General features: G+C 62.5%; 53 protein-coding genes and 1 tRNA gene. 39 read left to right on the forward strand and 15 right to left on the reverse strand.

Annotated features, from left to right (window positions below; translation table 11 throughout):
- The 6 genes from JSS27_19385 to JSS27_19410 all read right to left on the reverse strand — a co-directional run.
- Positions 1–807: hypothetical protein (locus JSS27_19385; protein MBS0211114.1), on the reverse strand; the 807-nt coding region annotated here is incomplete at its 3' end.
- 29 nt (positions 808–836) lie between these two features.
- Complete coding sequence (locus JSS27_19390) at positions 837–1,958, reverse strand: hypothetical protein (GenBank protein MBS0211115.1); 1,122 nt, start codon at positions 1,956–1,958, stop codon at positions 837–839.
- Positions 1,959–2,198: 240 nt separating this feature from the next.
- Positions 2,199–4,403: a glutamine synthetase III gene (locus JSS27_19395; GenBank protein ID MBS0211116.1), complete on the reverse strand. Its 2,205-nt coding sequence runs from the start codon at positions 4,401–4,403 to the stop codon at positions 2,199–2,201.
- 309 nt (positions 4,404–4,712) lie between these two features.
- Complete coding sequence (locus JSS27_19400; GenBank protein ID MBS0211117.1) at positions 4,713–7,130, reverse strand: MMPL family transporter; 2,418 nt, start codon at positions 7,128–7,130, stop codon at positions 4,713–4,715.
- A 316-nt stretch (positions 7,131–7,446) separates the two neighbouring features.
- Entirely contained in the window at positions 7,447–9,162 is a 1,716-nt protein-coding gene (locus JSS27_19405) for a S41 family peptidase (protein ID MBS0211118.1), read from the reverse strand.
- Between the two features lie 740 nt (positions 9,163–9,902).
- On the reverse strand, positions 9,903–10,133 hold the full coding sequence (locus JSS27_19410; GenBank protein ID MBS0211119.1) for a hypothetical protein: 231 nt from the start codon (positions 10,131–10,133) through the stop codon (positions 9,903–9,905).
- 607 nt (positions 10,134–10,740) lie between these two features.
- Between JSS27_19410 and rpsJ the strand changes: the two genes are divergently transcribed.
- From rpsJ to JSS27_19575, 33 genes are all read left to right on the forward strand, one after another.
- Complete coding sequence (rpsJ, locus tag JSS27_19415) at positions 10,741–11,070, forward strand: 30S ribosomal protein S10 (protein MBS0211120.1); 330 nt, start codon at positions 10,741–10,743, stop codon at positions 11,068–11,070.
- 268 nt (positions 11,071–11,338) lie between these two features.
- Positions 11,339–12,028 (forward strand): 50S ribosomal protein L3, encoded by a 690-nt coding sequence (gene rplC / locus JSS27_19420; protein MBS0211121.1) that lies wholly within the window; start codon positions 11,339–11,341, stop codon positions 12,026–12,028.
- A 54-nt stretch (positions 12,029–12,082) separates the two neighbouring features.
- On the forward strand, positions 12,083–12,727 hold the full coding sequence (rplD, locus tag JSS27_19425; protein MBS0211122.1) for a 50S ribosomal protein L4: 645 nt from the start codon (positions 12,083–12,085) through the stop codon (positions 12,725–12,727).
- 47 nt (positions 12,728–12,774) lie between these two features.
- Complete coding sequence (gene rplW, locus JSS27_19430; protein MBS0211123.1) at positions 12,775–13,104, forward strand: 50S ribosomal protein L23; 330 nt, start codon at positions 12,775–12,777, stop codon at positions 13,102–13,104.
- An 89-nt stretch (positions 13,105–13,193) separates the two neighbouring features.
- On the forward strand, positions 13,194–14,054 hold the full coding sequence (gene rplB / locus JSS27_19435; protein ID MBS0211124.1) for a 50S ribosomal protein L2: 861 nt from the start codon (positions 13,194–13,196) through the stop codon (positions 14,052–14,054).
- A 110-nt stretch (positions 14,055–14,164) separates the two neighbouring features.
- Complete coding sequence (gene rpsS, locus JSS27_19440; protein MBS0211125.1) at positions 14,165–14,458, forward strand: 30S ribosomal protein S19; 294 nt, start codon at positions 14,165–14,167, stop codon at positions 14,456–14,458.
- Positions 14,459–14,533: 75 nt separating this feature from the next.
- Entirely contained in the window at positions 14,534–14,899 is a 366-nt protein-coding gene (rplV, locus tag JSS27_19445) for a 50S ribosomal protein L22 (GenBank protein ID MBS0211126.1), read from the forward strand.
- An 84-nt stretch (positions 14,900–14,983) separates the two neighbouring features.
- On the forward strand, positions 14,984–15,682 hold the full coding sequence (rpsC, locus tag JSS27_19450; GenBank protein ID MBS0211127.1) for a 30S ribosomal protein S3: 699 nt from the start codon (positions 14,984–14,986) through the stop codon (positions 15,680–15,682).
- On the forward strand, positions 15,621–16,037 hold the full coding sequence (gene rplP / locus JSS27_19455; GenBank protein MBS0211128.1) for a 50S ribosomal protein L16: 417 nt from the start codon (positions 15,621–15,623) through the stop codon (positions 16,035–16,037). The genes rpsC and rplP overlap by 62 nt, the downstream gene beginning before the upstream one ends.
- Before the next feature lie 99 nt (positions 16,038–16,136).
- The gene (gene rpmC / locus JSS27_19460; GenBank protein ID MBS0211129.1) at positions 16,137–16,343 is read left to right on the forward strand and encodes a 50S ribosomal protein L29; all 207 of its coding nucleotides are present in this window, start codon (positions 16,137–16,139) and stop codon (positions 16,341–16,343) included.
- A gap of 45 nt (positions 16,344–16,388) precedes the next feature.
- Entirely contained in the window at positions 16,389–16,679 is a 291-nt protein-coding gene (gene rpsQ, locus JSS27_19465) for a 30S ribosomal protein S17 (GenBank protein ID MBS0211130.1), read from the forward strand.
- A gap of 85 nt (positions 16,680–16,764) precedes the next feature.
- On the forward strand, positions 16,765–17,133 hold the full coding sequence (gene rplN, locus JSS27_19470; protein MBS0211131.1) for a 50S ribosomal protein L14: 369 nt from the start codon (positions 16,765–16,767) through the stop codon (positions 17,131–17,133).
- Between the two features lie 54 nt (positions 17,134–17,187).
- Positions 17,188–17,538 (forward strand): 50S ribosomal protein L24, encoded by a 351-nt coding sequence (rplX, locus tag JSS27_19475; GenBank protein ID MBS0211132.1) that lies wholly within the window; start codon positions 17,188–17,190, stop codon positions 17,536–17,538.
- Positions 17,539–17,723: 185 nt separating this feature from the next.
- The gene (rplE, locus tag JSS27_19480; GenBank protein ID MBS0211133.1) at positions 17,724–18,302 is read left to right on the forward strand and encodes a 50S ribosomal protein L5; all 579 of its coding nucleotides are present in this window, start codon (positions 17,724–17,726) and stop codon (positions 18,300–18,302) included.
- Between the two features lie 85 nt (positions 18,303–18,387).
- Positions 18,388–18,573 carry a type Z 30S ribosomal protein S14 gene (locus JSS27_19485; protein ID MBS0211134.1) on the forward strand — a complete coding sequence of 62 codons (186 nt, stop codon included), beginning with the start codon at positions 18,388–18,390 and terminating at the stop codon, positions 18,571–18,573.
- Positions 18,574–18,604: 31 nt separating this feature from the next.
- Positions 18,605–19,000, forward strand: a complete 396-nt coding sequence (gene rpsH / locus JSS27_19490; protein ID MBS0211135.1) for a 30S ribosomal protein S8 — start codon at positions 18,605–18,607, stop codon at positions 18,998–19,000.
- Positions 19,001–19,058: 58 nt separating this feature from the next.
- Positions 19,059–19,604 (forward strand): 50S ribosomal protein L6, encoded by a 546-nt coding sequence (gene rplF, locus JSS27_19495; GenBank protein ID MBS0211136.1) that lies wholly within the window; start codon positions 19,059–19,061, stop codon positions 19,602–19,604.
- 99 nt (positions 19,605–19,703) lie between these two features.
- Positions 19,704–20,066, forward strand: coding sequence for a 50S ribosomal protein L18 (rplR, locus tag JSS27_19500; GenBank protein ID MBS0211137.1), 363 nt, complete (start codon positions 19,704–19,706; stop codon positions 20,064–20,066).
- Positions 20,067–20,232: 166 nt separating this feature from the next.
- Positions 20,233–20,724, forward strand: a complete 492-nt coding sequence (gene rpsE / locus JSS27_19505) for a 30S ribosomal protein S5 (GenBank protein MBS0211138.1) — start codon at positions 20,233–20,235, stop codon at positions 20,722–20,724.
- On the forward strand, positions 20,721–21,221 hold the full coding sequence (gene rplO / locus JSS27_19510) for a 50S ribosomal protein L15 (protein MBS0211139.1): 501 nt from the start codon (positions 20,721–20,723) through the stop codon (positions 21,219–21,221). Before rpsE ends, rplO begins: the two co-directional genes overlap by 4 nt.
- A 249-nt stretch (positions 21,222–21,470) precedes the next feature.
- Positions 21,471–22,844, forward strand: coding sequence for a preprotein translocase subunit SecY (secY, locus tag JSS27_19515; protein ID MBS0211140.1), 1,374 nt, complete (start codon positions 21,471–21,473; stop codon positions 22,842–22,844).
- A gap of 12 nt (positions 22,845–22,856) precedes the next feature.
- Complete coding sequence (locus JSS27_19520) at positions 22,857–23,486, forward strand: adenylate kinase (GenBank protein MBS0211141.1); 630 nt, start codon at positions 22,857–22,859, stop codon at positions 23,484–23,486.
- 6 nt (positions 23,487–23,492) lie between these two features.
- Entirely contained in the window at positions 23,493–24,293 is an 801-nt protein-coding gene (map, locus tag JSS27_19525; GenBank protein ID MBS0211142.1) for a type I methionyl aminopeptidase, read from the forward strand.
- Positions 24,294–24,916: 623 nt separating this feature from the next.
- Entirely contained in the window at positions 24,917–25,030 is a 114-nt protein-coding gene (gene rpmJ, locus JSS27_19530) for a 50S ribosomal protein L36 (GenBank protein ID MBS0211143.1), read from the forward strand.
- A gap of 169 nt (positions 25,031–25,199) precedes the next feature.
- Complete coding sequence (gene rpsM / locus JSS27_19535; protein MBS0211144.1) at positions 25,200–25,583, forward strand: 30S ribosomal protein S13; 384 nt, start codon at positions 25,200–25,202, stop codon at positions 25,581–25,583.
- Positions 25,584–25,673: 90 nt separating this feature from the next.
- Positions 25,674–26,066: a 30S ribosomal protein S11 gene (gene rpsK / locus JSS27_19540; protein ID MBS0211145.1), complete on the forward strand. Its 393-nt coding sequence runs from the start codon at positions 25,674–25,676 to the stop codon at positions 26,064–26,066.
- A 97-nt stretch (positions 26,067–26,163) separates the two neighbouring features.
- Positions 26,164–26,808, forward strand: coding sequence for a 30S ribosomal protein S4 (gene rpsD / locus JSS27_19545; protein MBS0211146.1), 645 nt, complete (start codon positions 26,164–26,166; stop codon positions 26,806–26,808).
- A gap of 34 nt (positions 26,809–26,842) precedes the next feature.
- Positions 26,843–27,835, forward strand: a complete 993-nt coding sequence (locus JSS27_19550; GenBank protein MBS0211147.1) for a DNA-directed RNA polymerase subunit alpha — start codon at positions 26,843–26,845, stop codon at positions 27,833–27,835.
- Positions 27,836–27,935: 100 nt separating this feature from the next.
- Positions 27,936–28,514: a 50S ribosomal protein L17 gene (locus tag JSS27_19555; protein MBS0211148.1), complete on the forward strand. Its 579-nt coding sequence runs from the start codon at positions 27,936–27,938 to the stop codon at positions 28,512–28,514.
- Positions 28,515–28,716: 202 nt separating this feature from the next.
- Positions 28,717–29,286, forward strand: coding sequence for a hypothetical protein (locus JSS27_19560; protein MBS0211149.1), 570 nt, complete (start codon positions 28,717–28,719; stop codon positions 29,284–29,286).
- A gap of 223 nt (positions 29,287–29,509) precedes the next feature.
- A complete protein-coding gene (locus tag JSS27_19565; protein MBS0211150.1) occupies positions 29,510–30,943 on the forward strand; it encodes a carbon-nitrogen hydrolase family protein in 1,434 nt (477 codons plus the stop codon).
- Complete coding sequence (locus JSS27_19570; protein ID MBS0211151.1) at positions 30,940–31,656, forward strand: hypothetical protein; 717 nt, start codon at positions 30,940–30,942, stop codon at positions 31,654–31,656. Before JSS27_19565 ends, JSS27_19570 begins: the two co-directional genes overlap by 4 nt.
- A 723-nt stretch (positions 31,657–32,379) precedes the next feature.
- On the forward strand, positions 32,380–34,284 hold the full coding sequence (locus JSS27_19575; GenBank protein ID MBS0211152.1) for a hypothetical protein: 1,905 nt from the start codon (positions 32,380–32,382) through the stop codon (positions 34,282–34,284).
- A gap of 150 nt (positions 34,285–34,434) precedes the next feature.
- On the opposite strand, the gene JSS27_19580 is transcribed toward JSS27_19575, so the two are convergent.
- Together JSS27_19580 and JSS27_19585 are read right to left on the reverse strand one after the other, a co-directional pair.
- Positions 34,435–34,956, reverse strand: coding sequence for a hypothetical protein (locus JSS27_19580; protein MBS0211153.1), 522 nt, complete (start codon positions 34,954–34,956; stop codon positions 34,435–34,437).
- Between the two features lie 437 nt (positions 34,957–35,393).
- A tRNA-Lys gene (locus JSS27_19585) sits at positions 35,394–35,467 on the reverse strand.
- Between the two features lie 364 nt (positions 35,468–35,831).
- Here JSS27_19585 and JSS27_19590 point away from each other — a divergent pair.
- On the forward strand, positions 35,832–36,701 hold the full coding sequence (locus tag JSS27_19590; protein MBS0211154.1) for an MBL fold metallo-hydrolase: 870 nt from the start codon (positions 35,832–35,834) through the stop codon (positions 36,699–36,701).
- 173 nt (positions 36,702–36,874) lie between these two features.
- Here the strand turns inward: JSS27_19590 and JSS27_19595 are convergent, their stop codons facing one another.
- The 3 genes from JSS27_19595 to JSS27_19605 all read right to left on the reverse strand — a co-directional run bounded on the left by JSS27_19595 (position 36,875) and on the right by JSS27_19605 (position 39,887).
- Positions 36,875–38,011, reverse strand: coding sequence for a hypothetical protein (locus tag JSS27_19595; GenBank protein MBS0211155.1), 1,137 nt, complete (start codon positions 38,009–38,011; stop codon positions 36,875–36,877).
- A 161-nt stretch (positions 38,012–38,172) separates the two neighbouring features.
- Positions 38,173–39,534 carry a tRNA (N(6)-L-threonylcarbamoyladenosine(37)-C(2))-methylthiotransferase MtaB gene (gene mtaB, locus JSS27_19600; GenBank protein ID MBS0211156.1) on the reverse strand — a complete coding sequence of 454 codons (1,362 nt, stop codon included), beginning with the start codon at positions 39,532–39,534 and terminating at the stop codon, positions 38,173–38,175.
- Positions 39,531–39,887, reverse strand: coding sequence for an ATP-dependent Clp protease adaptor ClpS (locus tag JSS27_19605; protein MBS0211157.1), 357 nt, complete (start codon positions 39,885–39,887; stop codon positions 39,531–39,533). The genes mtaB and JSS27_19605 overlap by 4 nt, the downstream gene beginning before the upstream one ends.
- A 193-nt stretch (positions 39,888–40,080) precedes the next feature.
- On the opposite strand from JSS27_19605, the gene JSS27_19610 reads away from it, so the two are divergent.
- Positions 40,081–41,463: a dipeptidase gene (locus tag JSS27_19610; protein ID MBS0211158.1), complete on the forward strand. Its 1,383-nt coding sequence runs from the start codon at positions 40,081–40,083 to the stop codon at positions 41,461–41,463.
- Between the two features lie 224 nt (positions 41,464–41,687).
- Positions 41,688–42,965, forward strand: coding sequence for a serine--tRNA ligase (serS, locus tag JSS27_19615; protein MBS0211159.1), 1,278 nt, complete (start codon positions 41,688–41,690; stop codon positions 42,963–42,965).
- A 33-nt stretch (positions 42,966–42,998) separates the two neighbouring features.
- On the opposite strand, the gene JSS27_19620 is transcribed toward serS, so the two are convergent.
- From JSS27_19620 to JSS27_19635, 4 genes are all read right to left on the reverse strand, one after another.
- Positions 42,999–43,979, reverse strand: a complete 981-nt coding sequence (locus JSS27_19620; protein MBS0211160.1) for a WecB/TagA/CpsF family glycosyltransferase — start codon at positions 43,977–43,979, stop codon at positions 42,999–43,001.
- 106 nt (positions 43,980–44,085) lie between these two features.
- Positions 44,086–44,574, reverse strand: a complete 489-nt coding sequence (locus JSS27_19625) for a DinB family protein (GenBank protein MBS0211161.1) — start codon at positions 44,572–44,574, stop codon at positions 44,086–44,088.
- A 47-nt stretch (positions 44,575–44,621) separates the two neighbouring features.
- Positions 44,622–45,110, reverse strand: a complete 489-nt coding sequence (locus JSS27_19630; GenBank protein MBS0211162.1) for a hypothetical protein — start codon at positions 45,108–45,110, stop codon at positions 44,622–44,624.
- 347 nt (positions 45,111–45,457) lie between these two features.
- Positions 45,458–46,237, reverse strand: coding sequence for a sugar phosphate isomerase/epimerase (locus tag JSS27_19635; protein ID MBS0211163.1), 780 nt, complete (start codon positions 46,235–46,237; stop codon positions 45,458–45,460).
- Between the two features lie 158 nt (positions 46,238–46,395).
- Here JSS27_19635 and JSS27_19640 point away from each other — a divergent pair, with 158 nt between their 5' ends.
- From JSS27_19640 to thyX, 3 genes are all read left to right on the forward strand, one after another.
- Positions 46,396–49,170 (forward strand): hypothetical protein, encoded by a 2,775-nt coding sequence (locus JSS27_19640; GenBank protein MBS0211164.1) that lies wholly within the window; start codon positions 46,396–46,398, stop codon positions 49,168–49,170.
- Between the two features lie 44 nt (positions 49,171–49,214).
- Complete coding sequence (locus JSS27_19645; GenBank protein MBS0211165.1) at positions 49,215–50,009, forward strand: Nif3-like dinuclear metal center hexameric protein; 795 nt, start codon at positions 49,215–49,217, stop codon at positions 50,007–50,009.
- Between the two features lie 132 nt (positions 50,010–50,141).
- Positions 50,142–51,077: an FAD-dependent thymidylate synthase gene (gene thyX / locus JSS27_19650; protein MBS0211166.1), complete on the forward strand. Its 936-nt coding sequence runs from the start codon at positions 50,142–50,144 to the stop codon at positions 51,075–51,077.
- The last annotated feature ends 85 nt before the right edge of the window (positions 51,078–51,162 follow it).

The raw sequence follows: 51,162 nt of genomic DNA on the forward strand, positions 1-51,162 counted from the left end.
GGCTCTGCCGGTGGTTGCTGACTGATCTAGCCCACGGTTGGAGATGCTCGTATCGCTGAGCTCAAGGAATCTCAATTGATCAAATCGACTTAGAACTTCGAGCCCGTCGTCGTTGATGTCGGTCGTGCCAATTTCAAGCGAAGACAGGTAAGGCAGGCCTTGTAATATCGCTAGACCTTGGTTGGTGATTTTAGCGCCATTGAGATTGAGACAGCGAAGTTCTCGCAATTTCAGTAGCTCGGGAATGGCGGCGTCGGTAATGCTGGTGTTGATTGAGACGTCAAGGTCTCTCAAAGTTACCAGTGGCGCCAACTTCGCGAGGCCAAGATCTCCGATTCCGGCAAAACGAAGTTGTAGCCGTTCCAGGTGTTTCAATTCAGCAACATGTGAAAGGCTTCTCTCGTCAGCAATCATCGCGTTGTCGATGTGAAGCAATCGCAATTGCGCAAGCTTGCCAATCGACTTGATGTCCTCGTCGTCAAGGTTCCCATGGCTTAGGCACAGCCATTCAACGCCTTGCAGCTTGCCAACTTCGCACAGCACCGATTCTCGATTCCGACAATATTGAAGATCGACACTGTTGATTCCGACGAGCATGTCGATACCTACGATACCCTCCAGCCAGCGAAGGTGCCGCCAAGCGAAAGAATCGCCGTGAACCGCAAATCCGCCAACGCGCTCGACAGCGCTGACAATGCGGGCCTGCTCAACCGCTTTGGCGTAGTTCCACGCAAGCCATCCACATGACGTTGCCAACAAGATTAGTAATGCAAAAGCGCTGCGGCGAAACGTACGAGCAGATGGCATGCGGTGTTTCCTGGCGATAGGCCAACGTGCTATGGAACTCTTGCTTGTGGGAGGTTTTTCTTGTACTTCCTATTGTATTGATCACGAAGTTGGTTTTCGCTTCGTCGGCTCTTGCTTTCTTCCGGAAGACTCAACCCTGATGCATCTGCCGCACCAGTTCGGCCTCGTAACGCTCGCGTAGCTGTCGTTAGTTCCTTGCCCAAGGCGATGAAAGGAGGGCGTGTGCGGTCGCCACCGCCAACGACTAGATCCCCCTGGAAGTTGTCTGGGTTGTAGTGAACGGTGACATCACTCGCCTTTCCCTCGGAACCCTGCGGTGTGAATCGAGTGCGGTTGTCTTGGCTTGGCGTCGCAGGCACGATCGTCACCGGGGCATTGTTTACGGGCAGGAATTCATGCCATTTTCCGCCGATAAATGACTTCGATGGTTTCGCAGTTTCTCCCACCCCGTTGAGAATCTCTGCCCCGTGTGCCAACTCGTTTAGCTTCGCGACGTCTCGCAGCACTTTTTCTTTCCACACTTGAGGCGCGGCCGGGTCTAACCGCACGTTGTCGGGCAGCGCTTTCAGACCGCGAATCAACTCTTGATCGTCGGCGCTCAATTGCGCGGGATCGAGTTCCACGTCTCGGGTCGTGCCATTGGGGTTGTTGAGTCGAAGCTTTACTTTGCCGCCCGGTACGAACTCAACAAACTTGCCACGGCTGGCAAAATTGCCAGCCGCCGCTTTCCATTCGCGCTCGCCAAGAGCGTGGTTCGTTTCCTCTTTTGTTTTGGTGTGCTGAACCGTGGTGACAGAGATGCCGCCCTTTGGTCTTCCCTGGACGTTACGCCCCGGTGACGAATCATCGTGCGAGCCGCGCGACCCAAAGTTCGACCCGCCGCCCGGTGACCACCACCCGCGATTCTGAGGATAGCCACCGCGCGGGTGCTTGGCTGGATCCCACGTTCCTTCCGTGGTCGTGATCGAAGCGACCCACTCGCGCAACTCTTGGGCGTGAGCTTCCTCCTCGGCGCGGCGCCGCTCGACCGAGTCGGTTCGGCCCAGGATCGCGTCGACAAACGCTTTGGCGCCCGGAGACAACTGCGAGCCATTGGTCCGTTCACTCACGGATGGTTGCTGATGGTCCTGGCGATTCGCGTTTCGATACATATTTGTTTTCTCGCAAAACTTGGAGCGACGATTGCTTGATCGTCGACTGGTTAAGGCTGCGAGTACTCGACGAGTAATCGTACTTTTGCATGACGGGCTTTGTCAGCGCGAAGAATAGGCCAGGGCGGCGTATTCGCGACTTCCGCGCAAGAAAAAACCGCGCGGACCCTGGGCGAGTCCGAGCGGTTGGTTTGAATCGCCCCGGGGCCGGTGGCCGCGGGGCGCGAGTGGTGTCAGCGATTACTTGATGAACAGCATCTCGCGATAGTTCGGCAGCGGCCACAGGTCGTCGGCGACGATGCCTTCGAGCTTGTCGGCCACTGTCCGCACGGCGCCCATGGCCGGCATGACCGTGTCGCGGAAATGCTTGGCGTGGGACATCAAATCGCCCGACGCCTTGTGGTCGATCGCCTTGTCCAGGCCGTCGGCCGCCGCTTCCAGCTTGGCGACCAGGTCGGTCAAGGTGTCGAGCGTTCCCAGGTGCGGGTTCTTGCCCACCGCCTTGAGCGACGCCGCCGCGCCAGCCAACTCGGCCTGGTAGCGATAAGCCGCTGGCAGAATCATGGTCCGGGCAATCGTCGCCGCGGTCAAAGCCTCGGTGTTGATGTCCTTGCAGTACCGCTCGAGGTAGATGTCGTAGCGGCTGTGCGTTTCGCGTGGCGACAACACGCCGTACTTGTTGAACAGCTCGACGTTCTCCGCCTTGAGCAGCACCGGCAACGCATCCAGCGTGTTGCGCAGATTCGGCAAGCCACGGCGCTCGGCTTCCTGATGCCAGGCTTCCGAATAGCCGTCGCCGTTGAAGATGATCGCCTTGTGCTTTTGGGTGATCGACTGCAACAACGATTGCACGGCCGAGTTCAACTTGCCCGTGTCGCCGCCGGTGGCCTTTTCAAGCTCGGTGGCGATATAGTCGACCGACTCGGCGACAATCGTGTTGAGCACCACCAGCGGGCCGGCGATCGATTGGCTCGAACCCACGGCGCGGAACTCGAACTTGTTGCCGGTAAAGGCAAATGGGCTGGTGCGGTTGCGGTCACCCGCGTGCTTGGGCAGCGGCGGCAGCGTGTCGACGCCGACGAGCAGCGTGCCGCTCGACTTCGACGACTTGGCGCCACCCTTTTCCAATTGTTCGAACACGTCGGACAACTGGTCGCCCAAGAAGATCGACAGAATCGCCGGCGGAGCTTCGTTGGCGCCCAGCCGGTGATCGTTGCCGCTAAAGGCCACCGCCACGCGGAGCAGGTCCGAGTGCAGGTGGACGGCGCGAATCACGGCCGCGCAGAACAGCAAGAACTGCATGTTCTCGTGCGGATTGGCGCCCGGTTCCAGCAGATTGCCCAGGCTGCAGCCCATCGACCAGTTCACGTGCTTGCCCGAGCCGTTGATGCCGGCGAAGGGCTTTTCGTGCAGCAAGCAGACCATGCCGTACTTTTGCGCGACTTGTTGCAGTCGCTGCATGATCATGTGCTGGTGGTCGGTGGCGACGTTGGCGTTCTCGTAGACCGGGGCGATTTCGTACTGTGCCGGGGCCACTTCGTTGTGCCGCGTCTTGACCGGGACGCCCAGCTTGAACAGCTCGCGTTCGGTATCGAGCATGCAGGCCAGCACGCGTTCGGGAATGGTGCCGAAGTAGTGATCTTCAAACTCCTGGCCCTTGGGAGGCTTGGCGCCGAACAAGGTCCGGCCGGTCGCCACCAGGTCAGGCCGCGCGAAGTAGAAGTTGCGATCGATCAGGAAGTATTCCTGTTCCGGCCCGGCCGAAGCGGTCACCTGGCCTGGATCGTCGTGGCCCAGCAACTTGAGCAAGCGCTGCGCCTGCTTGTTGACGGCTTGCATCGAGCGCAACAGCGGGGTCTTCTTGTCCAACGCCTCGCCCGTCCACGAGCAGAACGCCGTCGGAATGCACAACGTCGTGCCGTTCGGATTCTCGAGCAAATAAGCCGGGCTGGTTGGATCCCAAGCGGTGTAACCGCGGGCTTCGAACGTGGCGCGGATGCCGCCCGAGGGGAAGCTCGACGCGTCAGGCTCGCCCTGGATCAGTTCCTTGCCGGAGAACTCGGCGATGGTGGTGCCGTCACCCGAGGGGTTCAAAAAGCTGTCGTGCTTTTCGGCCGTCAACCCGGTGAGCGGATAGAAGACGTGGGCGTAGTGAGTGGCGCCCTTCTCGAGGGCCCAGTCCTTCATCGCAATGGCCACGGCGTCGGCCACGTTGGGGTCGAGCTTGGCGCCGTTGCGAATGGTTTGTTGGAGAGCTTTGTAAATCGGCTTGGGCAGACGTTCTTTCATCTGCTGTTGGCCGAAGACATTCGTGCCGAACAATTCGGTGGTCGATTTGTCGCGAAACGAGCAACTCAGCTCCTTCGCTTCATAGGTCGTAACCGCCGCGATCGCCGCCTGACGTGCACTACTCACGGACTGAGCCTCCTCAGAAGGAAGAACCAAATCGAGATGGGCGCAGGGTCGATCCCCGCGCCGCCAAAAAGTTGCCCACTAGCTAGCAAACGTCATGCCGCACTTGACTTGCGAACACGTGGCGTTGGGCTAACCCATTGCGCCACGTCAACTTATTACAGGCGAAAGTGGGTCGCAAGTGGCCCCCCGAAAAACGCGACTTGCCCGGAACTTTGGCACGTCCGCTACGCCCCTGCTCAGGGCCAGGGCATTTGCCGTTCTGATGACGGCAGAAGGAACGGACACATTGCGAGGAAGCGTCAAGTTAAGCTGGGAGCTATGCGGCGCGTGCGGCATTTCTCAGTCGCGCCCGGTGGCAACCATCGATTTGTCTTCCACTGGGTCGTCGGTCGTCGCTCCTCGTTGCTGCACGAGGGTCCCGCGAATGTTCTCGACGATCGCCAAATAGCACGGCACCAGGATCGGCCGCACCACCACCGTGTCGAGCATGATGCCAATCGACAGAGCGAACCCCAGTTCAAGCATCCCCTTCAGCGTGCCGGTCATCATCGACACAAAGGTGCCGGCCATGATCACGCCGCAACTGGTGATGATGCCGCCGGTCTGCGTCACCGCGATGCGCAAGCCGGCCAGCGCGCCGTGCTTGGCTTGTTCCTCGATCACGCGCGTGACCAGGAAGATGTTGTAGTCCTCGCCGATGGCCACCAGGATCACGAACAAGAAGATCGGCACCTTCCAATCGAGCCCTTGGAAGTGGGGATACCAGTGCGAGAACAGCAGGTGCGTCGCGCCGAGCGTGACAAAGTAACTGAACAGCACCGAGATCATCAGATACAGGCACAACCCCGGCCGGCGCAGCAAGACCATCAACACGCCCATCACGACGAACACGACCAGTTGCTGGATCAACTGCCGGTCCGCCTCGGTCACCGTTTTCAAATCGCGTGTGGCGGCCGAGGTGCCCAGAAAATCGAACTGCACGTCGTGCCAAGGGGATTTGGGATCGGCGGCGAACTTTTGCAAATCGGTGTCAAGCCGATCGACGAAGTGCAGCGCCTCGATCGAGAACGGATCGTATTCCAGGATCAAATCAAACCGCGTCACCTCGCCAGCCAACTCGGGGTTCTGGGCCAGGTACATCGCCCGAGCGCCCTTGTTGCCGCGGGCCGTGAGCTTGGCCAGCCCCTTGCCACGGAAGATGTTGTACATACCGGGCGTGTCGCCCAACGGCTCGGTGTAGCTGCGTACTTGCTTGACACCGGGCAGGTCGTACATCCATTTGGTCATGCGCGCGATGTCCTGCTCGCGCTCCTTGGACTGGAAGGCGGCTCCGTCTTTATGGGCCAGGACAGTCACCGGGCCGGTTTCGCCCGGCGGAAAATGTTTGGACAGCAGCGCGGTCCCATGCACGCTTGGCCGGCTGGGGTCCAACTCGGCCAACAGATTGTATGAAATTGGCGGGTTCCAACCGGCCATGGCCAGCGGACTCAACAACGCGACACTGGTGGCCAGGATCAGCCCGGGCCGCTCGACGACCAGGTTCGCGATCTTGGACCAGAACTTCTTGGTCGCCCGGTCGGCAGCGTCGGTCGACGCTGGCAAATCGGTGTCGTTTATGCCCGTGACCTCGGCCGCGATTTTGCGATCGACGCCAATATACCGCGGCCAGAAGACCCACTGTCCCAGCGCCCGCAACATCGCCGGCGCGAGCGTCAGGCACGCGGTCAGCGCCACCAACAGGCACAGCCCAATGGCCGGCCCGCTGTTTCGGTATTTGCCGAAGTCGGCGAAGATCATCGTACCCAGCCCCAGCACCGTGGTCAGGGCGCTGGCGGCCAGCGCGCCGCCGACATGTTCCAAGGCGAGCTCGATCGCCCGCACGTGGCCAAAGCCGCGTTCAAGCTCCTCGCGATAGCGCGCGATCAGGAACAGGCAGAAGTCAGTCCCCGCGCCGAACAGAATCGTGACGACGAAGATCTTCGACGTCTTGAACAACTGAAAGTCAAACCATTCCCAGCCGGGCTGCTGCTTCACCAACGCCAACAGCGCGACGGCGTCGCTGGCCACGACGACGCTGAGCATCAAGGTTAAGAGCGGAATCAGCACCAGCACCGGCGCGCGATAGACCACCGCCAGGATGCTTAGAACCAGCAGCACGGTCACCAACTCGGTGTTCTTGATGCTTTCTCCGGCCGAGCCTTGCATGTCGCCGCCGACCGCAGCGCTGCCGGTCACGCCGAAGTGTAGCCCTGCCGGCACGCTCGGTTCCTTGGCAAAGGCGTTCACCTGTCGCGAGATGCGATCGAGAATCGGAATGTTCTGCAACGCCATGAACTCGGTCGACAGTTGCATCACCGCCAGGGCGGCGCGCCGATCAGGACTAATTAACTTTTGGCCGACGACATCGCTGGCGGGGGTCCAGGCATCGACCAGCGGCAACTCGGGCTCGAGCGCGGGGTCGCGGACCTGGTGGGCCAGTGTTTCGAGCGCGGCCAGGTCTTCACTCGACAACGGCCGCTCGTCGCGCGCCGCTACGATCACGAACTGGCTTTTTGATTTGTTGCCGGGAAAAGCCGCAGCCAGCAGTCGTTCGCCCCGCACGGTAGTCATCCGGTCGGGAAGATAGGCCAGGTCGCCGTCGTGGGTCACTAAGTCCCACGAGGGGGCAAGCAACCGCAACACCGCAGCCACAACCGCCCACGCAATCATCACCAGCAACCAGTGCCGCGAAACTACCTTGCCGAGCAGATGAAACATGGGGCGGATTCAAAGTGAGAAGAAGAGGAACGCTCGGCGCGGTCAATCGCTCATCCCTGGCGAATGACACGTCGTTTCGTGCGGCGCGAAAAGCGCACAAACATGGGACCGCCGCGGCGGCCACGCCGGCGTTGTCTCCAGCCGACGCGCATACATCTTACTGGCGCGGGCAAAATGCGACCACGCCGTTACGGAAACCACAGGGAGCGGGAGGGAATGCGTCGGTCGTAACGCACATCGTGAGTACCAAGCCGGCGACTTTGTCGCCGTTCGATGACGCCCGAGCCGCCGGCTTGGGGGTGATTAGCGCGCCGTGCTAGCGGCGGGCCATTTCGCGCTTGGCCACGTTGGTCGCCGCGTCGAGGGCCGGGTCACCCTCGGCAACCGGTTGCCGCACGTTGCCGTTGTCGTCGGCCACGGGGCGCGCGGTCTGTTGGACCAGCACGTCGGGCTGGACCCCCACCTGGCTATAGGCCTGGCCTTGTGGCGAGTAGAACTTGGCCGTGGTCAGTCGCAGGCCCGAACTGGCCAGGTTCAGCGGGAAGATTCCCTGGACCGAGCCTTTGCCATAGCTGCGGGCGCCGACGATCGTGCCGCGATGATGATCGCGAATCGCGCCGGCAAAAATCTCGCTGGCGCTGGCGCTCTCGCCATCGATCAGCACCACCAGCGGTACATGCCAGGTTCCCTGCTCGTGGGCCGAGTAGACAAAGTCTTCTTGCGCGCTGCGGCCGCGCGTCGAGACGATCGTCCCTCGTTCGACGAACCGGTCGACAACTTCCACGCTGGTGGTCAGCAAGCCGCCGGGGTTGCCCCGCAGGTCGATGATCAAGCTGCGCATTCCATCACGGTGCAGCTTCCACAGGGCCGCGTCCAAGTCGCGAGCGGTGGTCTTCTGGAAGCAGGTGAGTCGCAAGTAGGCGATGCCCAATGTGCTGTCGAGGATCCGCGCGTTGTCGACGCTGGGAACTTCGACTTGCTCGCGACGAATCCGCAGTTGGCGTGGCGCCGTTCCCGGCGTGACCACGCTCAGTTGCACAATCGTCCCTTCCTTGCCTTGCAGCATGTTGGCGGCCTGGTCAGCCGACAACTCGCGGACAGTCCGTCCTTCGACCCCGGTGATCAGATCGCCAGCGCGCAGACCGCCACGCTCGGCGGGACTGCCCGAGATGACCTTCAGGATCAACAGGTTGCCGTCTTGGGTCTTGAGCTCAATGCCCAGGCCGACGAAGTTTCCTTCGATTTGCGAATAGACTTCGTTCAACTGACCAGCCGTGAGGAACGTGCTGTACGCGTCGAGCGCGTTGGTCGCGCCGCAGACGTATTCGAGCACCACGGCCGATTCAAGCAGGCCCAATTGCTCGTGCGCCAACCGGGCCGACGTGGCGACCATCTCGCGTGCCGCATGTCGGGTTTCGATCGGCAGGCTGCTCTTGCGCAGGTTGAGCTTGGTGTGCAACTCGCCACGGAAGCGATCGATCTGGGCCTCGGTCGCGCGAGGCAGGTTCCGCTCGACGAACACCGGATCGGTCAGAGCCAGTTCCAGCGCCATCGTGCCGCGATCGAACAGTTGGTTCCAATTGGGGTTGTGGACGTAATGGGTGTGAACTTTCAACAGCACTTCGCCATACAGGTCAAGCGCTTGTTGAAAGGTAAGTTTCGACAAGGTTTCGCGGAACGAGGCGTCGTTGTAACGCCGGCTTAGATCGTAGTGCGTGCGCGTGACGGCAAAGCGCTGTTCCAACTCGGCATGGCCGTGATGATGGCGGAGTGCGTCTTCGTACAGACTGAGCGCTTCGCCCCAGCGGCGTTGCTGCTCCATCTTCTGGCCACGGTCCAGAATGCCGGTCACCGCGCCTTCCATGACCGGAGCCGGAGGAGTCGGCGTGACAAACGCGACTTGGGCGCGCAGCGCGTTGCCCCCCACAAGACCAGTGCCGGCCAGCGCCGCCAGCCAGAGGGTGAGCGCCCCGAGAGTGCGACCGCTCGCGGCGAGCAGTCGGCGGCCAGGAACCATGAAGGGCTGGTGCATGACAATCCTTATCGTTGATCGGACTCAGGCAGGCACGAGCGCGGGAGATGCCGATGGGCTGGCGGGAGCAATCGTCAGTTGGACCGTTGGTTTCGGCCGACGCGCGATCGCAGGTGGCAGCTTGAAGGCAGTCCCTCGCATGGTGCTAACCCAAACGTATTGGGCGGCACGGTAAGCTGATGAACCCAGCGCCTTAGTGGCGCTGCGAGACGGAGCCGAATCATGCTCGGGCGTTTCGAATCAGTTCGCTTTCCGTGCAAACCAAAACTTGTCAGGTTGCTCTGACTGCGTCGCGGCATCAGCCAGACACCCAGGCCGGCTTGCTAGGGCTGGTTGCGCTTCCAGGTGGGGAGCGCCATGTCGGGCGGACGCGGGTGAGCAGGCTCACCCAACGCAAATCAGGGCGGCGAGTCCGACGTGCAAGGTGCTGCATTTCGGGCTCATGGGAATATAGGTCACGATCCAGGGGTGGTCAAAAAAGCACGGTCCCGACGGCTGGCCTAGATCTGCTACGACTAGCACAACCGGAACGCGGCCGCGGCAAAAAAGTGGCTGAGTAAGCTGTAACGTGCGAGCACCATAGGGTGTTCACATCCGGAGGGCTAACGGCGCGAGGAGCGGCGGTCCATGCCAGCCGGTGCGCCAGGGGCGAAGGCTCAATGCGTGAGCCGGGTTTTACTACGCAGTCGGGTGCAAAAGAGTTTGCCGACGGAACTTGATGGCAGTGGCGTCCTCGGCGGTCAGCCAAGCAGCCAGTAGGTAAGCAGCGCCGTAATCAGCAAAACCGGGATCGAAACGATTGCCACCCAAATGGTAAGCATGGTGGCCCGGCGTTTGGCGGCACAGCCATGACAGAGCGTCATCGGCACCAGGGCGTTGCCGTGCATGCCGGCTCGGCCCGATGGCCCGTCATTGTGCCAGGCGACGGTTTGGTCACGCCCCGTATCGTTGCCGCAAAGGCTGCATTTCATATTTGCCACCATTTCTTCGGCACACGTCACGCATCATAACGTCTTAAGGGCCAAAGGCCCGGCACATACCAGCCTGGGGCAACGCCCCAGGATCAAAGTCGCCTCTAGTTATTGAGGGCTGAAAGCCCGCCCTATTTCTGATGGAGCGGGCTTACAGCCCTTAATTTCCTGGATGACTCTACCTGGGGCGTTGCCCCAGGCTGGTATGGGGCGCACCTTTGGTGCTTAAGGCGGCCGGATTCAGCATGCCGCACTGTGCAGGCTGGCGGTCGCTATTTCTAGCGCCAACCGCCGGCTTGCGCCGGCACTTTGGGGGCCTGATCGGCAAAACCTGCCCCCGGCCACATCGATGTTCATTTTTCTGCTGGCGGGCGGAATCTGCCCCGGTTTTCCTCGTTTCCGGGGCGTTGACAACTTTTTCTACATCGCCTAACATCCTTGATTCCCCCTCAGGGGCGATAGTTCGTACTCTGGCTGGCCTGGTAACAGATGGTTGCCCAGCGGACTGGTTCCGCGGGATCAATCGCGGGCCGCCGCCTGTGTTTTGCGATGTTGCGTGCTGATTGCTGCGCTGTATGGCGACCGATTGGGTCGTGGGAGTTGAATTGTGGCTGGGACAACTAACGAGGTGATTCGCATCCGGATGGAGTCGTTCGATCACTCGGTGCTCGACCAGAGCGCCGCGGAAATCGTCGACACCGCCAAGCGTACCGGCTCGGAAGTTCACGGCCCGATTCCGTTGCCCACGCGGATCGAGCGTTACACGGTGCTGTCGAGCCCGCACATCGACAAGAAGGCGCGCCAGCAGTTCGAGATTCGCACCCACAAGCGCGTGATTGACATTGTGCGTTCGACGGCCAAGACCATCGAAGCGCTCAACAAGCTGAGCTTGCCGGCGGGGGTTGATATCAAGATCAAGGCATCGAGCCGCCACTAAGAGCGAGTTGCTAGCGAAGTTTGCCCTTGGGCAAGCGAGTGCTGGCACAAGTTCTGGCCGCTCGAAGACGATAGTTACGTTTCTGGCTGTTTACGAAATTAGGCATCGGGCCGCATTGGGTTGCGGTAAGCGAAACCTATGTCGGGAAGTTGGCAGGGTAAGGTCGGCGCGCCTCGCTAAGAGGCAGCGATCGCACGCAATCTTCGGGTTGCTGTGATCCGCCAGTCGAAGGACTCCCTGTCGGCAACAGACCACAAGGCACATAGCGATGGCACTTGGACTACTCGGTCGCAAGATCGGGATGACGCAAATTTTTAATGAAGCCGGCAAGGTAGTGCCGGTCACCGTGATCGAGGCTGGGCCTTGTCACGTGTTGCAGTTGCGCACCAAAGAGCGCGACGGCTACGAAGCGATTCAAGTCGGGTTCGACGACAAGCCGCGTCGCACCGCCATTCGCAGTGAGCGTGGTCACGTTGCCAAGCTCGAAAGCAAGCGGGCCAAGCGCGCCGCCGCGGCCGGTGTGGCTGTGGCCGAGCGAGCGGGCTGTGAGCCCCAGCGGTTCGTCCGCGAATTCCGCGTCGCCGCTGGCGATGTGAAGGTCGGGCAGAAGCTCGACGTCAGCTTGTTGGCCGAGGTCAAATCGGTCGACGTCACCGGCATCAGCAAAGGCCGCGGCACGGCCGGCTTGATGAAGCGGCACAACTTCGCCGGTCAGCGCGCCACGCACGGTGTCAAGAAAGTGCATCGTCACTCGGGTGGCACCAGCGCCAACACTTACCCCGGTCACGTCTTCAAGGGCAAGAAGATGGTCGGCCGGATGGGCGCCGAGCGCTGCACCTCGCGCAATCTGAAGGTCGTCCGCGTCGACCCGGAGAATAACCTGCTCTTGGTCAACGGCGCGGTCCCTGGTCCGAACGGCGGCTATGTCGTCATTCGCACGACAAACATGCTTAAGTAAACGCACAAGAATCGTCAGTTAACGGCTCCGCCGGTTAGTTAAAGGCTCACGCATATGGCCAAGTTGCCAGTCTACGATCGAACGGGAAAGCAGGTCGGCTCGTACGAGATCGACCCTGCCACCCTCGCTTCGACCATCAATAAGCAATTGCTGCACGACGTGGTGGTGATGTACCAGGCGAACGCTCGCCAAGGGACGTTCCGCACCAAGAACCGCAGCGAAGTCGCCGGCACGACCAAGAAGATGTATCGCCAGAAAGGCACGGGCAACGCCCGCGCCGGTTCGCGTCGCAGCGGTGTCCGCCGCGGCGGCAATCACATTTTCGCCAAGCGGCCGCGCAGCTTTTACTACCGGTTGCCGCGCAAGGCGGTGCAGTTGGCCACGCGGATGGCCATGGCCGCCAAGATTCAAAGCGACTCGGTGGTGCTGCTCGACGATCTGCAAATGTCGGCCCCCAAGACCAAGGACGTGGCGGCGATTCTCAAGGCCATCAAGTGCGATGGGGCGAGCTTGCTGTTGGCCACGGCCAGTTACGATCTGAATGTGTACAAGAGCGCGCGGAACATCGACCGGGTCGATGTGGCGCCGGTGGCCGAGCTAAACGCCTGGTCGATCTTGCGTCCCCGCAAGGTGGTGATGACCAAGGCGGCGCTCGATGCCTTCCGGCAACGCATTCCCGCCGCCGGCGCGGCGAGCTGATAGATATTCTCGCCGCTGGCGCGGCGAGCTGATGGGAGAGTTGAGCGATGGCAACCAAAGTAAAACAAGCTGCCCCGGCCCCCGAGCTGAGCTCGCTGTTGGCGCCGCACCAGGTGATCGTCCGCCCGCTGCTGACCGAAAAGGGCATGCACCGGTCGACGCGGCACAATGCGTACTCGTTTGAAGTGAATCCGCTGGCGACCAAGCACGACATTCGTCACGCGGTCGAAGAGTTGTTTCACGTGAAGGTGCTGAAGGTTCACACGGTGAACCGCAAGGGGAAGCCCCGCCGCATTAAGAATCGTGCCAGCCATACCGCTGACTGGAAGAAGGCGATCGTCAAGCTGCACTCGGATAGCCGGATCGACTTCTTCTAAATGATCGTTCGCTTGCCGCCCATCGGCGAGCCAGAACCTGACAGTAAACCAACCAGACAGCAAGCCAACGCCTGAAGCAGAACTAAATCATGGGTATTCGCAACTACAAGCCAGTCACTCCCGGTCGTCGTGGCGCGAGCGTCAGCGACTTTGCCGAGTTGACGCCGGGCGCCAAGCCCGAGAAGTCGCTGCTGATCCCCAAGAAGCGAACCGGCGGTCGCAACAACCAAGGTGTGATTACCGCGCGACATCGCGGCGGCGGTCATAAGCGATTCATCCGCGTCATCGACTTCAAGCGTGACAAGGACGGCGTCGCGGCCCGTGTCGAATCGGTTCAATACGATCCGAACCGGACGGCCCGCGTGGCGTTGTTGCACTATGTCGATGGCGAGAAGCGGTACATCATCGCCCCGATCGGCCTGAAGGCCGGCGACGAGTTGATGAGCGGCCCCGACGCTCCGCCGTCGGTGGGCAATTGCTTGCCGCTGAGGAACATTCCGCTGGGCATGGAGATTCACTCCATTGAGCTGCAGCCGGGTCGCGGCGGCGTGCTGTGCCGTTCGGCCGGCGTGTCGGCGACGCTGGGCGCGCGTGACGCCAACTGGGCGCAGATCACTTTGCCCAGCGGTGAAGTCCGTCGCGTGCCGGCCGCCTGTCGCGCCACGATCGGCAGCACCAGCAACCCGGACCACATGAACATCGTGTTGGGCAAGGCCGGCCGCAAGCGCTGGATGGGCCGTCGCCCGCACGTCCGCGGCACCGCCATGAACCCGATCGACCACCCGCACGGTGGTGGTGAAGGTCGCACCAAGGGTGGTCGTCACCCGGTGAGCCCGACGGGCAAGAGCGCCAAGGGCGGATCGACGCGCAAGCCTCGCAAACCGTCGAACTCGGCGATCGTCCGTCGCCGCAAGTCGCGGCGTTACGGCCAGTTGAAGTTGCACACGTAAGAAGTTGCTAGCGGCTGGTTGCTAGTTGCTAGTCGGAAAAGACAAAGAAGTCAGCAGTAAAAAAGTCAGCAGTTCGCAGTAATTAACGGTTCAATCAGGAAGCCAACGGTATGGGAAGGTCGCTCAAGAAAGGTCCCTTCGTCACCCCGAAGTTGTACCTCAAGGTCGACAGGATGAACTCCACGGGGCGCAAAGAGGCGATCAAGACCTGGGCTCGGGCTTGCACGATTGTGCCCGAGTTCGTGGGCCACACGTTCATGGTGCATAACGGCAAGGCGCACGTGAAAGTGTTCGTCACCGAGGACATGGTCGGACACAAGTTGGGTGAGTTTTCGCCGACCCGCACCTTCCGCGGTCACGGCGGCACCAAGAAGTCCGACTCCGCCGCGGGTCCGGGTAAGTAAGCGATAGTCGCATAAAACAGAGAGCATTGATGTCGTCGTAACGCGAGCCACATCGCGGCGACGGTCGAGGGAAACATGTCATTCCAAGCCACGCATAAGCATGCCCGCATTAGCGCCCGCAAGGTCCGGCCGATTGCCGACCTGGTGCGGGGCAAGCACGCCGACGACGCGTTGAACGTGTTGCGTTATCAGCCCCAGCGCGGCGCCCGTCTGCTGGAAAAGGTGATTAAGAGCGCGCTGGGCAACGCCGAAGAGCAGCGTCACGCCAACGTGGCCAGCTTGATCGTCGTCGATGTCCGCATCGACGGCGGCCCGATGTTCAAGCGGATTCGCCCCCGCTCGCGCGGCCAGGCGTTTGGGATCTTGAAGCGGACCAGCCACATTTCGGTCACGCTCGACAGCCCGTTCGCCCAGCAGCAAGCGGCCACGGCAGAAGAGTAGAACGAAGGCAGAGTAGACGTTCGCAACCGCCAAGCCACGAAACACAAGTCGCCACTAACCGCAGCCAAGCAAGAGCCAAGCCTTATGGGCCAGAAAGTCAACCCAATCGCGTTCCGCACCGGCATCATGACCGGTTGGCAAAGCCGCTGGTTCGCTTCGAAGAAAGAGTTCAGCGAACTGCTGCTCGAGGACCACAAGATTCGCCGGTTCGTCAAGGATAAGTTCCGCCAGGCCGGCATTCCGCGGATCGAAATCGAGCGGACCCGCGATGAAGTCAAGGTGATCATGCACGCGGCTCGTCCCGGCGTGATTATCGGCCGCAAGGGCCAGGAAGTCGACCGGCTGCAAGGCGAGCTCCAGGCGCTGGTCGGCCGCCGCATCAACCTGAAGATCGAGGAAATCAACCGCCCGGCGATCGACGCCCAGTTGGTGGCCGAGAACATCGGCGAGCAACTGATCAAGCGGTCGAGCTTCCGCCGCACGATGAAGCGGGCCATCGACGAGACGATGGACGCCGGCGCGAAGGGGATCAAGATTCAACTGTCCGGTCGTTTGGCCGGATCGGAAATGGCGCGGTGCGAAAAGGCCGGCGCTGGCAGCATTCCGCTGTCGACGTTGCGGGCCAAGGTCGATTATGGCTTCCACGAAGCCATGACCGCGCAAGGCCACATCGGTATCAAGGTGTGGATCTATCAAGGCATGTACTACGAGGGTCAGAACGATGGCGCTGATGCCCAAGAGGGTCAAGCACCGAAAAAGCCAAAGAGGACGTATAAAAGGTGACGCGACGCGGGGTAACCGCGTGGTGTTCGGCGACTTTGGCTTGCAGACGATGCAGGGTGGTTGGATTCCGGCTCAGACGATTGAAGCCGGCCGCGTCAGTGCGCAGCAATATCTGCGCACGGAAGGGCGGCTGTACGTCCGCATTTTCCCGCACAAGAGCATCACCTCGATCCCCCTCGAGACGCGCATGGGCAAGGGAAAAGGCGAGCCGGAATACTGGGCCGCGGTCGTCCGGCCAGGCACGGTGCTGTACGAAGTGGGCGGGGTCAGCGAAGACGCGGCCCGGCTGTGCTTCCGCCGCTTGGCGCACAAGATGCCGGTGCCGGTGCGGTTTATCCGTCGGCGTCCGCTGTAAAACGCGACGAGCACTGCCAGTCCAAGACAATTGAAACATTGCGCAAGTAGATGACACAGTGCCCCCGGTCACTGGCCGGGGGCTAAAGCTGGTGAGACCATGAAAGCCAAAGAACTCCGCGAGATGAGCGACGAGCAACTGCATCTGACCGCCAAGGAGGCGGCCGAGACGCTGTTCCGGTTGCGGATCAAGCACCAGACCGAGCGGTTGGACGCACCGACCGAACTGCAAAAGAACCGCCGCTTGATCGCCAAGGTGAAGACCATTTTGAGCGAACGGGCCATCAAGGCCGCCGCCGCCAAGTAAACAGACACAAAACGCCTTAACGCTTTTACGTAAGACAGTACTGCCATGCCCAAGCGAACAGTCATTGGTGTTGTTACTCGCGATAAGAGCAAGAAGACTCGCCGGGTGGAAATTCCGCGGCTGGTGCGTCATGCCAAATACGGCAAGATTTTGCACCGCAAGACGGTCTGCCACATGCACGACGAGCAGGACGAGTCGCACATCGGCGACACCGTGGAGATTCGCGAGTGCCCGCCGCGCAGCGCCCTGAAGCGCTGGGAACTGGTCCGGGTGGTCGAGAAGAACCAGGCGGTCAATCTGGCGGCCATGAAGGCGGCCGAGGAATTGAAGTCGTAATAGTAGGGCCGGCGAGATTTACCAAGGCCGGGCGAGTGATCGCTGCCAGGTCAGCGGACACGCGAGCGATAGTGAAGGTGCAACCATGATTCAGATGCAAACCCGATTGGTCGTGGCCGACAACACCGGCGCCAAGGAAGTGATGTGCATCAAGGTGTTGGGCGGGTCGCGGCGGCGCGTGGCCGGACTGGGCGACGTGGTGATTTGCTGCGTCAAGTCGGTGATCGCCGGCAGCGAAATGAAGAAAGGCGCCGTGGTCCGCGGCGTGGTTGTCCGCTGCAAGGCGCCCACGCGTCGTGACGACGGCAGCTATGTGCGGTTCGACACCAACGCCCTGGTGCTGGTCGACAACGACCAGAACCCGCGCGGCACGCGCATCTTTGGCGCGGTGGCCCGCGAGCTGCGTGAAAAGAACTTTATGAAGATCGTCAGCCTGGCGGCGGAAGTGGTCTAACGGATCGGCGCCTTGGGTTGGCCCGAAGCGGATGTGAACGAGTAGGTGAGTGCAATGCATATTATCGTTGGCGACACAGTCGAAGTGATCACCGGTGAAGATCGGGGCGACGCCGACAAGCCCACGCGCGGCAAGGTGCTGCGGGTCGACCGCAAACGCCGCAAGGTGGTGGTCGAAGGCGTGAATCGCGTGCTCAAGCACATCAAGCGCAGCCAGAAGAACCCGCAGGGGGGCCGGCTGTCGAAGGAGATGCCAGTCGACGTCTCGAACGTGATGCTGGTCTCGCCATCGACGGGCAAGCCGACGAAAACCGGCGTCCGTGTCACCAAGGACGGCGTCCGCGAGCTGTACTGCAAGAGCTCGGGCACCACGATTCGCCGGCTGACGGCGCAAGTGGCCAAATAGCAACCAGTAACAAAACAAGTCCGCAGATGTGTCGGCCGCCTTGCGTTGGCCGACCCGCCGTCGCGAGCGGCAAGAACCGACGCTTAACTTTAGTCCGAACGTGAACAACTATGGCTGCCAAGGCTGCAACCAAATCGAAAAAAAGTCAGGCGGAAGAAGCTCCCCAGACGCCCGGCGAGCGCGTGATCCCGCGCTTGATGACGCGCTATGACAAGGAGATTCTCCCCGAGCTGGCCAAGAAGCTGGGCCGCGACAATCGCCACTCTTTGCCCAAGCTGGAAAAGATCGTGGTGAACATGGGTGTCGGCTCGGCGGTGACCGAGAAGAAGCACATCGAGGACGCCGTCGCGGCGCTGACCCAGATCACCGGCCAGAAGCCGTCGGTTCGGAAGGCTCGCAAGGCGATTTCGAACTTCCGCCTGCGGGAAGGCTTGGAAATCGGCGCCAAGGTGACCCTCCGCGGCACGCGGATGTACGAGTTCCTCGATCGTTTGGTCTCGCTGGCCCTGCCGCGAGTCCGCGACTTTCGCGGCTTGCCGCGCAACGCCTTCGACGGTCGGGGGAACTACAGCCTGGGCCTGTCCGAACAGTTGGTGTTTCCAGAGTTGAACCCCGACAAGTTCACCCGCCCGCAGGGCATGAACATCACGATGGTGATCTCGGGGCACAACGACGACGAGTCTCGCGAGATGTTGCGGTTGTTCGGCGTGCCGTTCAAGGCCGAAGGCGCCGCCGAAGAAGAAGCCAAGCAAAAGAAGAAGTAACGGCCGAAACGAAATCACAGGTCAGAACAGATCAGTTTGTCCCGTTCGCCGCCGTTGGCGGCGAGTGAGCATTTTTAGGTGACGAATGGCCAGTAAATCGAAGATCGCCAAGGCCAAGACCAAGCCGAAGTTCTCCACCCGCCAGGTCTCGCGCTGTCAATTGTGCGGCCGGCCGCGGGCGGTGTACCGCAAGTTCAAGCTGTGCCGGATTTGCCTGCGCAAGCTGGGCGACCAAGGCTTGATCCCCGGTCTGAAAAAAGCCAGTTGGTAATGGGAACGCCAAGACAGGAACTACGACGACAATGATGACCGACCCGATTGCCGACATGTTGACCCGGATTCGCAACGCCGTGCGCGTGGAAAAGCCGCACGTCGAGCTGCCGTTGTCCAAGGTCAAACGAGGCATGGCCGAAGTGTTGAAGCGCGAAGGTTTTATCTGGGACTTCGAGGAAGTCGAAGGCTCCGTGGCCAAGCAGTTGCGCTTGCACTTGAAATATGGTCCGAACGGCGAACGGCTGATTCGGCACGTCAAGCGGGTGAGCAAGCCCGGCCGCCGCGTGTATAGCGGCGTCGAATCGCTCCGCCCGGTCCTCAGCGGACAAGGGATCAAGATCATCAGCACCAGTCACGGCGTGGTCAGCGACCGCGAGGCGCGGCAGCGCCGATTGGGTGGCGAAGTGCTGTGCGAATTGTGGTAAGCATGCCGGATCGCGCCGCGGCGCGGTCGGTCGAATCGAATTAGCGAAGGCAACCGCCATGTCACGTATCGGCAAGAAACCGGTCAAGTTTCCCGCAGGCGTCAAGTTCAACGTCGCCGGCGACGTGCTGACCGTTGAAGGCAAGCTCGGCAAGCTCGACTTGAAGCTGCGCCCCGAGGTCACGTTCACCGTCAACGACTCGGCCAAGCAGGTGGAAATCGCCCGCAAGGTCGACAACCGCGAAAGCCGCGCCATGCACGGGCTGACCCGGGCCATGGTCGCCAACATGATCGTGGGTGTGACCGATGGGTACACCAAGAAGTTGGAAATCGTCGGCGTCGGCTACCTGGCCGCGATCCAGAAGAACACGCTGCAGTTGCGCGTCGGTTTTGCCAACGAAATCCATTTTGAGATTCCGGCCGGCCTGAAGGTCACTTGCCCCGATCAGACGCATGTCGTGATCAACGGCATCGACAAGCAGAAGGTCGGTCAGTTCGCCGCCGAAGTGCGGGCCGCCCGCAAGCCCGAACCATACAAGGGCAAGGGCGTCCGTTACGAAGGCGAAGTCGTCCGCCGCAAGGCTGGCAAGGCAGTTACGAAGTAAACAAGCAAACACGTCAGAGAACATTCGCAAGGCGTCACTTGCGGCGTGTCGCGCCGCCTGAGGCGTGCGGTTTAGCTGGTCAATCTCGAGGCTCCGGCCATGAATCACGAAAAAACCATTTATCGTCAACGGATGCGTCGCGGCTGGCGCGTGCGCAATCAAATCAAGCGCAACACCACCCGGCCGCGGTTGTGCGTGTTCCGCAGCCACAAGCACACCTACGCCCAAATCATCGACGATGCCGCGGGCACGACGCTGGTTGCGGCCAGCACGAACGAAAAAGACAGCAGCATCAAGTACGGCGGCAACAAGGACGCCGCCAAGGCGATTGGCCAGTTGATCGCCCAGCGCGCGATCGCCGCCGGCATCAAGGAAGTGGCCTTTGACCGAGGCGAGTACAAGTACCACGGCCGCATTGCCACCCTGGCCCAAGCCGCGCGTGAGTCAGGTTTGAGCTTTTAAGCCGACGGCGCAAGCGAAAGATCGCGCGCAAATCAAAGATAACAATCACGCACAATACAAAGCAGATTAACCCAACTTAGTCGGAGCAAACGCAGTGGCTGCTTCACGTGTATCAGGTGGCAGTGGTGGAGGCGACTCTCGCAAGCGCGATTCGAAGCGCGAGAACATGGCCGCCGCCCAGCGCGAAGGCAAGGGCGAGATCATGGAGAAGGTCGTCCGCATTCGCCGCTGCGCCGCGGTGGTGAAGGGTGGTCGCCGCTTCAGCTTTTCGGCCATGGTCGTCGTCGGCGACGGCAAGGGTCGCGTCGGCTGGGGTCACGGCAAGGCCAACGAAGTGCCGCCGAGCGTCGAAAAGGCCGTCAAGGACGGTTCGCGCCGTCTGATCACCGTGCCGATGAACGGCGCGACGATTCCCCACGTGATCGAAGGCCGCTATGGCTCGGCGCACGTGGTGCTGATTCCGGCCGCCCCGGGCACGGGCGTCAAGGCGGGGGCCAGCGTGCGTGCCGTCTGCGAAGCGGCTGGCATTCACGATATTTTGACCAAGAGCTTCGGCTCGCCCAATCCGGCCAACCTGGTCAAGGCCGCCATCTCGGCGTTGGAAAACCTGCGGACGCGAGCCGATGTTGAACGCTTGCGAGGAGTGAGCTTGTCATGAACCTGAGCGATATCAACCGTGGCATCAAGAAGCGCAAGAAGCTGACGCGCGTCGGTCGTGGTCCGGGCTCGGGCCAGGGCAAGACGTCGGGCCGCGGCCACAAGGGCCAAGGGCAACTCGCCGGCTGGGCCATGCACCCCAAGTTCGAGGGCGGCCAGATGCCCATGTCGCGCCGGATTCCGAAGCGCGGCTTCACGAATCAGTGGGCCCTGACGGTCTATGCCGTGAACGTGTCGGACCTGGACGCGACGTTCAACAACGGTGACGAAGTCACCCCGGCCGTGCTAGCAGAGCGCGACCTGGCCAAGGGACGTTTCGACCAGATCAAGATTCTGGGAGACGGCGAGCTGACCAAGAAGCTGAAGATTCACGCACACAAGTTCAGCGCCACGGCCCTGGAAAAGATCAAGCAAGCCGGCGGCGAAGCGATTGTGATCGCGGGTCCAAAGCCGGTCGTCAAGAACAAGATGAAGCGTCGCACGCCGCCGCAGCAGTAAGCACCGCCAGCGGCCTGGGTGGAAGCCGATTTTGGTAGGTCAGGTATCCCGTACCTGACATTCGTAGCCGGTGGTAAGCACCATTGTCAGGTACAGGGTACCTGACCTACGAAGCCTGGTTCCGCTTGGCCGCATCTGGCAATCGCGGTAAGCTGATGGCTTCATCGGCCTTAACACGTGGCGATCGAGGGGGCCGGCGCACTGGCGCCAACCCATGACCGCCACCCAGCCAGTACGGATGCGATTGCCATGTTCGAAAAAGTCCGCGTCATCTTCACCATTCCCGAGCTGCGCCAGAAGATTTTCCTGACGCTGCTGTTCCTGGCGATTTATCGCGTCGGCTCGCACGTGCCGTTGTTGATTGTCGACCCGGTGAAGATGAAGGACTTCTTCCAGTCCGACAGTGGCGGCCTCGGCAAGATGCTCGAGACCGTGGCCACCTTCGCCGCCACCGACTTGGACAACGCCACGATCTTCGGCCTGGGGATCATGCCGTACATCTCGGCGTCGATCATCTTTCAATTGCTGGGCACGGTCTGGAAGCCGCTCGAAGAGTTGCAGAAAGAAGGGGAAAGCGGCCGCAAGAAGATCAACGAATACACGCGGTATCTGACCGTGTTTCTCTGTTTGGGCCAGAGCTTGTGGTACGTGAACTTCCTGGTCGGCGACGGCGCGCCAGGCAAGACGATGATCCGGCCCCAGTTTCTGGACGGCGAGCACTTACGGCTGAGTTGGTATTTCTTTGCCGTCATCACGATGACCGCCGGCACCATCTTCCTGATGTGGCTGGGCGAGCAGATTGACGAGTTCGGCATTGGCAACGGCATCAGTCTGCTGATCATGGCCGGTATCTTGGCCCGCATGCCGAGCGTCTGGATCGGCAAGATCATCAAGCCGCTGATCACCGAAGGGTTGCAGTTGGGCACCTCGGGCCAAATGGGGATCGAGGTGCTGTTGGTGCTGATCGTGCTGTTCGTTGCCGTCGTGGTCGGCGTGGTGTTTATCACGCAAGGCCAGCGGCGCATTCCCACGCAAAGCGCCAAGCACGTCCGCGGCCGCCGCGTCTATGGCGGCAATCGTCAGTTCCTGCCGTTGCGGGTGAACCAGGCCGGCGTCATGCCGATCATTTTCGCTAGCAGCTTGTTGATGTTCCCGACCATGCTGTTCAAGTGGATGGCGGCCAACTGGGGCACCAAGCTGAACAACATGCTGGCCGACGCCTTTAGCTCGTACACGTCGTGGACGCACAACATCCTGTACGTGGCGATGATTTTCTTTTTCTGCTACTTCTGGACGGCCATCAGCTTCAATCCCAAGGACGTGTCGGAGAATCTGAAGAGCTACGGCGCGTTCATTCCCGGCTATCGCCCCGGCAAGCGGACGGCTGATTACCTGGAAAAGGTGATGGTCCGCATCACGTACGTCGGCGCCGGCTTCTTGTCGTTGGTGGCCATCGCGCCGATGTTGGTGTCGAGCAGTTTCCCGATGGTCGATGCGCAAATGGCCAGCTTCTACGGCGGCACCAGCTTGCTGATCGCCGTCAGCGTGGCCTTCGACCTGGTGCAAAAGATCGACAGCCACCTGGTGATGCGCAACTATCGCGGCCTGCTCGAAAAGGCGTAAGCGGCCAGCAGCGTGGATGACTTTCGTCCTTTGGCCGGCGGCGCTCGCGCGCCCCACGGCACATCGTCGCCGATTTGGTTTGCTATGCTCGGGCCGCCGGGTTCGGGCAAAGGAACCCAGGCCGCGCGCCTGGCCCGCTGGCTGAACGTGCCGCACTTGTCGACTGGCGAAATCTTGCGCCAGGCGATTCGCGACCGCACTCCGGCCGGCATCGCGGTTGAGCCGCTGGTCGAAACCGGCCAACTGTTTCCGGACCCCATCGTGCTGGCCGCCGTCGATGAGCAATTGGCTCGCCCCGAGTGCGCCCAGGGCGTATTATTCGATGGTTTCCCCCGCACGTTGCCCCAGGCCCGGGCGCTCGACGAGCGATTGGCCGCCGTTGGCGGGGCGTTGCGGCTGGTGATCGGGCTAACGGTTGACGACGACGAGTTGTGGCGTCGCGCGGCCGGTCGCGGTCGCGAGGATGACCTGCCCCGGGTGTTTACCGCTCGCTTGCAGGCATTCCGCCAGGAAACGGCGCCGGTCCTTGCACACTACCGCGAGCGAGGATTGCTTGAAACAATTGACGGCCAACGCTTGCCCGACGACGTTTTTCACGATATTAAGCAGATCGTCAGCCGCCGCCTCGATCTGGGAAAGTGACCTGGTGTGATTACGCTACGCTCGCCTCGTGAAATCGCTTGCATGCGCCGCGCCGGCCTCGTCGTCTGGGAGGCCCATCAAATCGCCGCGCGCCTGGTCCGTCCCGGCGCCACCACGGGCGAGATCGACGCCGCCATCGAGCGGTTCTTTGCCGAAAAGCATGCCGTCCCGTTGTTCAAGGGCGTGCCCGGCAAGGTTCCCTTCCCCGCGGTGACGTGTATCTCGGTCAACGAGGAAGTGGTCCACGGCATTCCTGGCCCGCGCAAGTTGGTCGAAGGGGACGTCGTCAGCATTGACACGGGTTGCAAGCTCGAAGGCTGGTGCGGCGACAGCGCGATCACGCACCCCGTGGGCCAGGTCCACCCGGAAGTGCAGCGGCTGCTGGACGTCACGCGCGGCACGCTGGAGTTGGCCATCGATCTGATGGGCAAGAAGCAGCGGTGGAGCGAAGTGGCCCGCGAAATGGACGCCTTCGTCAAAGACGCCGGCTTCTTCGTGGTCGAGAACTTCGTCGGCCACGGCATTGGTCGCGAGATGCACGAAGATCCGCAAGTGCCCAACTTTGTCAGCCCGCAATTGCGTCGCGGCGGCGATTTTGAATTGCGCACGGGACTGGTCGTCGCCGTCGAGCCGATGGTCAACATGGGGACCAAGAAAGTGAAGGGGCTGTCGGACCATTGGACGCAAGTGGCCGTCGATGGGCGTCCGAGCGCCCACTTCGAGCACACGATCGCGATCACCAAGGACGGCCCCGTGCCGCTGACGGCCGCGCCCGACCACCCTGCGTGCCAGCGACTGGCCGGCTAGAGCGGCAAAGCGCTTTCATCCGCCCGTTAGCCCCCGGTCAACGGCCGGGGGCATGCGCACGTCATTTCATTTCAGGGCCAAAGGCCCGTTCCATACCAGCCTGGGGCAACGCCCCAGGAGTCGCCCCGAACCGGTATTCCGTAAGGGCTGAAAGCCCGCTCCATCGAACCTGGTTTGCGCGCCACACCGGAAATGGGTCGGGCTTTCAGCCCTTAAGATTCCGATGCTTGCCCGAACGTGGGGCGTTGCCCCACGCTGGTATGGTGCCGCACCTTTGGTGCTTGGAATCCAGCGTTGTCCGACCTGACAAACTCCCGCTAGCAGGCGGCCCGGCAAACTTTGCCCAGTCCCGCTCCCCGGACGAGTGGCCACCGCCGCGGCTCCCCTGGATTTGCCAAAAATCTCGGTTTTCGAGGGCTTGTAGGGCGGGGGCTCGCGCCATTAGAATGACCCGCTTTCGACCAGGTTCCGTGCGCCATCCGGCAGCTTTTGTCGGGTGTTGATGCCGTCGTCGGTCGAGGGGTAAGTCGGTTACCCATATCGGATAGCGAAACAAGTTCCGTAATTGAAGACAGCCAACTGCCTCGGGCCATGCGCCGCGATCGGTTGGTGGGAGATTGATCGTGAAAGTTCGTGCCAGCGTGAAGCCCATCTGTGACAAGTGCAAGCTCGTCCGTCGCCGTGGCGTGGTGTTCGTGGTTTGTGAAAACCCGCGTCACAAGCAGCGTCAGGGTTGATTGCCTGTGGGGTGTTAACTGCCCGTGGGGTGTTAATCGCCTTTGGGGTGACGAGTCGGTTGCCGATTCGCGGTTCCGCTTCCTAGAAACCAAGTCAAAACAACTTCGTCGTCGCAGCCGCGTGGTCGAGTGAACATCGCTCGGCTCGCCGCTCAGCAAGGATCAAGTCATGCCGCGTTTGATGGGTGTTGATATTCCCGCCGACAAGCCGACCTGGATTTCGCTCCAGTACCTGTACGGCGTCGGTCCCATGGTGGCGCGCGAGCTGTGTGTGAAGGCGGGTGTCGATCCGCAGCGCCACGCTCGCGAAATGCACGAAGACGAAGTCGCGCGGATGGCGGCCTTGCTCGACAAGGACTATGTCGTCGAAGGTCAGTTGCGCCGCCAGGTGGGGCAGAACATCGCCCGGCTCAAGGATATTGGCAGCTATCGGGGCTCGCGTCATCGTCGCGGGCTGCCGGTGCGTGGCCAGCGCACGCGGACCAACGCCCGCACGCGCAAGGGCCCCAAGAAGACGGTCGCCGGCAAGAAGGGCGTCAAAGACATGAAGTAACGGCGCTATGAAGTATTCGCGACTGGCCAACTCGTCAGTCGCCGCCGTGGCTTGATCGAAATCGGTTTCGTTTTGTGAGCGAGGTTTTCCGTGGGTGTTGCAGCAGCAGCTAGTAAGCGTCGCAAGGTCCGCCGCAATGTGACCTTGGCCGTCGTCCACATCAAGGCGACGTTCAATAACACGTCGGTCACGATTACCGACACCAAGGGCGACACGCTCTGTTGGGCCAGCGGCGGCACCAGCGGCTTCAAGGGGAGCCGCAAGAGCACGCCGTTCGCCGGCCAGTGCGCCGCGCAGCAAGCCGCCGAGAAGGCCAGCAAGTTTGGCGTCAAGGAAGTTGAAGTCCGGGTAAAGGGGCCGGGTTCGGGTCGCGAAAGTGCGATCACCGCGCTGCAAGCCGCCGGCCTGACCGTGAAGTCGATCGAAGACGTCACGCCGCTGCCGCACAACGGCTGCCGCCCGCCGAAGAAGCGCCGCGTGTAGCAACGGTCGCGAGCGATTCATTCGCTCGCGGCTTCCCGCCGGCCTTCGCATTTAGCGTTTGTCATTCATCGTTCATCGTTTTTGAGAAAAAGCAGCAATGGCTCGTACCACTGGACCTGTCTGTCGCCTCTGTCGTCGCGAAGGGATGAAGTTGTTCCTCAAGGGGAACCGTTGCGACAGCCCCAAGTGCGCGATCGACCGCCGCAATACTCAGCCCGGCATGCACAATCAGCGCCGCCCCAAGCTGACCGACTACGGCATCCACTTGCGCGAGAAGCAGAAGGTCAAGCACTATTACGGCGTGCTCGAGCGGCAGTTCCGCACCTACTTCGCCGAAGCGTCCCGCTCGCGCGGCAACACGGGTAACACGCTGATGAGTCTGCTCGAACGCCGGCTCGACAACATTGTCCACCGCTTGGGCTTTGGCAACAGCCGCGCCCAGGCCCGCCAGATGATTGGCCACGGGCACATCACCGTGAACGGCCGCCGCGTCGACATCCCCAGCTACCTGGTCAAGGCCGGCGATGTCATTCGCGCCAAGAACCGGGCCAAGAGCTTGCAGTTGATTCACGCCGCCGTGGCCGAAAACGAACGCCAGATTCCCGACTTTCTGGCTCGCGACGACGAGGGCTTGAAGAACCAGAGCGCCGTGCCCGAGGGGCGCGTGGTTCGCTTGCCCGAGGCGTTTGATGTGTCGCTTCCGATCGAAGTCCAGTTGATCATCGAGTTGTGCTCGAAGTAGTGCCGCTCGCGATTTTACCTGTTGGAGATTTGCAATGCGTATTCGTTGGCGCGGTTTGGAGCTTCCCAGTGCCGTCACCTGCGACACCAAGACGCTGTCGTCGACCTACGGCAAGTTCGTGGCCGAGCCGTTTGAGCGCGGCTTTGGCGTGACGATTGGCAACAGCCTGCGTCGGATCATGTTGTCGAGCCTGGAGGGCAGCTCGATTACCCAAGTTAAGCTGCATGGCGCGCAGCACGAGTTCACCACCATCGCGGGCGTGGTCGAAGACGTCACTGACATCGTGTTGAACGTCAAGGCGCTGGTCGTCAAGAACCACGGCGAAAGCACGCGCGTCGTCCACATCAAGAAGAATACCAAGGGTGTCGTCACCGGCGCCGATGTCCAGACCGACGACCAGGTCGAAGTGATCAACAAGGATCACGTCCTGGCCACGCTGACGGCCGATGTGCCATTTGAAGTGGAAATGGTCGTCGAGAACGGCCGCGGTTACGTCCCGGCCAGCGAGCACAGCCCGAATGTGCAAGAGATCGGCATCATCCCGGTCGACGCCGTGTTCAGCCCAGTGATCCGCGTCCGCTACGAAATCGAAGAGACCCGCGTTGGTCAGAAGACCAACTACGACAAGCTCACGCTCGAGATTTGGACCAACGGCTCGATTCATCCCGAAGCGGCGTTGATCGAAGCGGCCAAGATCCTGCGCAAGCACTTGAACCCGTTTGTTCAATACAGCGAGCTGGGCAGCCAGGTCCACGCCGAAAGCCGCTCGTCGGCTTCGATTGGCATCGACCCGGCGCTGGAAAGCAAATTAGGCATGAACATCGCGGAGCTGAACCTCTCGGTGCGTGCCACCAACTGCCTGGAATCGGAAAATATCACCTCGGTTCGCGAGCTGGTCGGTCGCTCGCCGGACCAGCTGCTCGACGTCCGCAACTTTGGCGAAACCACGCTCAACGAAGTGCGTGAGAAGCTCGCCGAGCTCGGACTGCGACTGGGCATGCGGTTGCCCAGCCCCAGCGGAGTTTAATCGCACCTTTTAGCAACCAAGCTGTCTCAAGGAAGTTTGCCGGCGGCGCCGACTCACCAGCGTGTGGACCAGGCCCCGTGGCGACTCAACGGAATCTGCCATGCGTCATCGTCGTAAAGGTCGTGCCTTCGATCGTTCTCCCCCGCACCAACGCGCTTTGATGCGCAGCCTGGCGGCAAACCTGTTCCTCACCGAACGGAACGCCGAGTTGGACGCCAACAAGCCCAAGGTTCGTGGTCGCATCGTGACCACACTCGAAAAGGCCAAGGAAGCTCGGCCGATCATCGAGAAGTGCATCACCATCGCTCGCAAGAGCTTGGCGGTTCGCGCCGAAGCCGAGAAGTACACTACCGACGCCGAGCGCGGCACCGACGCCTGGAAGGCCTGGCGCAAGGGCGAGCAGTGGAAGCTGTGGAACAAGGCCATCGCGCCGGATGTCAAGGCCCGCAAGCGCGTGCTGGTAATGGTCGGCAACAAGCAGGCCGTGCGGATTCTGTTCGACGACATCGCTCCGCGCTTCGCCGATCGCAACGGCGGCTACACCCGGATTCTGCGGCTGGCCAAGCCGCGCCTGGGCGATAACGGCACGCGGGCATTGATCGAGTTGGTAGGCGCCAACGACCGCGCCCCGCGCGGCGCCGTGGCCCCGGCCATCGAACCCGAAGAATCGGCAACGTAAGCAGCCCGCGGTTTGTCGACTGGGGGCTGCCAGCCACGCAGGAGCAGCGAGCATGGCCACGGAAGGGCCTCGCCGACGTCGCGACGTGTCGCACTCAAGCGACGCTGCCAGCCATTCCGCAGCCCCCTCCCCTGCTCCGCCAGTAGAGGGTGCTTCACTAGTCAGTTTCGCCGCGCCAGCCGGTTTTGACTTCACCGGCTACATGCGCCGGCTCTGCCAGGACATCACGGTTCGGCTACCGGAGTTCCGGCACATCGACATGTCGCGGGTCGCACTGCGCGGCTGCCAGACGCGCCGCGCGGGGCGTTACGGCGTCCAGGCTTCGCTCACGCCGATGCGCTTCAAGGATGGTGCCGTGCAAACGATCCGCCGCGGCCGTCCCTACCGCGTGCGTCCCATTCACGACCGAGCGGGTCGCGAGATGTTGTATCTGCTGAGCTTTTACCTGCCCCGGTTTCTCGACTTGTCTTACGACGAGAAGCTGGCCACGGTCTGTCACGAGCTGTGGCACATCGGCCCGACGTTCAACGGGGACATCCGCCGCCACGAGCACGGCCGCTGCTACGCCCACGGGCCGAGTGAGAAGCAGTTTCATGCCGCGATGCACGTGCTGGCCCAGCGCTGGCTGGCGCTCGACCCGCCGGCCGAGTTGCACGCCCTGCTCCGCCACAACTTCCAGGCGATCCGCGGCCGCCATGGCGCGGTGCTGGCCGCGCGATTGCCCACGCCCCGGTTGATCCCGGTTCCCGCGCCCAACGCGGCGCAAAACTAGCGCGAATCACGACCCATTGCGAGCAAGTCGCCCCTTCGGGTACGCCGACTGAACAGCCAATCCGACCGCATTGGCCACCGATTGTTGGCGTTCTCGTCCGGACTGAGTTTAGAATGTGGGGGCCTGCCCGAGCGTGGTCCAGGGCCGCTGGTCCTGAACCGCTTGCCCCACTTGCCACCATCCCGGGTGACGAACTCTCCCGGCCTTCCCGCGAGGACTTGCCATGCGATCGCCGTCGAGCCTGAGCCGCGTGTTAAGTTGCGTTGCCGCGCTGCTGTTTGCCACGTCGTTGCGAGCGGACGAAAAGACTGAATTCAGTTCGCTGAGTTGGACAACCAACGCGCCTCGCGACGAGATCAAGCCCCGCTTCGCGCTCGATGCCCACGCCGGCCACGGCGGTGCGCCGGCCCTGACCATCGACGCCGCCGGGTTCGACGGAGCGCACGGCTGGTGGACGACGAGCATGCCGGTCGAGGGTGGCAAGTATTACCGCTTCCACGTCCTGCGTCGCACCACGGCGGTCGACGTGCCGCGTCGCTCGGCCTGGGCCCGTGTGCTGTGGATCGACGCCAACGGCAAGCCGGTTCGTCACGATGAGCCCGGCCCCGCGGTTCGCTACGACCGCTCGCCGACGCCCCGTGCCGAGCCCGAGTACCCCACCGACCGCGCGACCGATGCCGAGGGCTGGACCGAGTTGGCCGACACCTACCGCGCGCCGTCGGCCGCGCGCCACGCGGTGCTCGAGTTGCACCTGCTTTGGACCGGCGGGCGCGTGGCCTATTGCGACTTGTCGTTCACGGAAACCGAGCGGCCCACCGGGCGGATCGTCCGACTGGCCGCGGTTCATGCCGTGCCCAAGAGCGCCGAAAAGACACCCGACGGGAACCGACGCTTCTTCGAGCCGATCATCGCCCAGGCCGCCGAGCAGCGCGTCGACTTGCTGGTCTTGCCCGAGTCGCTTACTTGGATGGGGACTGGGCTGGCGATGGCCGACGTTTCGGAGCCAGTCCCCGGTCCGTCGACCGAATACTTCGGCGCGCTGGCAAAGAAGCATCACATGCACCTCGTGCCGGCCATCGTCGAGCGCGAAGGCAAGCTGATCTACAACACGTCGGTGCTGATCGGCCCCGACGGCGAAATCATCGGCAAGTACCGCAAGGTCACACTGCCCCGCTCCGAGATCGAATTGGGCGTGCAGCCGGGCAACGAGTACCCGGTGTTTGAAACGCGCTTCGGCCGCGTGGGCATGATGATCTGCTACGACGGATTCTTTCCCGAGGTGGCGCGTCAATTGGCCAACAATGGCGCCGAGGTGATCGCGTGGCCCGTGGCCGGTTGCAACCCGTTGCTGGCGGCGGCCCGGGCCTGTGAAAACCATGTCTACGTCGTCAGCGCGACCTACACCGACGTGTCGAGCAAGTGGATGATCTCGGCCATCTTCGGCCACGACGGGCAACCGCTGGCCCAGGCCAAGGAGTGGGGCACGCTGGCCGTGGCCGAGGTCGACCTGGACAAGCACACGCGTTGGGCGAGCCTGGGCGATTTCAAGGCCGAGAACCCGCGACACCGCCCGGTCGACGCCGCGCCGCGCGCGGCGCCACCCAAGCCGAGCCCGCAGCCCGCGCCCGAGCGTCAAGCGCAAGTCGGGCAGCCATGACCCAGACGGTGTTGCATCGGGCCTTCGCGCCGCTGCGCCGCCTGTTGCCTCGGTCGGTCAGCAACTTGCTGCGCAGCACGGTGACGGCGCTGCTCACGCCGCTGCGCTTTGCTTGGCGCAGCGGGCATTTTCGCAGCTCGTTCAAGATGGCCGCCGTCGCGCGCGACGGCAAGCCGATCCCCTGGTACACGTACCCCGCGATCGACCTCTTAAGCCAGCGGACCTATGCCGGCAAGCACGTGCTGGAGTTTGGCGCGGGGCAATCGACGTTCTGGTGGAGCGAGCGTGCGGCCCGCATCCTGGCCCTGGAAGAAAGCCCCGCCTGGTACAAGAAGCTGCTGCCGGCGATGCCGGCCAACGTCGATCTGCGGCTGATTACGCTGGCCAGCCCGGAGCGCTGCGTGGCCGAGGTGGAACAGACGCTGGCCGGTTACCCGATCCAGCAGTTTGACGTGATCGTGATCGACGGCCTGTTCCGGATGGAATTGGTCGAGGTAGCCAAGCGATACGTCGCGCCGCGCGGGATCATCATCTGTGACGATTCCGAGGGCTTCCACTTCTGGGAGATGTTCCGCGACTCGGGCTTTCAACACGTCGAGTTTTACGGCTACGCGCCCGGCGTGATGCTGGAACGCTGCACGTCGATTTTCTTCCGCGACGGAGCGTTCATCTTTGACGGCGAGTGGCCGATTCCCGTTCTGGCAGAGCAGTGAAAGTTTACGCATGCCGCGCAAACACGCGCCGGCGGCAGCGTGGCATGGTTGGCGTCGGCCGGGCAATGTTAGCGCCAGCCCTCATCGCGGCCGAACGTGATTGCCACCAAGGGCAAACCCTCGACATCGAGCAGCTCGACTCCTGGTCGGGCCCATTCAGCCGAGCGTCCGCCGGGGCCCATGGCCGCGACTGTTCGAAGCGTTCCAATTGACCGGCGGCGTGTCGCCCCTCCGCGGCTTGTCTCTGAAAGTGCATACGACAGAAATGACGGACTGGGCGTTCCAACGCGACGCCTTGTCGCGTGCGCTCGCTCGCGGTTCCCTCTTCTCCTGCGCCGTACCTGGAAATCTCCGTTGTTTACGCCGGTTTCCGGGGCCGCGCGGCCTTGGCACGCGATGTGCGATCTTACCGCCCACGCTCATCAGTGTTTGTCTTGATTTGCCTTTGTGCCCGTGAAGGCGTTTCGCCTTGATGCCCCAATAGACTGCGTCGCGTCCCCGTTAATATCTCGGCGTGGCGTGCGCCATTGGCGGGGTCGCGGTGCGAGATGATTGCTTCTCCTCGCTCAATCAGAACGCATGGCACACGCTTGCCCCCTGCCGCCGAGCCTATCCGCCAATGAATCGGGCACGGATTGTTCCGCGGCGCGCCAATCGGCCTGGCTCAATTGGGGAATCGTTGTCCTGATAACGCTGACAGTCACGGTCAGGCTGGCGCAACACATGGCTGACGGCGTCATCCCTTCCGATACTGGCGCGCTGGGACACGCGGCTGAACGAGTCCTCAAGCATCAACTTCCACATCGTGACTTCGACGGACCCTACACGGGGCTGTTGAGCATGGTGAATGCCGGCGCCTTTCGCTGTTTCGGGGTCAGCATACAATCGATGCGTTTGCCGCTGATTCCGCTCTCGGTGGCCGGCTTTTTAACCTTGTATGGGCTGATGCGTCACACGCTCTCAATCGGGTCGGCGTTGGTGACCACGCTGGCGGCGTTTGTTTGGAGCGTGCCCAATTACTTTTCACCGATGCCAAGCTGGTACAACCTGTTTTTGGCGCTGTTTGGCGCGGCGGCGCTGTTGCGCTATGCCCGCACGTCCGAGCGGACCATGTTGCTGATCGCCGGCGCGTGTTGCGGGGTCTCGCTGCTGTTCAAAGTGGTGGGGCTCTACTTTGCCGCGAGTGCCGCCTTGTTTGTGATCTTTGCCGAACAATTGCAGACCGAGCTTCACCCGAGCCATCGCACTCCCCGCGCCACGATTGGCTCGGGGGTGATCATCGGCGGCTTGGTTGCCTTTGTCGCCGCGGCGGGCTGGCTGCTCTTGGGCAAGTTCCGCCTGGTGGAGTTGATCGTGTTCGTGCTGCCGCCGACGTTGCTGGCCCAGTTTTTGATCTGGAACGAATTCCGACTTCGGCATTGCGACGCCAAGGGAAGATTCTGGCGCATCGCGCGAGCGGGGGCGTGCTTTGCCGTGGGGTTCTGCGTGCCCGTGGCGTTGTTCTTGATTCCGTATTTTGCCACGCGCAGCGTCGATGAATGGCTGGTGGGCGTGTTCGTGACTCCGTTCATGCGATTGTCGCACAGCGAGTTCCATCGCCCCTTGCAACTGGACGATCTGCTGGTCGGCGCGTTGATCGTGGTCTTGTCCTGCCTGATGATGTTTGTCGCCATTAAACCTGGGATGCCACGGCTGGGGCGTGCGTTGCCCTGGCTGTGGAGCGTGGCGGTGATTGTCGCTGGCGGTATCGCCACGGTGAATTCCGGAGTCTGGTCGGCGCTGCGCCTGGTGCCGCTGGCGGCGGCGATCGTGCTGGTATGCATGTTGTATCGACAACGTCACGATCGACGGACGGCCGAGCAGCAACAGACCGACGCCCAGCGCTGCTTGCCGCTGTTCTTGATGGTTGCCGTGGCTTCCACCTTTAATTGGGTCCAGTTTCCGCTGGCACATGGGATTTATCTGCTCTATGCCGCCCCGGTGCTGATCGCCGCCGGCGGCATGGCCCTGGCCCTGCTTACCCCCCGTCGAGTTTGGCCAACCGCTTGCTTGGGCATCGGCCTGGCGGTCTTTGCCATTGTCTGGGTGGCGCGTGGCGCGGCGCCGTTGTACGGTGAACGGTTTGAACCCGACAACCGCGACACGATTGTCAGAACCTCGCGCGGCGCCATTTATTACGACCGCCCCTCGGCGCGAGCCTACGAGGCGCTAATCGAAGAGATCGATCGCCATGCGTCCCCTGGCGAGCCGATTCTGGCGCTGCCCGATTTCCCCGAGGCCTATTTCTTCAGTGGGCACCCGAATGCGACCCGAACCTTCTACGACATTTTCGATCAGGACTACGGTTCGCCCAATCGGGACCGGCGCTTGCTGGCGATGCTCGACAAACGCGGGGTCCGTGTCATTGTGATGAAGAACTTCTCACCGGTGTCGCAAGTGGGGCTGCCCGACCGGCTTCGCGCCGAGCTGCGCCGGCGTTTTCCGCATCAACAGCGTATTTTCATCCAAAACAAGCCCATGCTTACCGTTCGCTGGCGCAACGCCGTCCCCGCTTCGGCCAAGGCGCCGGTTGGCGTCCGCCAGCCGAAATCGTCCCCAGCCACCGCCCTCGTCGACCGGCTGAATTGAGCCGATTCGCCACGGCGAGCCCGATCAGCCGTTCGGCGCGAGGCTTGGCACAATGCCCAGGGGTACGCGGCGACCGGCCGCTCGCCAGTCAAGCGTTCGCTCTTTTACCGTCGGCAAGTCGAATGATAGAACGCCGCAACCTCGGCGGCGTTATTGGCCACGGACCTGGGTGTTGCGAATATTCGTCACTTGCAACGGGATGAAATCCATTCTGAGCGGCGTCCCCGTCCGGTTGTTGGTCACGGCTGGACTGTAGGGGAATCCATACAAGGCCATCATGCCGCTATTGAGTTCGGCGATGCACAAGATGCATTGCCCCATCTGAACACCGTTGAACGGGCGCAGATCGGCCCGCGCCGTCACCATCAGCAACTTGGGCTGCTTGCCGGCCTCGATCTTCAGGTCTTTGAGCACGTTGTGATGCATGATTGCCGCCAGACCCTTGGTCACCGGATGGACGACGGCGCCGTTCAAATCGCCCGTCAAGAAATCGAGCGTGAAAACTGCTTCGGTCGTGTCGTCGCAGGTGCCGGTGCTGAGGGCGAAGTTTTCGCCACGATCGGTGGCCACCGCCTGCAGGTTTCGCGGCGACCAAGCGAAGCTGAGTGCCAAACCTGCGATCAGTCCCGCGGCCGTCCACGTCGCACGGTTGTCCAGAATGCGCTGTAGCATTGCAAGTACTCCTACGTCGGTGAGAGAAGCGAATGACGTCAGGCATCACCGCCGAAAACGCCCGCTTGAAGCATCGACGCCGATCAGATCCAAGCCGCGACTTTCGGCGCGGCAATTATATGCCCCTGCGGGAAAGCTGGCTGGCTGATCGGTGGCGGAATTCAGCCGGTCGCGTTCGCAATGCCAGTGGCGACAAGAGGTTTAGGAACACGAGCGATCTTTGCGTTCGCGGCCGCGCGATGGACAGCGGGGCCACGGCGCTGGCAGATTGACCGGCCCGGCGAATGACGCCGATCGGAGAGAGCATGATCAACGCGAGCGCCGCGCGGCTGTGCGACCGCGCAAAAAGAAAGCCCGCGACTGGGCGGGCTGGCGGGCGTGGACCGGGCAATCGCGGCCGACGAATTCGACGGCTCTCGTGCTTTCCACCAATCGAGTGCCCCCCCCCGGACTCGAACCGGGAACCCTCTGATTAAGAGTCAGATGCTCTGACCAATTGAGCTAGGGAGGCGTGCCCCGGTGGGCCGCTGGCCCCAGGGGGACTCGTAGTATAGAAATCGGCCGCCACCTCGCCAAGGGGCGGGGGGAAGAGGGGCTAGGGACTAGGGATTAGAGGCTAGGGAAGGCGGTTGTCCGTTGTCAGTTATCAGTTGCAGGAGGCGACTTGCAGCCACCTGCCAGCAACGGGCACGAAGCGGAAAACAACGGACTACGGACAACTGACCACGGACGCCCCCCATCGAACGAATTGCAGGCCGGGACCGATGGCGTGATAATCGAATCCCGCGCGCGCGGCGCGACCACGGATGTTACCGACCCCAACTGTTTCCCCTCAATCGAACTCGTTCGCCCCCCGCAGCAAGGACGCTTTTTCGATGGCAACTCACCTCACCGTTCTGGCCAGCGGCAGCTCGGGCAATTGCAGCCTGTTGGAGGCCGGCCAGTTCGGCGTGCTGCTCGACTTGGGCCTGGGGCCGCGGTCGATCGCCCAGCGGCTGGCCGGCGTCGGTGCGAATTGGAACCGGGTCAAGGCGGTGCTGCTCACGCATACGCACGGCGACCATTGGAACGAGCGGACGCTGGGTCTGATGTTCCGTCAGCGGATTCCCCTCTATTGCCATACAGAGCATGTCAAGTTTCTGCGCCGGTCGGCGCCCTCGGCCATCCAGCTCGACAAGGAAAAGCTGCTGCGAACCTATGAAGCGAACACGCCTTGGGAGTTGACCGCTGGGCTACAGTGCCGAGCCTTTCCAGTCAGCCATGACAGCGGGCCGACGTTCGGCTTTCGCATCGAAGGCTCGGGCGATCTGTTCGAGCGTGAATGGTCGTTGGGCTATGCCGCCGACTTGGGCACCTGGGACATGCCAATCGGCGCGGCCTTGGAAGACGTCGACCTGCTGGCCTTGGAGTTCAATCACGACGTTGACCTGCAGCGCAACAGCGGCCGGCCATCCTATCTGATCGAGCGTTGCCTCGGCGAAGAAGGACACCTGAGCAACGAGCAAGGGGCCGATTTGCTGGCCCACGCGCTGGAGCGTTCCACGCCCGGCCGGTTAAAGCACGTGGTGCAGTTACACCTGAGCCGGCAGTGCAACGATCCGACCTTGGCCCAACGCGCGGCTCAAAAGGTGCTAACCAGCCTCAAGAACAAGGTCGAGTTGCACACCGCGGCCCAGGATCGACCGACCGCGCGATTGGCCGTCGCCGGCGAAGCCCAAGCCGAGCCGCGTTTGGCGAGCGCGTAAGCGTCATTCAGCAGAAATGTGAACCGCAAAGACGCAAAGGGCGCAAAGAAGAAAATCAGAAGTTAGTATTCTTCACGTACTCTCGGCGTATTGCTCACTCGTTGTTGACGATAACTATTCCACCGCATTTCTTTGCGCCCTTTGCGTCTTTGCGGTGAAATCTTTCTGAGCAATTAATACTGTTGGTAATCCGCTGCGATCGTGCGCTTGGGCACCTCGACTGGCATCGGTTGAATGTCGAAGTTCACGCCGATCGATTCCATCCGCTTTGGCTTGCCGACGTTCAGCGGCTGGCCTGGTTTCTGCTCGCGTTCGGCGCCGAACGTGTTCATGATCTTGTGAATGGTGGGATTGATCTCGGTCTTGCCATCTGGGCGCGGCGTGCCGACGGTGTCGAAGCTGCCGATGGTCACGATGCTTGAATAGCGGTCGTGGAACTCGTAGGCCTCGTAGTTCTTGGCCCGCAGCGCTTCGCACAGCCGGTGCGCCTTGTCGGCCGCTTCTTCCAACGTGCCGACGACGGCCTTCTTGGCCATTTCTTCCTTCTGCTTGTCGTTGGCCACGTACGGGATCACCGGCGTGGCAAAAGTGGCCACGCGAACCGTGTACTTGCCCGGGCATTGCAGCAAGCTGTGCTTGAGCGGCTTGTTCAGGTCGATGACCATCTTGTCGATCCCCTTGGGCTTGAAATAGCCCTCGGGAATCTTGGGGTTCGAGGTGATGAAGGCATGGCTCATCGGGCCGACGGGCTCGTTGTTCGAGCTGCGCGTGAACGATTGCTGCAAAGCTCGCCAGCCTTTTACCGTGCGGTCCTTGGCCCAATTTTCGTTGATCGGGTTCTTTGACAAGGTGTTCGGTTGCATCGAGCGCAACCGTTCCAGCGCCTTTTGCGCCTGCGAGTCATCCGCCGCCGGGAAGTCGCCGACCAGCACGGCCACTTCCTCGGCGCGCTGGATGCGATACTTCATCTTGCGCGGACCACCGTAACGATCGACGCCCAGGTTCGACGTGCCAGCGTCAAAGTTGAATTGCATGTGATGGGCATAGGCGTTCATGCCGTGTTGGCTGCGCAGCTCGTGTACCAGTTCGTTGGCCTTGGTCTCGGCGTCGTCGCCATTGAAGGTATACGCCATCACCATCCACGGGCCGTTCTCTTCGGTCAGCGTGTACGTCCGGCCCGGCTCGGCGTCGACCTGCTTGAACAGCGACATGCGGCGCCAGGGCGTTTCGGCCATCGCGACCGTGGCCGCGCTGAACAGTAGCGCCACGAATCCAAGACGACACACGACCGACCGGGGGCTGATGGACATAGAGCCTCGGAGGAACCTGAGTAGGCGTGAGATCGGAATGCAGATGAGACGAGCAGGCAGGGGGCCACCAGCCAAATGCTAGCGCCGGGGAGCAGGCAAGGGGCGGGAGTGTAACAAACCCCCCCAGGCGCTGCCAGAGCGACTGACGCCATGCGGCACGCCTAGCGTGCTAGCGGCGTGGCGTAGATCAACTCGCCATCCTGGCGTTCGGCCCGGGCCGTGACAAACGTCCCAAATCGTGCCGCGCCAGCTGGGACCGCGATCGTGGCATAGCGGCAGGCGGTGCCGAGCATGGTCCCCGCGGGCGCCGCGGTTGACGGCTCGACCAGAACTTGCAGCTCGCGCCCTAGCAGCCGAGCGTGGTACTGCTGGCGCAACTCGGCTTCGAGCGCGGTCAGCCGCTGGCACCGCTCGCGCCGCGCCTCGGGCGCAACCTGCGCGCCCATTTCGGCGGCCGGTGTACCGCGCCGCGCGCTGAACGGAAAGACGTGGAGCTTCGAGAACCCCACCTCGCGGCACACGGCCAGCGTCTCGGCGAACTCGGCCTCGGTTTCACCGGGAAAGCCGACGATCACGTCGGTGGTCAGCGCCGGCAGTTCAAGCGCCGACTGGACCAGCCGGCAACGGTCGAGGAATCGCCTCGCCCCCCAGCGGCGGCGCATCCGGCGCAACACGCCATCGGAGCCGCTTTGCATCGAAACGTGCAGGTGCGGGCAGACCTTTTGCGGCCAGTGGTGCATGACGTCGATCAGCTCGTGGGTCAGCTCGGTGGCTTCGATGCTCGACAGACGAATGCGAAAGTCACCGGGCAGTTGCGCCAGCCGATCGACCAGGTGCGACAGCCGCGTCCACTCGTTTTTTGGCCGGCCACGATTCAGCTCGACGCCATAGTGCCCCAGGTGGATGCCGCAGAGAATGATTTCATGGTAGCCGTTGTCGACCAGCCGACGGGCCTCGTCGACGATGTGGGCCATCGGGCGGCTGGCCAGTTGCGGCCGAACCGAAGGGATGATGCAGAAGCTGCAATGCAACATGCAGCCGTCTTGCACTTTGACATAGGCCCGTTGCCGATGGCGGAATCGCGAAATGCCCGTCGGTACATCGACTAGCCCGAATCGTTGCAACAAATCGGGCAGCTCGCGCTTGTTGGTAATTACCTCGGACACGCCGGGGAGCGCGGCCACTTCGCCGGGCGCGCGCGTGGCATAGCAGCCCATCACGATGATCTGCGCGCCGGGGTTCCGCTGGGCCAGTTTGCGAATCGCCTGGCGACTCTTGGCGTCTCCTTCGTGCGTCACCGTGCAGGTGTTCACCAAGCAGACATCGGCCGCTTCCTCGTCGCCGGCGTCCCGATAGCCGACCTCGGCCAGCCCCTGACGGACGAACTCGGTTTCGTACTGGTTGACCTTGCAACCGAGCGTGACGGTTCGCAACCGCGGCGCGTCGGGGGCGAAGGTCGGTTCCGGGGCGTCGGAAGGCGCCAACCGGCGCGGCGGCGCGACCACGTCGGGGCCGGCGCTCATGACTCGGGCTCGATCGACGACGACATCGAACCTTTGCTTGAGGCGATCAGCGCATCCTTGCCATAGGCATGAATCTGGTCGCGCTTCAACTCGGCATGTTCCTTGGTCGTGGTCAACACCACGGTTCGCCCTTGCAAATCGACCTCTTGGGCGAGCTTCAGCCCTTTCAGATCGGGGTGGCCGAACAGCTCCTTGAGCATGCGGACAACGTATTCGTAGCTGTGGTCGTCGTCGTTCCAGAGAACCACGTGATAGCGCGGCTGCCGCTTGGACTTTTGCTTGTCCTCGGGCTTGGGCTGCTGTTTGACTTCGTCGACCGTTTCAGGTTCGGCAACCTGGGCAGCTTCGCTCATGGCAGTTGGTTTTCCTGTCGACTACCGAGGTTCGCCCAGGGACGGCTGCATGGGGGCGCGTGGCGAACGAATGGTCCAAACCGGCTGAGAACATTATATTACAGCCCATCGCCGCGGCCTACTGCTGGCATTGATTGCCAGGAAAAACGCCGAAAGCCTTATCACGCCACTCAGGACGACCCACGCCACGACTATGCCAGCCCCGTTTGAATCTTACCTGACTGAACATGCCGCCCGGTTTGAGGACGAACTCTGCCAGTGGCTGCGGATTCCCAGCGTCAGCGCCATTTCGGCCCATCGCAACGACACGCGCCGCGCCGCCGCCTGGGTCGCTGGCCAGTTGCAGGCCCTGGGCCTGCAGGTCGAGCAAGTCGAAACGCCGGGGCACCCGATCATCTATGCCGAGTGGCTGGGTGCGCTGGGGGCGCCGACCGTGTTGGTCTATGGCCATTACGACGTGCAGCCGGCCGACCCATTGGACGAGTGGATCACCCCGCCGTTCGAGCCGGCCCGCCGCGAGGGAAACATTTACGCCCGCGGCGCCACCGACGACAAGGGACAGGTACTCACCCATGTGAAGGCGGCCGAGGCTTGGCTGCGCACGGCGGGCAAGTTGCCGGTGAACCTCAAGTTCCTGATCGAGGGAGAAGAGGAAGTCGGCAGCGAGAACCTCGAACCGTTCGTGGCCGCCAACCGCGACAAGCTGGCCTGCGATGTGATCGTGATCAGCGACACGGCCCAATACGCCCCCGGCAAGCCGGCTATCACGTACGGACTGCGCGGCATCGCTTATTTCGAGGTCAAGCTCCGCGGGCCGGCCAAGGACTTGCACTCGGGCATCTTCGGCGGCGCAGTCAGCAACCCGGCCAATGCGCTGGCCAAGATGCTGGGCGGGCTGGTCGATGAGCAAGGTCGCATTCAGGTGCCAGGGTTCTACGATCATGTTGTGCCGCTGACGCCGCGCGAGCGCGAACAGTTCGCGGCCCTGAACTATGACGACGCCGAGCTATGCAAACAATTGGAAGTAGGCGGACTGAGCGGCGAAGCGGGCTACAGCACGCTCGAACGCCGTTGGGCGCGGCCGACGTGCGACATCAACGGCCTGACCTCGGGCTATCAAGGCGAAGGGGCCAAGACGGTCCTGCCCTGCCGCGCCAGCGCCAAGCTGAGCTTCCGCCTAGTGCCGAACCAGACGCCGGCCGAAGTCGAGCGCGGGCTGCGCACCTTTTTGCAAAGTCGACTGCCGCCGGGCGTCACGATGGAGATTGTGGCCCACCACGGCGCGCCGGGCATTTTGACGCCGCTGGAAAGCCCGTACATGGCCGCCGCCGAGCAGGCGATCGCGGCCGGGTTCGGCACGCCGCCGGTGTTGGTCCGCGAGGGGGGCTCGATCCCCATCGTGTCGACGTTCAAAGAATTGCTGGGGGTCGATACACTGCTGCTGGGCTGGGGACTGAACGATGACGGCGCGCACGGGCCGAACGAAAAGTTCTGCCTGGCCGATTACCACCGCGCCATCAAGAGCAGCGCCTGGCTTTGGGAACACATCGGCCGCTTGAAGGGCGCGAAGAAATAATCGGTTATTGCTCCATTGCCACGCGGCCAGCGCTAACCCTTCTCCCTCCGGGAGAAGGTGGCCGACAGGCCGGATGAGGGTCATCGTTCATTCGAGATCGACGCACAAAGCCAAGACAGTGGACCCTCATCCGGTTCGCTGCGCTCACCACCTTCTCCCCGGGGGAGAAGGGTTAAATGCCACCAACGCAAGCATCACACCAGAAGTAGGGCCAAAGGACTGCCATGCTCGATCGCAAATTCATTGTCGATAATGCCGCGGCTGTGAAAGCCAACTGCGCGGCGCGCGGCGTCAAGGCCGACGTCGACCGGTTCGTCGCGCTCGAAGCCGACCGCCGCCAATTGCAAGCCAAGACCGACGAGCTGAACCGCCAGGCCAACGAGGTGGCCAAGAACATCGGCCGCGCCAAGGACGCCGCCGAGCGCGACGCCCGCAAGGAAGAAGGGCGGGCCATCCGCGAACAGGTGACCGCCGTCGAGCATCAGATGACCGCCGTGGCCGAGGAACTCGACACGGTGCAGCGCGGCATCCCCAACATGTCGCACCCATCGGCCCCGCCGGGTGCCGGCGACGACAAGGCCGTCGAAGTCCGCCGCGGCAAGGCGCCAATCCCCAAGTTCGACTTCAAGCCGTTGGATCACGTCACCCTGGGCGAGAAGCTGGGGATCATCGACCTGGAAGGGGGCGCGCGGGTCACGGGGCACGGCTTTTACTTCTTGAAGAACGACGCCGTGCTATTGGAGCTGGCGCTGCAGCGCTGGGCCGTGGGATTGCTGATGGGCGAAGGTTTCACGGCCGCCATCACTCCAGACCTGGCGCTGAACGAAGTGCTGCACGGCACGGGCTATATTCCGCGCGGACCAGAGACCCAGATTTACAGCATCGCGAACACCGACCTCAGCCTGGTGGCGACGGCTGAAATCACGCTGGGCGGTTTGATGCGTGACCAGATTCTCGATGTCGAGCAACTGCCGATCAAACTCTGTGGCATCAGTCACTGCTACCGCACCGAAGCGGGCGCGGCAGGCCGCGCCACCCGCGGGCTTTACCGCGTACACCAGTTCACCAAGGTCGAGATGTTCGCCTTCACGACGCCCGACGCCAGCGACGCCGCGTTGGAAATGCTGCGTGACTTGGAATGCCGCATCTTTGACGAGTTGGGCGTCCCCTACCGCGTGATTGACATCGCGGCGGGCGATCTTGGCGGGCCGGCGTATCGCAAGTACGACCTTGAAGCCTGGATGCCGGGGCGGGGCGAAGCCGGCGAGTTTGGCGAAGTGACCAGCACGAGCAACTGCACCGATTACCAGGCCCGCCGCTTGGGCATACGCTTCCGCCGCAAGGGAGAAAAGGGAACGCAGTTCGTTCATACCCTGAACGGCACCGCCGTGGCGATCAGCCGCGCGTTGATCGCGATTATCGAGAACTACCAGCAAGCCGACGGCACGATCCGCGTGCCCAAGGTGCTGCAGCCGTGGGTGGGCAAGGAAGTGATCGGCTGAAGAAGAGGGGCTAGGGACTAGGGGGAGAGGTGTTCAGCAGCCCCGCGTGCATATTTGCCGGCAGCGTTCCTGGACGATGCGCCACAGGTACTTCGGATTTCCTAGCACGTAGCGTTGCCACTTGTGGGGTTGGCGTCGCAAGATGTCGGCCCATTCCATGCCGAGCTTGCGGACCCAGAGCGGCGCGCGAATCAACTCGCCCGCCCAGCGGTCAACCAGCGCGCCGACCCCCATGCACAATCGCGCGTTCAGTCGCGACCGGTTGCGATCGATCCATTTCTCTTGGATTGGGTTCCCCATCGCCACCAACAACAAGTGCGGCCTTACCCGATTGATTTCGTCGATCACGGCTGACTCGTTCGCCTCGCTCAGAAAGCCAGCGTGAAAGCCGCACTGGGTCCAGCCCGGAAACATCTCAGCCGCCACGGCGGCCGAGCGAGCCACGATCTCGGGCGTGCTCCCCAGCAGGTAATAGCCGAACCGCTTGCCGGATGTGACTTCCAAGAACTCGGGGACCAGGTCGGTGCCGTTCAGGTTCGCCTGCACGCGCACACCTTGCATGCGCGCGGCCCAGCGCACGCCGGTGCCATCGCCCAGGACGACGGTCGCGCGGTTCAGCACCTCGCGGAAACTCGGCTCTTCATAAGCCAGGTTCAACGTGTGGGCGTTGGCATAGTACAGCGTGTGTGGCTGATCGCCAGGATTCAATACCAGCCATTCGCAGAGGGCCAGCGCGTCGTCGAACGTCATGTCGAGCATCGACACATCGAGCACGCGAAACCGACGCGCCGACGCCGGCAACGGCAACGACCAGAGCGGCTTCGTCGCGTGGTCCTCGACGCCAGGTTTTCCGGCCGGCAATGTCGGCGAGCCGCTTAGCGCGAACCATTCGTTCTGGGCCAAGGGGGCCGCTGGGTTCGACACCGGGACGACGGAGGAAGAAAAGGTGAGTTCGGGCTTTTCCATGGCGGGCTCGGGCGCGGTGACTGATTGGTAAACGAGCAGCTCCGCCATGACCGCCTGGCCAGCGCGCACTGCTCCCTACCAACTTTAGGTCAGAACCCGAGCGAAAGAGGAAACCGCGGCAGTAAGCGCGGCGCATTCGCTACGACCGGCGCGATTAAAACACCGGCGGCAGGCCCATCGCCCTGCGCCAGGCGGAAAGCTGTCCCAGATGCGTCGCTTCGTGCGACGTCATTAGCCCCAGGATCAAGCTCCCCATCGTGGGAAAACGGGCTCTCATTCGCTCGGGCGCTGGCTGGGTGAAGACTTCGGGTTGGGCGCCTTGCACCGCGGTGACCAGTCGCGCGTGGCCGGCTTCGAGCCAGGCCAGCAACTCGGCCTTGCTCGGATAGATCGCGCGGTCGCTGCTGGGCGTGGAGCCCATGCCGAAGAGTTCCTTGCGATCTGGCGTGGCGGTCGGCGGCGCGCCGAGCAGATTGCCGCCCGCTTCGCTGACCCAGGCCAGGTGCCCCAGCGTGAACGCCGCGTGGTTCATGGTCCGCTCTGGCACTGGCTGGGCGCACAGTTGCGCATCGTCCAAATCGGCCACCAGTTTTTGGGCATAGGTCAGGCCAAAGGCATAAATCGGTAGGGCGTATTCAAACATACAGGGCTCGTGAAAATGGATGGTTAACTGCGGCCTCGATTGCCCGCCTATTTCGCCGCGCTCGCGCGGACGACTTTGCCGAACATCTGGCCGCCGTGGTCGCCGCCGCTCCAAGTGCCGGCGTATTGATCGCGGAAGAACAGAATCCGGCAGGTGAACTTGCCCATCCCGGGCACCGGAAAGTCGGTCATCGTCAGCACCGGAGTATCGCCGGCCCATTTTACCTCGAGCGTCAGCGGCAGCGTGGCATCGGTCTTGCCGTACTGGATGCGCGCTTGGAACAGAAAGAAGTCGTCGCGCACCTTGGCGACCTTGACCAGGGTGTACTTCTCGGTCTTGCCCGGCTGACCTTCTTTTCCGTCGGTGGTAAAGTGCCCGACCAAGGACGACCCGTTGAGCATCTCGACGAAATTCTTTTCCAGCGTGGCCCGATCGGGCACCGGCGTCGACAACAGCCCGGGCGGCTCGTCGCCCCGCAACGTCGCCAGTCCCAACACCGACAACAACGCAACCGCCAGATAACGCGAAGCACGCATGACCGATCCTCCCAAGTGATCGAGGAATGAATAGCAGCTAAGATTTCGCGCTCAGTATATCCGGGCGACAGGAATCCCGGGAAGCAATTCAACTTGTTGACGCAGTACGGTTCAACAGACGAAATTCACCGCAAAGACGCAAAGGACGCTAAGAATAACAAAGAGATTTGAAACGCAGAGGTCACAGAGAGACGCGGAGAAAGCTTTTCATTTCTACTTCCTTCTGGGCGTTCCTCAGCGCCCTCGGCGATTCAATTCTTTCGCACTTTCCTTTGCGCCCTTTGCGTCTTTGCGGTGCAAACTCCCTTGCCTTTTCTTCGCGTTGTCGTGGCGATTTTGCGGTTGATTTATAGATTCCGCAAATACTGCACCGCTTGCGAAACTTCGAGCGCCGGGTTGTCGACCGAGCCGCGCTCGATCGAAAGATAGCCTCGGTACTGCCGCTCTTCGAGCAGGCCCAGCAGCGCCGGAAAGTCGGCCGCGCCGCGACCGATCTCGACCGCCATGCCCCGCCCGCGGGCCAGGTCGCGAACCGCGTCATTCACATGGACGTGCTCGATCCAGCCGGCCAATTCCTGGGCGGCGTCTTGCGACGAAAAGCCGTTGACGATCAGGTTGCCAGGATCGAACGTCACGCCGAGCGCTCCCTTGGGCAAGGCTTCGAGCAGCCGCCGCAAATCGGCGCCGCTTTCCGCTCCCGTCTCGGTACACAACATCGCGCCGACCTTCTGGCCATAGGCTCCCAGGTCGGCCAGCACTTCGGTCAAGCGTTGCCAGATGGGGCTCTTGTCGTCAGCGGGCACGCGCCCTACCTGGTTCACGACGACCCGCGCGCCTAGTTCATACGCCAAGCGCATGGCCGCGCGCGTCGCTTCGACGCGGGGCTGCAAGTCTTCTTCGACTTCGTAGCCTCGCCGAGTGCGAAACTCGACGGCCGCCACGCGCAGCCCCTGGTCGTCGAGCAGCTTGCGGACCTGGCGGATGCCCGTCTCGCCAAGTTGCGGGTTCACCTCGCCTCGGGCGTCGATCTCGACGGCGTCGATGTTCAGTTGTCGGGCCACGTCGAGCGCCCGCCGAAAGCTCGTCGGCAGACTGCGCAGTTGCAGGGCGATCTTAAGTTGCAGCACGTTGTTTCCTCGGCAGCCGATTGTTTCCGCGGCGGGTTCGGCGAACGGAGCACGCCCTGGCGGTCGATACAGACGAAGAGGCCCCGGCGGTCAACTTGCCAACCGGCGGCAAACTTTACCTAGACTCCCACCCTCGTACCGGCGGCGTGCCAGCAATCATGGGTTCTTGGTCGACCTTGCTGATTCTAACGGCTGCGATCGTTGCGCCCACCGCCTCGGTGAGCGAAGTGGCGGTCGAAGTCTATCGCGAGGGCTTCGAGAATCGTGGCCAGTTCACGGCCGAAACCTTGCCCGATGGTTGGACTCGCCGCTCGGGCCCCGGCTTTCCTCGTTACTTGCCGGCCAAGGTCAGTTTCGAGCCTTCCTACGAAGGGAAGCGGTGCCTGAAGCTGGAACTCGATGGTAACGCCGTCGGCGTGGTGAGCGGGGCCCAGCCGGCCGACGACGAACATTGCTGGCAGGCCAGCGTGATGGTTCGCACCGAGCGGCTGGTCAATGATCGCGTTAGTTTGACGCTGATGTTTCTGAATGAGCGGCGCGAAGTCGTCGAGACCGTGACCAGTGAACTGGTTCAATCGCGCGGCACGTGGACCACGCTCAGCCTTGGACCGGTCGCCCCCAAGCACGAAGCAACACGCTGGGTGCAGATCGGCTTGCAACTCGAACCGACCGCCGGCGAGATGCCCGACCTGGTTGGCTCGGCCCGCTTCGACGAGCTGCGACTGGCCGAGACGCCGCGCGTGCGCATCGAATCGAGCGACGACGTGCGGCTGTTCCAAGTGGGACAACCGATGGTCATCGATTGCAGCGCCACGGGGTTTACCAGCCCACAAGACGCGCTGGTGTTGCGAGTGACGAACCCGTTCAACGAGGTCGTCGATGTGCGCCCCGTGCCACTAAAAACGCCGGGGGCCAACCCGCTGCTCACGAGTCTTTCGGCGGCCGAGGCGTCGATTACTCTGCCGCAAGCCAACCTGGCAGCCGGGCGGCATGACCCGGCGGCGGGACTTTCGCCCGAGCGCGTCGACGGCGTGGAAGTCGAACGTCGCGCGTCCCATGGCAGCCGGCAGCGCTGGCGTATCGACACCTTGCCGGCCGGTTACTATCAACTGCGCATCGGTTACGGCGCCGAAAACGCCCGCGGCTGGTCCGAGCCCTGGCCCGTCGTGGTGATTGAACCTTGGGTCTCGCTGGGCGGCGGCGAGTTTGGCTGGACGCTCGGCGATTTGAACACGCTGGGCGCGCAGAGCATGCGGCTGGTGACCCACTCGGGCATTTCCAAGATCAAGTTGCCGATGATCGTCGACTTGTACAACGTCGAAGGCCGCAAGCAGTTGATCGCTGCGGCCGACGCCTGGAAGCGTCAGCAAATCAACCTGGTGGCCGTTGTTGACCAGGCGCCGAACGTCACGCCCCCCGATACGAAGCATCGCGGCGCGAAAGAGATAGCGCCTTCGCAGCGGACGGCGATCGAGTTGCTCGAAGCCAATCCGAGCGATTATTACACGGCGCTCGAGCCGATTCTGGCGCGATTGGCCTGGCAGATCGATGCCTGGCAATGGGGGCGTGACGGCGATCTGAGCTGCGCGGGCTACACCGAGTTGAACGAACGCGTCAAAGCGATCAAGGCGCAGCTCGACCGCGTGCAAGGGGATTCGACGATCGGGCTTCCCTGGTCGGCGCGCAGTCTGAACGACCCAGCGATTGCCGCCCCGAAGCGGTCGTGGCGGTTCGCGGCCATCGACGACGCGCCGGCCAGCGCGTCGGTCCAGCCATCGTCGACCGCCAAAGGGGTTGAAGGAAAATGGCGCGAAGTGAAGCCAGCCACGCCACAAAGCAGCGCCAGTACGACGCACGAGTTGGCACGCTGGGTCACCCTGCGACCGCAAGCCACGAGCGAGGCGCCGCTCAACAAGCGGATCGACGACCTGGTGGCCCGCACTCTTTCGGCCAAGCTGCAAGGGGCGGCGGCGATCTTCGTGGCCCAGCCTTTCGATCCAAACTATGGCCTGGCCAATGCCCAAGGCGTGCCGGGTGATTTGTATCTGCCGTGGCGCACCACGGCGTCGCTGTTGGACGGCACGACTTACGAAGGGCGGCTGACCCTGCCGGGGGAAAGCGACAACTACCTGTTCTCGCATCATCGCCAGGCGGTGATGGTCATGCGCCGCGACAGCGCCGGCCAGGAATCGTTGTTCCTGGGAGATGGCGCGCGCCGCGTCGACATCTGGGGTCATAGTCGGCCGCTGCCGTTGATCGACGGCCGCCAGTTGGTCGACGTCGAGTCAACCTGTTGTTTCGTGGTCGGGTTGAATCTGCCGATCGCGCGCTGGCGCATGTTGGCCCAGACGCAACTGCCCCGGCTGGCCACACAGTTTGGCGTCCGCCAGCGCGATGCGGTGGTGGTGCAAAACACGTTTGACCGCCGAGTGAGCGGTGTCTTGAAGCTGCACGCGCCGGCGGGTTGGATCGTGCAGCCGGCCAACTTGAACGTGCAACTCGACCCGGGCCAGACGGCCGAGTTTCCGATCGATTGGCTGTTGCCGCTGGCGTGCGACACGGGCCGGCAATTCTGCCGGATGGAGTGCGTGCTGAGCGCGGACGGCGTTTACAACTTCGATGCCTGGCTGCCGTTGTCGGTCGGTGACGACATGATCGAGCAGACGGTCATCTACCGTCATGGACCGGCCGGCGAGTTGATCGTCGATCAGCGGCTCCAGAACCTGGGGGATCAACCCCGCATGTTTCGCTGCTATTGCGACGCTCCCAATCAGCGCCGGCAGCGCAACACGGTGGTGGTGCCGGCCGGGGCCAGCGCGACGGCCACCTACAAGTTCGACGACGCCGGCCAATTGAAGGGGCAGACCATCTGGCTGCGGGCCGAAGACGTCGCCAGCCCCGACATGCTCAGCCGCCGGCTGAAAATCGAGTAAGCTGTAAGGCAAGCCGTTTCAGCCTTCAGCCGTCGAGGCGTCCCATGCTCACCGTCGATCACGTCGTTCGTTTTCTCGAAGCCTTTGCCCCCGTCAAACTGGCCGAGTCGTGGGACAACGTCGGGCTGTTGGTCGGCGATCGCGCGGCCGCGGTCGAGCGAGCGATGACCTGTTTGACCATCACGCCGTCCAGCGCCGCCGAAGCGGTCGCGGCCGGAGCACAACTGATCGTCACGCATCACCCGCTGCCGTTCAAACCCCTCAAGCAACTGACGACCGACACGTCCGAGGGGCGCTTGCTGTGGCAATTGGCTCGGGCGGGCGTCAGCATTTACAGTCCGCACACAGCCTTCGATTCGGCGGCGCAGGGAATCAATCAGCATCTGGCCGAAGGGCTAGGGCTCACCGACATCGAGCCGCTGGTGCTGCACGACGAGGCCGACCCGATTCCGGTCGGTGCGGGGCGGTTTGGCAAGTTGCAACCGGCACTGACGCTGGCCGAGCTGGCCGCGCGCGTGAAAAAGTTCTTCCAGCTCGATCTGGTCCAGCGCGTCGGCCCGGGCGATGCGCCCCTGACTCAAGTAGCGGTGGCCTGTGGCAGCGCGGGCGAGTTTCTGGCCACGGCCGAGCGGCGCGGTTGCCAGTGCTTGTTGACCGGCGAGACCCGGTTTCACACCTGCCTCGAAGCCGAGGCCCGCGGGATGACGCTGCTGTTGGCTGGTCACTTTGCCACCGAGCGCTTTGCCGTCGAGCGGTTGGCCGCGGTGCTGGCCGAAGAGTTCGCCGAACTGTCGGTCTGGGCCAGTCGCGACGAGCGCGACCCGTTGAACTGGGCGTAAGTTCAACTGCGGCAAGAAGGCGTGTTTTCGCGGGCGTTTTCGGCCCCTGTTGTTCGCTCGCCGGGCCGGTACAATGCCCAATCTTGCCCATCGCGGGCAGTCGTCGAACCTCTTTGAGCCCGTCGTCAAGCCATGCCCACGAACGCCGCCCAAGTTGAACAGTTGCGCTGGAAGAAGTTTCCGGTGCTGAACGACGGATTCGTCTGTCTGGTCGATGTGATGGGAGATGATCAGGCCGTCGTCCAGGCGGCCCGAGTCAGCTACGGCGAGGGAACGCGCAAGGTCTCGGACGATCGGGGTCTGATCCGGTACCTGATGCGGCATCGGCACAGCACGCCGTTTGAAATGGCCGAGCTGAAGTTTTTGGTTCGCGTGCCGATGGACACCTGGCGGCAATGGATTCGCCATCGCACGGCGAACGTCAACGAATATTCCACTCGCTATTCGCTGGCCATCGACTCGACCCAGCGCACCTCCGAAACCGAATGGCGCAGCCAGGCGGCGAGCAACCGGCAGGGAAGCGGCGGGCTGCTGGACCCGCACCTGGGGGCCGAATTGTCGGCCGAAGAAGCGCGCTTGCAGGACGAAGCGCGACGGATTTATGAGCAGCGAATCGAGCGCGGCGTGGCTCGCGAGCAGGCGCGTAAGGACCTGCCGCTGTCGACCTATACCGAGGCGTACTGGAAGGTCGACCTGCACAACTTGCTGCACTTCCTGGCGCTGCGGATGGATGCCCATGCCCAAGATGAAATCCGTCGCTACTCGGCCACCATCGGGCACGAGATCGTCAAGCACCTGTTTCCGCTGGTCTGGGAAGCGTTCATCGATTACCGAACCGAAGCCACCTATCTCACGCGTCTGGACGCGGGGGTGATCGCCCGGCTGATGGCGCGCAGCGCCGCCAGTGGACGCCCAGCCACCGACGAGGACTTTATGGCGGTGCAAGACCCGACCTGGATCGGCATGACACGCTGTCGCGAGCGAGACGAATGTCGCGAAAAGCTGGCGTCCTTGAACATTCTGCCGCAACCAGCGGTGCCGAGCGCGACGGACGCGAAGGATAATTGACGGGGAGTTGCTAGTTGCGGGTTGTTAGTTGCAAGTGAATGCTCGTTTCAAACTAATCGCTAACGGCCTTGTCGACTAATTCGAT

The organism is Planctomycetota bacterium (genome assembly GCA_018242585.1).
Classification (GTDB): Bacteria; Planctomycetota; Planctomycetia; order Pirellulales; family PNKZ01; genus JAFEBQ01.

Excerpts from the sequence above, each read along its gene's own strand:
- JSS27_19390 (MBS0211115.1), bottom strand. The coding sequence starts at position 1,958 with ATGTATCGAAACGCGAATCGCCAGGACCATCAGCAACCATCCGTGAGT.
- JSS27_19400 (MBS0211117.1), bottom strand. The coding sequence starts at position 7,130 with ATGTTTCATCTGCTCGGCAAGGTAGTTTCGCGGCACTGGTTGCTGGTG.
- JSS27_19405 (MBS0211118.1), bottom strand. The coding sequence starts at position 9,162 with ATGCACCAGCCCTTCATGGTTCCTGGCCGCCGACTGCTCGCCGCGAGC.
- JSS27_19410 (MBS0211119.1), bottom strand. The coding sequence starts at position 10,133 with ATGAAATGCAGCCTTTGCGGCAACGATACGGGGCGTGACCAAACCGTC.
- rplC (MBS0211121.1), top strand. The coding sequence starts at position 11,339 with ATGGCACTTGGACTACTCGGTCGCAAGATCGGGATGACGCAAATTTTT.
- rplD (MBS0211122.1), top strand. The coding sequence starts at position 12,083 with ATGGCCAAGTTGCCAGTCTACGATCGAACGGGAAAGCAGGTCGGCTCG.
- rplW (MBS0211123.1), top strand. The coding sequence starts at position 12,775 with ATGGCAACCAAAGTAAAACAAGCTGCCCCGGCCCCCGAGCTGAGCTCG.
- rplB (MBS0211124.1), top strand. The coding sequence starts at position 13,194 with ATGGGTATTCGCAACTACAAGCCAGTCACTCCCGGTCGTCGTGGCGCG.
- rpsS (MBS0211125.1), top strand. The coding sequence starts at position 14,165 with ATGGGAAGGTCGCTCAAGAAAGGTCCCTTCGTCACCCCGAAGTTGTAC.
- rplV (MBS0211126.1), top strand. The coding sequence starts at position 14,534 with ATGTCATTCCAAGCCACGCATAAGCATGCCCGCATTAGCGCCCGCAAG.
- rpsC (MBS0211127.1), top strand. The coding sequence starts at position 14,984 with ATGGGCCAGAAAGTCAACCCAATCGCGTTCCGCACCGGCATCATGACC.
- rplP (MBS0211128.1), top strand. The coding sequence starts at position 15,621 with ATGGCGCTGATGCCCAAGAGGGTCAAGCACCGAAAAAGCCAAAGAGGA.
- rpmC (MBS0211129.1), top strand. The coding sequence starts at position 16,137 with ATGAAAGCCAAAGAACTCCGCGAGATGAGCGACGAGCAACTGCATCTG.
- rpsQ (MBS0211130.1), top strand. The coding sequence starts at position 16,389 with ATGCCCAAGCGAACAGTCATTGGTGTTGTTACTCGCGATAAGAGCAAG.
- rplN (MBS0211131.1), top strand. The coding sequence starts at position 16,765 with ATGATTCAGATGCAAACCCGATTGGTCGTGGCCGACAACACCGGCGCC.
- rplX (MBS0211132.1), top strand. The coding sequence starts at position 17,188 with ATGCATATTATCGTTGGCGACACAGTCGAAGTGATCACCGGTGAAGAT.
- JSS27_19485 (MBS0211134.1), top strand. The coding sequence starts at position 18,388 with ATGGCCAGTAAATCGAAGATCGCCAAGGCCAAGACCAAGCCGAAGTTC.
- rpsH (MBS0211135.1), top strand. The coding sequence starts at position 18,605 with ATGATGACCGACCCGATTGCCGACATGTTGACCCGGATTCGCAACGCC.
- rplF (MBS0211136.1), top strand. The coding sequence starts at position 19,059 with ATGTCACGTATCGGCAAGAAACCGGTCAAGTTTCCCGCAGGCGTCAAG.
- rplR (MBS0211137.1), top strand. The coding sequence starts at position 19,704 with ATGAATCACGAAAAAACCATTTATCGTCAACGGATGCGTCGCGGCTGG.
- rpsE (MBS0211138.1), top strand. The coding sequence starts at position 20,233 with ATGGCCGCCGCCCAGCGCGAAGGCAAGGGCGAGATCATGGAGAAGGTC.
- rplO (MBS0211139.1), top strand. The coding sequence starts at position 20,721 with ATGAACCTGAGCGATATCAACCGTGGCATCAAGAAGCGCAAGAAGCTG.
- secY (MBS0211140.1), top strand. The coding sequence starts at position 21,471 with ATGTTCGAAAAAGTCCGCGTCATCTTCACCATTCCCGAGCTGCGCCAG.
- rpsM (MBS0211144.1), top strand. The coding sequence starts at position 25,200 with ATGCCGCGTTTGATGGGTGTTGATATTCCCGCCGACAAGCCGACCTGG.
- rpsD (MBS0211146.1), top strand. The coding sequence starts at position 26,164 with ATGGCTCGTACCACTGGACCTGTCTGTCGCCTCTGTCGTCGCGAAGGG.
- JSS27_19550 (MBS0211147.1), top strand. The coding sequence starts at position 26,843 with ATGCGTATTCGTTGGCGCGGTTTGGAGCTTCCCAGTGCCGTCACCTGC.
- JSS27_19555 (MBS0211148.1), top strand. The coding sequence starts at position 27,936 with ATGCGTCATCGTCGTAAAGGTCGTGCCTTCGATCGTTCTCCCCCGCAC.
- JSS27_19560 (MBS0211149.1), top strand. The coding sequence starts at position 28,717 with ATGCGCCGGCTCTGCCAGGACATCACGGTTCGGCTACCGGAGTTCCGG.
- JSS27_19565 (MBS0211150.1), top strand. The coding sequence starts at position 29,510 with ATGCGATCGCCGTCGAGCCTGAGCCGCGTGTTAAGTTGCGTTGCCGCG.
- JSS27_19570 (MBS0211151.1), top strand. The coding sequence starts at position 30,940 with ATGACCCAGACGGTGTTGCATCGGGCCTTCGCGCCGCTGCGCCGCCTG.
- JSS27_19575 (MBS0211152.1), top strand. The coding sequence starts at position 32,380 with ATGGCTGACGGCGTCATCCCTTCCGATACTGGCGCGCTGGGACACGCG.
- JSS27_19580 (MBS0211153.1), bottom strand. The coding sequence starts at position 34,956 with ATGCTACAGCGCATTCTGGACAACCGTGCGACGTGGACGGCCGCGGGA.
- JSS27_19590 (MBS0211154.1), top strand. The coding sequence starts at position 35,832 with ATGGCAACTCACCTCACCGTTCTGGCCAGCGGCAGCTCGGGCAATTGC.
- JSS27_19595 (MBS0211155.1), bottom strand. The coding sequence starts at position 38,011 with ATGTCCATCAGCCCCCGGTCGGTCGTGTGTCGTCTTGGATTCGTGGCG.
- mtaB (MBS0211156.1), bottom strand. The coding sequence starts at position 39,534 with ATGAGCGCCGGCCCCGACGTGGTCGCGCCGCCGCGCCGGTTGGCGCCT.
- JSS27_19605 (MBS0211157.1), bottom strand. The coding sequence starts at position 39,887 with ATGAGCGAAGCTGCCCAGGTTGCCGAACCTGAAACGGTCGACGAAGTC.
- JSS27_19610 (MBS0211158.1), top strand. The coding sequence starts at position 40,081 with ATGCCAGCCCCGTTTGAATCTTACCTGACTGAACATGCCGCCCGGTTT.
- serS (MBS0211159.1), top strand. The coding sequence starts at position 41,688 with ATGCTCGATCGCAAATTCATTGTCGATAATGCCGCGGCTGTGAAAGCC.
- JSS27_19620 (MBS0211160.1), bottom strand. The coding sequence starts at position 43,979 with ATGGCGGAGCTGCTCGTTTACCAATCAGTCACCGCGCCCGAGCCCGCC.
- JSS27_19625 (MBS0211161.1), bottom strand. The coding sequence starts at position 44,574 with ATGTTTGAATACGCCCTACCGATTTATGCCTTTGGCCTGACCTATGCC.
- JSS27_19630 (MBS0211162.1), bottom strand. The coding sequence starts at position 45,110 with ATGCGTGCTTCGCGTTATCTGGCGGTTGCGTTGTTGTCGGTGTTGGGA.
- JSS27_19640 (MBS0211164.1), top strand. The coding sequence starts at position 46,396 with ATGGGTTCTTGGTCGACCTTGCTGATTCTAACGGCTGCGATCGTTGCG.
- JSS27_19645 (MBS0211165.1), top strand. The coding sequence starts at position 49,215 with ATGCTCACCGTCGATCACGTCGTTCGTTTTCTCGAAGCCTTTGCCCCC.
- thyX (MBS0211166.1), top strand. The coding sequence starts at position 50,142 with ATGCCCACGAACGCCGCCCAAGTTGAACAGTTGCGCTGGAAGAAGTTT.